Genomic DNA, 55,753 nt, shown 5'->3' with positions numbered 1-55,753 from the left:
GATTCACTGGATGCCCGTAAACGCAACGGACACTAATTCCGATAGCTGCACGCGAAAGACGTTTTGATTGTTTTGCAATTGTCCGATAAATGGTCGAAGGCATAAATTTATCATTTCCGTGGCCAGTTCAGCTGAACTGAGTATCGGTAGATCGAAGCGCCATCTCGACAGCACCCAACAAAACATCACCGCTGAAAGGTTTACGCAGGCATTCGATGGCCTCACAGCGGATGGATTCGGCCAGGGTCGCTTCATCCCAATGTGCCGACATGCAGATCACCGGAAATTTCCTGTCCTTGAGCTTCAGTGCGCGCAGGACGTCTATCCCTGACAGGCCGTGCATTTTCAGATCCAGCAGCAGGCAGCCGACGTCATCGAAATCTTCGAGGCCGAGGAACGCCTCGCCCGAGGCGAATACCCGAGCGCGGTATCCGGCCGATCGGAGCAGGTTGGCCAGGCTCTTGCGCACGGAGGCATCGTCGTCGACTATGCAGACGATGATCACGGCGCTCGCCGATGGCCCCGGGGTGGCGCTGCCAGGGTCGGTCGTCATGACGAGCCCAGGCCAAACGCGGGCTCCGCGCTGATCAGGCCGTACAGCTTGACCAGGCTCACCAGCGAGCGCGTCTGCATCTTCTCCATGATGTGTTTGCGGTGGACCTTGGCGGTGACTTCGCTCGTGCCCAGCCGGTTGGCGATCTGCTTGTTGGAGAGCCCCGTGACGATCAGCGGCAGCACTTCGCGTTCACGGGGGGTCAACAGGGCAGCCCGTCGACGGGCCGTCTGAATGCGTTGCCACTGTTCGAACGCCGTCGCTGCACGCGCACGGGTGGTGCGCAGGATGTCCAGCAACTGGTCGTCGTTGAACGGTTTGGTCAGGAACTCGACCGCTCCCGCTTTCATGGCCTGCACCGACATCGGGATGGTACCGAAACCGGTCATGAAGATGACCGGCCACGGGTGTCCGCGTTCGCCGAGTGCCGATTGCAGTTCCAGTCCTGTCGCTTGCGGCAGGCTGACGTCCAGTAACAGGCAAGCGGGGCCGATGTCGAGCTCGGCGCCGAGCAGTTCTTCGGCCGAGGCAAATATGCGGTGCGCGATGCCTTCGGCCCGCAGCAGTCGGCTGAGTGCCGTGCGTACGCGGGCTTCATCATCGACGATGAACACCGGCACACTGTCAGGATCGATCGGCTGCCGATCCTCGGGTGCCAGGGTGCCCGGAGCTGGCGGATGGAACAGGGGCAGCGGCGGTTCACGTTCTTTCAATAATCGGTAACCTCGACGCGGGACCGTCTGGATGAGTTGTTTTTCTCCGAGCAACTTGCGCAGCGAGGAGATCTGCACTTGCAGATTGTTTTCTTCGACGACGGTGTCGGGCCAGACCTGCGTGATCAATTCATCTTTACTGACAATCCGGCCATCGGCCTGCATCAGCAGCGAGAGGATTTCGAACGCACGGCCCCCGACACGCAGCGGCTGCCCATCAAGAAAGGCTTCGCGCCGTTCCAGGGAAATGGTGGCTTGGCCGAGTCGGATCATGCGTGTCTCCAGTGCGTTGACGGAGAGTGACGGCGGAGCGTCGCTTTATCAGGGCTACACGCTAGGGGACGGCCCCGTATAAAGCAATTATCCCGTGGGATAACGCGTGGTGATTTGCGTGGGCGAAAAACCGCCTGCAGCGGGGCTCCCCGACGGACATTATGGTGCCGATGACGGACAGGATTGTTCGGCCGCAGCCGTCGTGCCAGAGCCTTGCGTATACTCCCGGGCCAGGCCCGAAACGAATCTTCAGCGGTGATTGTTCATGCCCCACAGCCCTTTCTCAGCATCCGGTTCCCACAGTCTCGATGTCGTACACGATGAAGCCTGGCTGGAACAATGCACCTTTACACTGCTGCGCCGGGAAAACGACCTGACCTGGTTCGCGCTCCAGGATCGGTCGTCGGGCACACGCTGGCTCGCTGCCCGGGCACCGATACAGCAGCCCGCCACCTGCCAGCGGCTGGAGCGCGATGTTCACCTGCGCCTGGATCCGGCTCGGGCCATTGGCCCTGTCGCGCTGATCCGCTCGGCAGAGGGCCCGGTGTTGGTCTACCCCGCGGTGGGGACGCCGCTGAGTGAGCTGCTCGGTGATACCCGTCAGCCCCTCGGGCGCTTTCTGGCCATCGCGACGTCGGCGGCAACCGCCCTGGCCGACGTGCAGAAGACCGTCGTGCGCCATGCCAGCCTGCAACCTCATCACCTGATAGTGGAAGCCGTCGACTCGGTCAGGCTCCTGGGCTTTCACAGCCACGCGGGCCAGACGCCCACCGTTGAACTGCCTGGCCTGGAACAATGGCCTTATCTGGCCCCGGAGCAGGTGCGGCGCGATGCCGCCTGTTTTGATGCGCGCAGCGATGTCTACGCCCTGAGCGCGATTCTTTATCATGCGCTGACCGGCCGACTGCCGCTCACCGCCCGCGACCCGTCCCAATGGCTGCACGTGCATGCCGCGGTTCAGCCGCCATCTCCGGCGATGCATGTCGCCGATCTGCCGGAAGGCCTCTGCCGGGTGCTGCTCAAAGGCCTGGCGAAAGAGCCGGGTGCCCGCTACCAGAGTGCCGGATCTATGGCCGCGGATCTGGCCTGGTGCCAACAGCAGTGGCTCGAACACCAGCGCATCGACGCGTTCCGCCTGGGCGCTTTCGATGCATTGCCTTCGGTGGCCTGCGGTCATGGGCTGTTCGGTCGAGAGGCAGAACGCACCCAACTGACCGAACTGATGCATCAAGTGCGCAGCGATGGCATCGCCCGGGTGCTGCTGGTCGGCGGTGCGCCTGGGGCGGGCAAGTCGACGTTGATCCATCAGGGTGTCCGTCCTCTCGCGCCGGGCTACTGGGCCAGCGGCAAGAGCAATTTGCTGCAGCAGGACATTCCATTTGCGCCCTTGGCGGAAATTTTCAGGTCGCTGATGACCCAGCTACTTGGCAAGCCGGCTCTGGAGCTGCAGACGCTGGGCGAGCAGCTGGTCGAACGGCTCAAGGGGCGGGGCAGGCTCCTGGTGGAGCTGGCGCCCGAAGCCGAGCTGGTCATCGGCGTTACGCCTGAGCTGCCGAACATGCCGGCCCGGCATGCACTCGATCGCGCCAACCGGACCCTGCTCGATGCCCTGGAGGCGTTCGCCCAGCCCGGACACCCGCTCGTGTTGTTTGTGGACGACGTGCAGTGGGCGGACGATTCAACGCTGTCGTTCCTGCAGGCGTTCGTTGCCCGGCGGCCGCGGCATCTGGTGCTGATCCTGGCGTATCGCGAGGGCGAGTCGCAGGCTCTGGAATGCGAAGGTGGACTGCTGCAGGTGCTGGGCCGAGGGCAATCGCTGCCTTGTGCAAGCGTGATGCTGGGCCCATTGGCGGTGCCTGCGGTCGCCGAACTGATCGCCGCTGAGCTGGACACGGATCTCGACGGAATCGAGGCGCTGGCCCAGGTTGTGCATTATAAAACGGCCGGCAACCCGTTGTTTGTCAGCCAGGTGTTGCGGGCGTTGATCGATGAGCGCCTGGTGCGCTTCGATGTGCAGGGTCGCCGCTGGGTCTGGAACCAGCAGGAAGTGGACGGTTATCGCTACGCCGACAACGTCGCGGACTTGATGGTGCAGCGACTCGAACGGCTACCGCCGATGGCGCGGGAAGTGATGCGCACTGCCGGATATGTCGGCGGGCGCTGTGACGAAGCGCTGCTGCGCCGGCTGTTGCCGGGCGATGCGCAACAGATCAGTGGTCAAGTGCAAGGTTTGATCGAGGCGGGTTTTCTGCTGCTCGAGCGTGAACAACTGGTGTTTCCCCATGACCGTGTGCTCGAAGCGGCCTGTCTGCTGTCTTCAGACGCAGACCGCGCCGCTGAGCATGCCCGTATCGCCGCCGCGATGCTTGATCAATGGGGCGAGCAGGTACATGAGCGTGTGTTCGAAGTCGCCAGCCAGATCCAGCGCATTGATGCCGCTGCACTGCAGGCGCATCGGCGCGCCGGATTTATCGAACTGCTGGTCGAAGCTGCCGAACGTGCCAGGGACACCGCCGCTGTCGAGCAGGCCGTGGGCTATCTGCGTACGGCCGAGCGTCTGCTGGGGCGGACGGGGTGGACGGACCTCTACAGCCAGGCGTTCGTTACCCAATGGCTGGCGGCCGAGTGCGACATGCTCCTGGGCGACCTGGCCGATGCCCGCCGCCGCCTCGACGACTGCCTGAGCCACGCCGTCACGGCGCTCGACCGCGCGAAAACCTTTCGCTTACGAGCCACCTTGCGCACCCTGCACTCCGATTACGAGGGGGCGATAACCGAGGCGCTCAATGGTCTGGCCCTGCTGGACATTCCCCTGCAGCGCAGACCTTCCCAGGAACAATTGACGCAGGCCTTCGACCGGGTCCGTGAGCTCGTCGGCGGCCGTCGCATCGCCGAGCTGGTTGATTTGCCCAAGACCGATGATCGACGTATCGAAGCCGCGATGGAGTTGCTCAGCACACTGATTTCCTCGTTCTTCGTCAATGACGACATCCGCTTCCTGCATCTGGCAAAGATGGTCGAACTCACACTGACGCATGGCACTACGCTGAGCAGCGGTTACGGGTTCGCCTGGTTTGGTGTGATGATTGCCGAGCGCAATGGTGAATATGTGGATGGCCAGGCCTTTGCCGAAGTGGCGCTTGAGTTGACCGAAACGCACGGTTATGAAGCAGGCCGGACCGGGACACTGGTGGCGCTCGATCAGGTCAGCCCGTGGACCCGGCCGATGGCCTACGCCCGACAGAAGGCTTTCGCCGCATTCGAATGCGGCCAGGCCGGTGGCGACCTGGGCATGGCCTGTTATGCCTGCAACCACATCGGCTCGGACCTGCTGTTCATGGGTGAAGCCTTGCAGGGCGTATTGAACGAGCTGGAGCAGGGCCTGGCTTGGGTGCGTCAGTTTCACTACATCGATATCGAGCGCATCCTGCTGGCGCAACAGGCCTATGCAACCGATCTGCGCGATGGGCGCCCGCACCGGCCGCTGCCCGAACCGAACGGCCTGGAACATGACCGTTTCGGCCCGATCGATCGCACTCGCGTGTCACAGCCGACGTTGTTCTGGTCGTGGCTCTATTCAGGCATGTCAGCCTTTCATTTCGGCGATATCCCTTACGCCTTGTGGCGCTTCGAAGAGGCGGCTGCGCTGGCCTGGTCCATTCCGGCGCATATCAATCTCGCCGATTACTACCTGTTTCACAGCCTGGCGCTGGGCAGTGCGCAGGTGCCGGACGCGGTGGGGGAAAAGCTGCAGAAGATCGAGCGGCATCGCTTGCGGTTCGTGGCATGGGTCGAACTCAACCCGACGACTTTCCGCAGCAAATTGCTGCTGATCGAGGGGTTGCTGGCCCGCTTGCGCGGTCAGGAGCTGGTTGCCATTCGCTGCTTTGATCAGTCGCAGATCGCCGCGGCGGCGGCCGGTTTCATCCATGATCAGGCGCTGGCCCATGAACAACTGGCTGATATCTGCCTGACCAACGGGCTGGTGTCCGGCGCCAATCACCACCTGCGCGTGGCGCGCGACTGCTACAGGCTCTGGGGAGCTGACGGCAAGGCGCGCCAACTGGAGGCCTTGCACCCCTTTCTGAGTGCGGAGCCGTCGTTCGAGACCGTCCGGCCGGTGACCCAGGTCCGGCTCGATCTTGAAGTGGGGATCGAAGCGGCGCGTGCGCTGTCGCAGGAGGTGTTGCTCGAACGATTGGTTGAAACCCTGATGAATCACCTGATGATTCAGGCCGGTGCCGACCATGGCGTGCTGATGATCGTCAGCGGCACCGAACTGCAATTGGCGGCCACGGCCTCTGTCGAGGCCGGCAGCGTACGGGTCGCTCTCGATGCCGGGCAGCCCCTCGAACAGGTGGCGCCAGCCTCGGTGCTCAACGCCACCATGCGCACGCGCACGATTCTGGTGCTCGACGATGCCCGGGCGGACTGTCCCGAGGCCTACAGCGCCGATCTGCACCCGCGGCGGACGCGTTCCATGTTGTGCCTGCCGTTGCTCAAGCAAGGCACATTGATCGGCCTGGTTTATCTGGAAAACAGCCTGGTGCCCGAGCTGTTCAGCGCCGAGCGCCTGACCATGCTGGAAATTCTCGCTTCCCAGGCGGCGGTATCGCTGCAAACTGCCAGGCTGTACGCGCGGCTGGTCGAGGACAACCAGCTGCGCGCGCAGATGGAAGCGGATTTGCGCAGTTCCCGGGCGGAGCTGGCGCGCAGCTCGCACCTCAAAGTCATGGGCGAACTTTCCGCGTCGATTGCCCATGAAATCAGCCAGCCGCTGCTGGGTATCTTGTCCAATGCCTCGGCAAGCCTGCGTTGGCTCAAGCGGGATCATCCCGATCTGGAGGAAGCGATTCAGGGGCTGGAAGATATTCGTTCAGACAGCGCCCGTGCCACCGATATTATCCAGGCGCTACGCACGCTTGCCAAACAGGCGCCGTTGCAACGATTGCCGGTGCAGATCGACGACTTGATCCGTGAAGTCATGCGCCTGACCGCCTCCGATCTGGCCAATCGCAACGTACAGTTGCAAACCCGTCTGGAAGCGCAATGCCCGGTATGGGTCGATGCGGTGCAGATCCAGCAGGTGGTGTACAACCTGATCATCAATGCCCTGGAGGCCATCACCGGAGCCGGACTTGCGGATGGGCGCATCATCATCGGTTCCACGGTCAAGGACAATCATGTCCAGGTCTGTTTGCAGGACAACGGACCCGGCATCGGCGCGCAACAGCGCGAACGGATTTTCGATGCGTTCTACACCACCAAGGGCAGCGGCATGGGCATGGGGTTGGCCATCTGCAGGTCAGTGATCGGCGCGCATGGCGGGACGCTCGTTGTCCAGGACTGTGAGCAGGGTGCGCGGATCTGTTTCAACCTGCCGCTGGAACCGGTCGGCGCCGGCTGAAAAAAGCCCGCAGGCCCGGCGCCAGGCCTTGGGCGTCATGCCTTCGAGGCGGCTGAAGGTGCGGGTGAAATGCGAGTGGTCGGCGAAACCGCATGCATAGACGACGTCGGTAATCGGCATCGAGGTGATCAGCAGGCTTTTGGCTCTTTCGATTTTCATCCTGACCAGCCAGCCTTGGGGCGATTGGCCGGTAATTTTTTTGAAGGCCCGGGAGAAATGACTGCGCGACAGGTGGCATTGTTCGGCAATCTCGCTGATGCGAACGCAGCTGCCCATGTCACGCAGCATCAGTTCCTTGGCGCGGCGCTCCTGCCAGCCGGACAAGGCTCCCAGCGGTCGTGCGAGGGGGTATGGCGTGTCTGAATTCACCGGTTGCAGATTCATGGCGGCTCTCCTGATCGTTCAGGAAAGTCTGTGCGGTGGCCCCCTTTAAAGTCCTTAAGCAAAGCTTAAAAAACATTAACCAGCCGCGCTGTATGGAGGACACCGGGGCTTGCCTGAAACGATGAGCGATTGCCGTGCTGCAAGCGCCTTGCTGCCACATCCGCATGGCCCGGCGATTGAATCAGAGTGGCCCCAGTTGAAGGGGGTATTCGATGACCACATAAATTCGGTCGATGTCATCGCCGGCCTGAGCGCTATTCGCGCGATGGGTGACATAAGACAGTTGCAGGGACAAATTCCTGGCCGGACCGGACTGCACGATGTAGTGCAGGTCCAGGTCGCGCTCCCAATGCCGGCCACCATCCCCTTGTTGGGGCTGGTAATCGTCGGTGACCGGGTCGAAGGGGTTATACGCTCCGCCCTGGGGTGCCTGGGTGCCGTCAATGCCTCGGCCGGTGACGTAGCGGGCCATGAATTTCAGCCCCGGCAGACCGAACGTACCCAGGTCAAGGTCGTAGCGTGCCTGCCAGGAGCGTTCATGGGGGCCGTTGAAGTCGGCGTACTTGATCGAATTGGCCAGGTAGATGGAATCGCCACCGACGAAGTCGAAGGGGGTGTCGCCGTTGATTTTCTGATAGGCGAGGGTGAACGCCTGCGCTGCGGTGGTGTATTTGCCCGACAGGCTGTAGGCCGTGTTATCGATGGCCCCTGCCGCGGCCTCGCCATAGTCCTGGGTGCGGTAAAGGTTGCTGTCGAGGAACAGTCCGGACTGTCTAAGGTGCAGGTTGGCGTAGTACTGACGCCAGGTGTCGCTCAGTTCGCCAGCATAAAGGGCACCGCCCAGCGGGTGCCCTTCGAACAGGTTGGCCCCGATAAAATCGATGCCGCCTCGTTGAGTGTTCGCCCCGTAGCCGGAGAAGTCGCCCTTGCCGGTGGACGCGTCCTGATTCTTGAACGCGGTGAAGTGACCGGCCAGCAGATGCACGTCGTCGATTTCGCGGTTGTCGATCAGCAGGCCGGTGGCGTACTCCGGTTGCAGGCGTTTGTCCGCCGTGTCGAACACCGGGGTTTCAACGGTCATTTCACCGAACGCGAGCGTCGTTCGCGAAACCGACAGCTTCAGGGCGCCACCCCCACTGGAGTAACTGTGTTCACTGTGACCGTCTTGATCCAGAGGTAATAACCCCGTCCCGGAATGTCCCTTGCCACCGTCGAGCTTCAAGCCCAGAAATCCATGGGCATCGATGCCCACCCCGATCGTGCCCGGGGTGAACCCGGATTCGAACGAGGTGATGAAACCCTGAGCCCATTCCTCTTTGTAGTTCTTGCCTGCCGGGGACGGCGATCGATAGTCGCTGTTGAGATAGAAATTTCGACTGAGCACCTCAAGCGTCGACCCTTGTACGAACCCTTGCCTGGATGGTGCAGGCTCGGCCGCCATCGCCGTTGTGGCCGTACCCATGAACAATACGCATACCAGGAAGGGTGTACGGGGTTCGGTCATCTTGCCCGCGCCCCGAAGCGCCTTGGAGTGTTTTTTTTTCGAGGTGAAGGAGGGCCGTGTGGGCCCGCTTGAGGAGGCGCTCATGGCTTGTTTCCAGGTTGCGAATAAAAAAGCGGCTGCGCCTGTGCGCAGCCGCTGTCATTGCTCAATGGCCTTCAGAGGCATGGAACATTGATTTGGCGTAGATGAGCCCCAGGCCATAGGCGCCGCCATTGGCGATCGAGGTCTTGACGGTTTCTTCGTAGGTGTCGGTGCGGGCCCAGTCACGTTGCAGTTCCAGCAGATACTGCAGCGACGTCATCGGGCGAGCGCCGATCTGGATCATGCGTTGCACGGCCATTTCATGGGCTTCGATGGACACATCGCCACAGGCATCGGCAATGAAGTACACCTCGAAACCCTGGTCGATAGCCGACAGGGCCGGACCGACGATGCACACGGAAGTCCACAGACCGGCGAGGACGATTTTGTGTTTGCCAATGGCATTGACTTCAACGGCGATTCGCTCGTCTTCCCACGTATTCATGCTGGTGCGGTCGATCACGTTGTGATCTGGAAACACCGACTTGATCTCGTCAAAGATCGGGCCGGAGAAACTTTTCTCGGCGACGGTGGTAAGGATGGTCGACACCTCGAACCCCCTGGCTGCCTTGGCCACTAGTGCGGCGTTGTTGCGCAGGGTGACGGCATCGATCGATTTGGTCGCGAAGGACATCTGCGATTGATGGTCGATCATGATCAGGGTGTGGTCGGTCGGGGTGAGCAGGGTTTTGCCAGGAGCTGCTTTTGCGATAGGCATGATGTGTTCCGCTTGGTTGGTCGAATTGACGAGATGATTACGCATTACGCAAAGTCGTCATTGAACGGGTGTGCTGAGTTTTTGTACTCGTCAACTCAGCACATCGCTGCAAGCCTGGCGACCACGGAGCCACGCATGATGTGCACAGTCCCCCGATGACGGCCTTGCGCCGAAGCTCGCTGCACCGCCGCGTCCAGGGTGACGCGCCGCCGATTGATTGACTTCAACCCTACGTAAAGGAGCACGTGCCATGAGTACATTCACCACCCGCGACGGTACCGGGATTTATTACAAGGACTGGGGCACCGGACAGCCCGTCGTCTTCAGCCACGGTTGGCCACTGAATGCCGACAGCTGGGAATCGCAGATGATCTTCCTGGCCTCCCAGGGCTATCGAGTCATCGCCCACGATCGTCGCGGTCATGGCCGCTCCAGCCAGCCGTGGTTCGGCAATGACATGGACACCTACGCCGATGACCTGGCGCAACTGATCGAACATCTGGATTTACAGAATGCCGTACTGTTCGGTTTTTCCACCGGTGGCGGCGAGGTGGCGCGCTACATCGGTCGTCACGGCACCGGGCGCGTGGCCAAGGCCGGGCTGATTTCCTCGGTGCCGCCGCTGATGCTCAAAACCGAAGCCAACCCCGGCGGTCTGCCCATCGAAGTGTTCGACGGTATTCGAGAGGCTTCGCTGGCGAATCGCTCACAGTTGTACAAGGACCTCGCCAGCGGCCCGTTCTTCGGCTTCAACAAGCCCGGTGCCAAACCGTCCCAGGGTCTGATCGACTGGTTCTGGATGCAGGGCATGACCTCCGGCCACAAGAACGCCTACGACTGCATCAAGGCGTTCTCGGAAACCGACTTCACCGAAGACCTGAAGAAGTTCGACGTGCCGACGCTGGTGGTGCATGGCGACGCCGATCAGGTGGTGCCGATCGAAGCGGCGGGCATCGCGTCGGCAGGCTTGGTGAAGGGTGCGCAGCTCAAGGTATACCCCGGTGCGCCCCATGGCTTGACCGATACCCACAAGGATCAGCTCAACGCCGATTTGCTGGCATTCCTCAAGGGGTGATCCGGAGTGCGGCGCGGACGCCGATCCGCGCCGCATTCAGCTCCCGCGCAGAGCCTTCAACTGTTTCTGTGCGCTCCATTCACCGGCATGCGACTGCCCAGGCGATAGCGTGAGGAGGGATGGATCAGGCGTACATAGGTGACGATCTTGTCCTGGCTCCATGTCCGTCGCATGAGGACCAGGCAGGGCTCGTTGGCATCAATCTGCATGTGCTTGCTTTCATCGCCGCTGGGATGGCTGGCTTCGACGATATGCTCCATTTCATCGGGCTTGATGACTTGCAACAGGTACCTCGCCGGTTGCAGATCCTCACCAAAGTCCTGTTGAAGAAACTCCGGCACTAACTCGGGATTGACGTACCGATCCTCAAGCTGCACCGGTATGCCTTCCTCGCAGTGCACACAGATCAGATGGAAAACCGAGGAGCCGGTGGCCAGCGCGAGTGCAGCCGCCACCGGCATCGAGGCGGCCTCGCGCGCCAAGTGCAGGACGCGACAGGTGTAGCGGTGGCCCCGGGCGATGATTTCGTCCGCGATGTTGGTGATTCGCAGCAGATTCGATTGCGGTTTGCTTTCAGCCACGAAGGTACCGACGCCCGAAATTCGCACCAGATGACCCTCTTCGGTCAGTTCACGCAAGGCCCGGTTGACGGTCATGCGCGACATCCCCAACTCCTGCACCAAACGGTTCTCCGAAGGGATCAGGTCACCGGGTTTCCAAACGCCCGTGCGAAGCTTGCCTTGCACAAAGTCCTTTGCGCGCCGATAGAGGGCTTGCGGCGTATTTTTGGTCATCAGTAGGTCCGCGTCTCTTGTACGGCAAGCACGGTTGCAAGCGCTACAAGGAAAAGGTCGTTATCCTCACAGCTTCCTATGGATACCCGCAAGTGCCGAGCGTATCCGGCTTCGCGCCAGGGCTTGATGATGACCCCTTCACGCAGCAGCGCCTGATTGATCACTTCGCCAGGCCAGGCGGTGGTGAAGTACAGGAAGTTGGCCATGGAGGGCGCGGTGGATACGCCCATTTCCTGTAAAGCAACCACCAGGCGTCGACGCTCGCGGGCCACGTGCTCAAGGGTCGCTTGCAGATGCCCGTCATCGGCCAGGGCAGCCAGCGCAGCGGCTTGCGCTACGCTGTTGACGTTGAAGGGCGTGCGCAGACGATCGATCAGATCGGCCAGCAGCGGATCGCTGACGATGCCATAGCCAACCCGCAAACCTGCCAGGGCATAGGCCTTGGAAAAGGTGCGCAGCAAAATGAACGGTTTGCCGCTGGCCTGAATCAAACCCAGGCAATCCGGGTAGTCAGCCTCGAATCGGGCGTACTCGAAATAAGCTTCGTCGAACACCAGCAGACACTGTGGCGAGAGTGCGGCGAGCAGTCGTTGCAATTCCTCGGCGTTCAAGGTGCAGCCGACCGGATTGGAAGGGCAGGAGAACATCAGCAGACGGGTGCGCGGGGTGAGCGCATCGATCATCGCCGGCACGTCGAAGGCTCCTTCGGCCGTCATCGGGATGCCCAGAACACGGGCACCGGCCGCGATGGGATAGATGAAGTGCAGACCGAAGGAGGGCACCACGGTGACGACTTCATCGTCATGGTCGAGAAATACCCGGCTGATGATGCTCAGCAAGTCTTCGGAGCCATTGCCGAACACCAACTGGTTAGCGGGTATCCCGAGCTTTTCAGACAGCGCGGCGCGTAGCTCCAGGCAATTGGCGTCCGGATACAAGGCAATGCTCGAGCAGGCCTGGGTCATGGCCGCAGTGACGGCCGGCGCCGGGCCAAGAGGATTTTCATTGCTGCCCAGTTTGGCCACGCGAGTCAGCCCAAAGCGTTTGCGCACCGCCTCAGTGCTCAAGCCCGCATTGTAGCTGGCGAGGTCGCGTACTTCGGCGCGGGCTAACAGATTCAGATCATGGGAACTCATACGGAGCTGACCTCTTGGGTGTCTTGCCAGAAGGCATTGCGGTCCAGGTAGTTCTGCAAGAATTGCTGCAGGCGGGGCTGTTCGGCGTTGTGAAAGATTTCGCGCGGGGTGCCGTGAGCGACTATCTGGCCCTGGTCGAGGAATACCACTGAATCGGCAACCTGGGCGGCGAAGCCCATCTCATGGGTGACCACCACCATGGTCATGCCTTCCTTGGCCAGGGCTTTCATGACCTGCAATACCTCGCCGACCAGTTCCGGGTCGAGGGCAGAAGTGGGCTCATCGAACAGCATGATGTGCGGCTCCATCGCCAGGGCTCGGGCAATCGCCACGCGCTGTTGCTGACCACCGGAGAGTTGCGCCGGATACGCTGCGGCTTTGTGAGCCAACCCGACTTTATCGAGCATCGCCATGGCCCGTTGCCGAGCGTCATCGGCAGACAACTTGCGCACCCTCAACAGGGCTTCACTCACATTGCCAAGGGCAGTCATGTGCGGCCACAGATTGAACTGCTGGAACACCATGCCGACATTGCGCCGCACTTGATTTATTTGCGACTGTGCCGCGCGCTTGCGACCTTTGCCGTTTTCCGGCAGCCAGCCAAGCAATTGGCCCTCGATATAAATTTCGCCCTCGTCGTATTCTTCGAGAAACGCCATGCTGCGCAACAGCGTGCTTTTACCTGAGCCTGAAGGTCCGATCAGACACACCACTTCAGAATGCCGGACTTGCAAGTCGATACCCTTGAGTACGCGAAGAGAGCCGAAGCTCTTGCCGACGTTGCGCAGCTTGAGCATCGGCTCTGTGTTCGTAGGGAGTGCCTTGGAAGTCTTCATCGCTTCACCTGATTGTTTCAATGCGGATGAGTGTGGCGGGGCTGTCGATGCTGAACGGGTGGGGGGCGTGAACAGGTCCATGACAGCAGGATGGGAGTCGTTCATCGCGGTTGCTTCTGCATGAAACGACCGACTCGCACTTCCAGAAGCATGCCCAGTCTTGAACACGCTTCCACCAGCAACAGGTAGCCGATGCACAGGACCAGCAAGGTTTCGACGAAGGCGAAGGTTTCCGAGCCGATGCCGGTGAGCACCATGGTCAGTTCGGGGATGGTGATGATCGACAATACGGCGGTTTCCTTGCAAAGGATGGTGACCAGATTGACCAGCGCCGGCAGGATGATCACCAGCATCTGTGGAATCTGAATGCGCATGATGCATTGCAGGCGGCTGATGCCCAGGCAGTCGGCGGCTTCCAGTTGTCCACGGGCTACGGATTCAAAACCGGTGCGAAAAATTTCCGCGAAATAAACGCTGCCATAAATGCCCAAGCCGAGAATGCCGGCCGGAATGGGGTCCAGGCTCAACCCGAAAGAGGGACCGCCGTAGTACACCAGGAACAGCTGGACCAGGAACGGCGTACTTCGAATCATTTCGATGAATACCCGCAACGGTGCGCGAACCAGGCGATTGCCGAACAGTTGGGCAACGGCAATCAGCAGGCCCAGCAGCAGGCCCAGCGCCACACCCGCAGACCAGGTGCCGAGGGTGACCATGAAGCCTTCACCGATGTCGCCGAGGTGATCGGTGATGATCGAGGGGTCGAAGATCATGCGGTGCGCTCCTTCAGATGACGTTCCAGCTGGCCACCCAGAAACGCCAGCGGAATGTTGATCAGGCAATAGAAGCCCGCCAGCATCAGGTAGTCCTGGACGAACATGTAGTCGCTGGCCGCAATGTTCTGTGCGGTTCGGGTCAGATCGGCCAGGCCCACCACCGACACCAGTGACGACGCCTTGATCAGCAGGATCATTTCATTGACCAGTGCCGGCAGGGTCAGGCGCACGGCTTGAGGGACACGAATGCGCACCAGCATCTGTCCCCGACTCAGGCCCAGCAGGCCTGCAGCTTCCAGCTGACCGCCGGGGATGGCGAGAAAACCACCGCGCATGATTTCAGCGATGTACGCACCCGCCGCGAGGGACAGACCGATCACTGCTGCCACCATGGGCGAAACGTTGGGCAGGCCGATACGCGGCAGGAAGTAATAAATGAACAGTAATTGCACCAGCAGTGGAATGCCGCGGAACACAAAGATGTAAGCGCCGCCCAGACGTCTGAGGAACGGCAGGGGCGAGAGGCGCAAGCTGCCGACGATAACGCCTATGACAAAGCCAAAGGCCAATGCTGCGACGGAAATCTCCAGGGTCACCAGCAGGCTGTCCAGCAGCAGTGGCAGATTTTTCAGCAGTAAAGGCCAATCGAACATTCTTCGTGCCTCCGGTATGGATCGATCACCGGCTCGGCTGAGCCGGCGATCCGTTCATCGAACCTGTGGGCCGGGTTTACCAGGTAGGCTCGAAGTCAGCCTTGGGCACGTCCATTTCGGTCCCCAGCCATTTCTTTTGCAGGGCAGCGAGACGGCCGTCGTCGTGCATTTTCAGCATGGCTTGATCGAGGGCGGCGATCAGGCTGTTGGCATCATCGTCTTTGCGTCCCAGGTACGCGAAGTAGGATTTCTTGCCGAATGGGGGCATCACCACTTTGTACTTGTCCGGGTGCTGGGCGGCGACGTAGGAAATGTTCGGCAGGGAGTTGGCGACGGCAACGATGCGCTTGGTTCCAAGCTCCGCATAGGCCTGGTTGTTGTCGATGTATTCACGGACATCAACTTTTTTCGGCAGGGTGGAAGCGAAGGTTTTCAGTTCTTCGAGCTGCGCCGAGCCTTTGCCTGCGCCCACCGCTTTGCCGCTGATGTCTTCGGGCTTGGTGATGGAGCTGTCCTTGGCGCTGACCAGCAACGCTACGGTGGCCTCGGCTACCGGGAGCAGGAAATGGTAACGCTCCTTACGTGCCTTGGTCACGATGAGGGGCCCCCCGACGATGTCGAACTTCTTGGCTTCCAACCCCGGCAACACGCTCGGCCATGGCAGGTCCATGAACCTGACCTTGACGCCCAGCTCCTTGCCCAACTGCTCGAACAGCTCAGCGTTCAGGCCTTGCTGTTTGCCGCCCTCGGTGAAATCGAAAGGCGCAAATTGCAGCTCGGTGCCCACCACCAGTTCGCCGGACTTTTTCACGTCGGCGAGCTGATCGGCCTGAGCCGCCATACAAGCCCCGGCCAAGGTCAAGGCGATGCACAGGCCGTTGAGTTTTTTACTGAACAGAGAATCGAGTTGCATGGTGTAACTCCTTCATCAGGTGCAGCGAGGCTTAGGTGAGTGTTGGTTCCAGGGTGACAGCAGTAAACGTGCCATGGCGGTATATACCGCTTGAACAGGTACTCAGCCGAGGATTTTCCCCGGATTGAGAATGCCCTTGGGGTCGAAGCAATCCTTCAGTTGCTGCATGGCCCTGCGAGCCTCGGTGCTGACTGAGTGATGGAGAAACTCGCGCTTGAGCAGGCCGATGCCATGTTCGGCCGAGACCGAGCCGCCCAATTCGCCGACCGCGCCATAAACCAGTTCCTCTACCTCCAGAAGCGGGGCGGGCTGGGGCAAGGAGGCGCAGTCGACGGTCAAGTGCAGGTTGCTGTCACCGATGTGACCGAAATACACACTGCGGTTGCCCGGCCAGCGTTGCTCCAGGCGCTGGCGACAGCGTTCGGCGAAGTCGCCGATCAGGCCGATGGGCAGGCTGATATCGAAGTTCAACGGAGTCATGCGCACAGGAAATTCGCCGCTCGCTTCACGGATCTTCCAGAGTGCCCGGGCCTGGGTCCGGGAGCTGGCCAACACCGCGTCAACCACTTCACCGGCGGCAAAAGCGTCTTCCAGCGTCTGTTCAAGCGGCTCCCGAGGGCCGGCGGACTCGAGCAATACATACAGCGGATGATCCAGCGACATCGGCGCGGTCGGGTTTTCCAGCCAGGAAACGCCCAGGCGGAAGAAGTCTTGCCACATCAATTCATAGGCTTGCGGAGTTCCCACGCTACGCTGCACCCGGCGCAGCAGGCTGACAGCACTGGGGTAGTCGGGCAGGGCGCACAGCAGGGTGGTGGTTTCACCAGGTGCCGGCGCCAGTTTCAATACTGCACGGGTGATCACCCCAAGGGTGCCTTCGCTGCCGATAAAACACTGTTTCAGGTCATAACCACAGTTGTTCTTGATCATTTTGTTGAGCAGATCGAGCACCCTTCCATCGGCCAGGACCACCTCCAGTCCGAGCACCAGGTCACGGGTCATGCCGTAGCGGATCACCGCGTTGCCGCCCGCATTGGTGGCGATATTGCCGCCAATCTGGCACGAACCGCGGGCGCCGAGATCCAGCGGGAACATGAAACCCGCCGCGAGAACCGCCTGCTGGATTTCCTCCAGGGTGGTGCCGGCCCGGACACTGATGGTCGCCGCCGCCGGGTCGATCTCTTCGATGCCGCGCAGGCGCTCGAGGGACAGGGCAATGTCCGTCTCACGCGGCACTGCGCCACCGGCCAGCCCGGTCATCCCGCCTTGGGGGACCACCGATTGCTGTGCGTCGTTGCAGATGCGCAAAGCACTCGCGACCTGCTCCGTGGTGCGCGGCAGCAACAGCGCGGCAGGGCAGGCGGGTGCATGGCCGGTCCAGTCGCTGTAGTGCCGTCGGCTGATATCGGCACCGGTGAGTACCGCGGCATCACCCAGCGCCTGGCGCAACTGTTCGAGGGTCTGTTGCAGATCGTTCATCGGTTCACCTCACGGTGAAGAAGTGGAAGTCGTCGCGCGGATCAGGCGTACAAGCGTTCGGCAGGTAGCCAGCGAGTGAACGCCGCGTTTTCGACCCAGGCCCGTGCCGCAGCGATGTCCGGTGCGAAGTATCGGTCTTCATCGTAATGCGCGACTTCGCGGCGAATCATCGTCAGCACCTCCTTGAGTTTATTCGAGGTCTGCAGCGGTGCATGCAAATCCACGCCTTGAGCGGCACCGAGTAGTTCGATGGCGACCACTGCGCTGCTGTTACCGGCCATGTCCAACAAGCGACGCGCCGCGAACGTCGCCATCGAGACATGATCTTCCTGGTTGGCCGACGTCGGCAGGCTGTCCACCGAGGCTGGATGCGCGAGGGTCTTGTTCTCCGAGGCGAGGGCGGCAGCGGTGACCTGGGCGATCATGAAGCCGGAATTCAAACCGCCTTCACGCACCAGGAAGGCTGGCAGACCCGACAGCGCCGGATCGACCAGTTGGGCGATCCGGCGCTCTGACAACGCGCCGATTTCTGAAATGGCCAGGGCCAGGACGTCGGCCGCCATGGCCACCGGTTCAGCGTGGAAGTTGCCCCCGGAGAGCACGTCCCCATCGGCACAAAACACCAGCGGGTTATCCGAAACGGCGTTGGCCTCTCGCAGGAAGACCCCCGCGGCGAAACGCATGTGATCCAGGCAGGCGCCCATCACCTGAGGTTGGCAGCGCAGCGAATACGGATCCTGTACCCGGTCGCAGTTGCGGTGGGATTCGCGAATTTCGCTCGTGGCCAGCAGTTCCCGATAAAACAACGCCACATCGATTTGCCCGGGCTGTCCGCGTACCGCCTGGATGCGTGGGTCGAAAGGCACGTCCGAACCTTTCAGTGCTTCTACGCTCAGGCTGCCGGCGACGACGGCAGCGCTGAACAATTTTTCGCAGGCGAACAGACCACGCAAGGCCAGCGCCGTCGATACCTGAGTGCCATTGATCAATGCCAGGCCTTCCTTCGGCCCCAGCACCATCGGTTCGAGGCCGGCAATCGCCAGGCCTTCGATGGCATCCATTTCTCGACCTTCGTGGCGCACCCGGCCGACGCCGATCAGCACTGCGGACATATGGGCCAACGGCGCCAGATCGCCTGAAGCGCCGACGGAGCCCTGCGACGGTATGCAGGGATAAACCCTGGCGGCATAGAGCTTGCTCAGGGCCTGGATAACTTCCCAGCGAATCCCGGAAAACCCACGGGCAAGGGAGCCGACTTTGAGCACCATGATCAGGCCGACACTGGCGTCATCGAGCAAGGGGCCGGTGCCAGTGCAGTGCGAGAGCAGCAGATTGCGTTGCAGCCTGGCCAGGGATTCGGTGGCGATGGAGGTCCGGGCCAGCAGCCCGAAACCGGTATTGATGCCGTACACCGTGCGCTGGTTGGCGACAATCTGGTCTACCGTACGAGTACTCGCATCGACAGCGTCGCGTGCAGCCGGGTCCAGTTCGAAAGGGCTTTGCGACTGGTAGACGGCGCGCAATTGATCGAGGGTGAATTGACCGGGTTTGAGCTGCAGCGATGCGTGCATTGAGAGCGTCCTGAGGTCGGCGGGGCGTGGAACAGAGGGCTAATTGATCCTGTATATACAGCTAGGCAAAATGCAGGCCAGAAATTCGTCGCCTGTCGCTGAGCAGCATCCCAGACAGGGATTATTCGCAAGTAAAGGCGAATGAAAGACACGCCTTCGTCCAGCCTGTAACCAAAGGTTGCACCAATTGGAATCTCTTTGCGCCCTGATGGGGCATAGGGAAACCAATAGGTAACAGGTTGCTTGAGACTGCTTGAGTGAAAAAAAGCGGAGCATTCGCTTTAGCGCAAAGCTTTCCAGTGATTGCCAGAATGAGCGGCACAGTAAATGCTTTACGCTGTATATACCGGTTCTCAATTCGTTGACGAGACCGCCACCCGCCAGTGTTTGCACAATTCATTCAGGAGTGAGCATGACCTCTAGCACCAATTTGCCTCTGATCGATATGTCAGGTGTTCGCGAAGGGGATCAGGCGAGTGTTCGCCGTGCGGGTGACGCTATTCGAAAAGCCTGCAGCGAAACCGGCTTCTTCTACATCATCAATCACGGCGTGCCGCAAGCGGTAATCGATAAGGCCATGTCGGCAGCCGCTGAATTCTTTGCCTACCCGACCGAGATCAAACGCCAGGTGGCAGTCAACAAGCGGCACCGGGGCTGGCATGCGCTCGGTGGTGCGACCATGTATGAAGCCACCAAGCCCGATCACAAGGAGTTCTTCAGCATTGGCCTGGAGTTGACGGAGGACGATCCCTGCGTCATCGCCGGAGAGGCCCTGCGCGGACCAAACCAGTGGCCGCCCTTCATGCCGTCGTTGCGGGATGCATTAACCGAGTACTACGCGGAAATTGGCAAGGCCGGCGCGGATCTGCTCAGAGCGGTAGCGGTGGGATTGGGCATTGAGGAAAGTTTTTTCACGGATAAATACACCAAGCCCCTGCAGCGCACGCAGATGGTCTATTATCCGCCACAACCGCCGCAGGCTGAGGCCGACCAGTTCGGCGTGGCGCCTCATACGGATTACGGCTGCATTACTTTGCTTTATCAAGACAACAGCGGTGGCCTGCAGGTGCGCGAGCTTGGCTCCAATCGCTGGATCGAGGCGACGCCCATTCCGGGCAGCCTGGTAGTGAACGTCGGAGACCTGTTGGCGCATTGGTCCAATGATCGTTTTCGCTCGACCTTGCACCGGGTGATCAATTCGTCGGGTCATGAACGCTATTCGATTGCCACATTCTACGACCCGACCTACAGCGCCATCGTCGATCCCTGCGATCTGGGTATCGACCCGGCGCAGAGCTTGTATTCGCCGGTGGCTGCGGGCGATTACATTCTCAAACGTATCGATGACTCAATGGCCTACCGCAAAAAAATGTAGACGCTAGCCGGCTATAAGGCAGTGGCCGACCCGGTAGCACTGCTGCGTGACCGCCAACGCGACCGAAGATCGATCGCGTTGCGGGCACGCAAGGCGCAGCTCAAGGCCGCGCCCACGCTACGCGCCGGAGTAGCGGGCGGCTTCGCCTTTTGCCGGCCACTCATCCTCGTCAGCTTTTTCGCCACCTTCAGCCTGCTGCTTGAGCTCATCCGAGCCGCTTTCCCATCCGCCAGAGGCCGGTTCAAAGCTGCCGGCAGCAGACGGCTGTCCTTCTTTCTCAAGCTGTTCTTGCGCCAGCCGCCAATAATATTCTGCAGCGCCATCAGAACGAGCGTCCCTTTCCCACAATTCATAAGCTCTTTGCCGGATTTTCGATTCGTCAATCATGGTCATTCCTCCTGTGATCGAGCGTTTCCATTTCTCGGAGTGCGTGGCAATGCTCCATAGCTTAGGGGCTGCGCCAGGTCGTAAAGGTTCAACCGGATTTCAGTTTGTGTTTATACGAATGAGATCAATTATCAATATTATTTATTTATATTTTTTTTTGAATTAGACTCCTGCCCGCTGGGGGAAAAACAGCGTTCTGGACATAAAAAAATCAATAGTTGTCGCAGGGGAGCGGGGCGTGAACTACAAAAAAACGACAATGGCATTGGCTGTGGGGTCGGCGATTTGTCTGTCCAACAGTGTCTGGGCAGATGACCGATCAAACACAATGGAGATTGCTCCGATCACGGTGACGGGTGAAAAAATCGACCGCACCCTGGAGCAAACCCAGTCGAGTGTCGTCGTGGTGACCGACAAGCGACTGCGCGAGAAGGAGGACCACAACCTCGTCGACGTGTTCGCCCGAACGCCGGGTGTCTACAACCAGTCCGGTAATGAAAACTGGGGTATCCGCGGCGTGCCGGTTTCCGGTTTCGACGACCAGGGCCCGGCCGCTCTCAACGGCGCGGTTTCGGTGTTCGTCGACGGTGCCGCACAGCCGAACCGTGCACTGACCCTTAGCCCCATGCCACTGTGGGACGTCGAGCAAGTCGAGGTGTTCCTCGGCCCGCAATCCACGACCCAGGGCCGTAATTCCCTGGCCGGTGCGGTGGTCATCCAGACCAGAAATCCAACTTTTGAACCGAGCTTTTCCGCGCAAACCAACGTAGGCAACTACAATGAGCGCGGCGGGGCGGTTGCCGGTGGGGGCGCGATCGTCGATGGCAAGATCGCCGGCCGTATCGCCGTGGATTACCAGGAAGGTGACGGCTATATCGACAACGTTTTCACCGACGATGACGCTAACCCCACCCGCACCGGCAATGCCCGTGGCAAGCTGCTGATTCTGCCCAATGACGATCTTGATGTGCTGCTGACCTACGCCCATGGTGAAAGTCGCAAGGGCGACAACTCGGTCATGCGTCAGAACGACAAGATCCGTTATTACAAGATGACGTCCAATACCGAGGCCTACGACAAACTCAAGCAGGACACTGTCAGCGCCAAGGTCGACTATCGCCTGGATGATCATTGGTCCCTGACCAGCCTCACTGCCAATACCGATTCGGACTACGACGCTCGCCTGGATTTCGACCAGTCCGCCGACGCCAATCAGACCGTTCTGCGCACGCAGGATGGCGACCTGTTCAGTCAGGAGTTGCGCCTGAACTACAGCGGCGACACGGTGAAGAGTTTCGCCGGCCTCTACTACGGTCACAACACCAACAACTTTCACGACCGGTTGTTCGTCGGTCAAAGTCTGTTCGGTACGGTCAAGGGCGATACCACGATCGAAAACAAGGCCGTGTTCGGTGAAATCAACTGGACCTTCGCCCCACGCTGGACCTTGATCACCGGCCTGCGCTACGACCACGAGACCAACGATACCGACGTCGGGCAAGATGACTTCTCCGAGCCCGGTAAAGACAAACAGACCTCTGATGCCGTGTTGCCGAAACTCGGCATCGACTACGAGCTGGCCGAGAATCAGTACCTGGGCTTCATGGTGCAGAGAGGTTATCGCGGCGGCGGCGTCAACGTCCGTGCCGGTAGCGGTCACGAAGCCTACGATCCGGAATACACTACCAACTACGAGCTGTCTTACCGGGGGTCGTTCATGGACAAGACCCTGCGTACCCGCGCCAACCTGTACTACACCGACTGGAAAGACCAGCAGGCCAGTGTGCTGAACCCGCAAACCGAGGTCCTTGATGTGTTCAACGCCGGCAGCAGTGACATCAAGGGCCTGGAAGTCTCTGTTGAAAAAGACTTCGGCGAACAGTTGACCCTGAACGCCGGTGCCTCAGTCACCGATGGCAAATACAAGGACTTCGTCACGAGCGACGGCCGCGACATGAGCGGCGAGGACTTCCTCTATTCGCCCAAATACAAGATGTCGCTGGGCGGTACCTATCGCTGGAATGATCGTCTGACCCTCAATACCGACGTCGTCTATCAGAGTTCCGCGCCGTCGGAGTACGAGTTCGATGATGCGGGTCAGGTTACGGGCGAGCGCCGCAGCGACAACTACTGGCTTGCCAACTTCAACGCCGAATACAAGATCACCAAAAACGTAGCTGTATCCGGCTACGTGAAAAACGCCTTCGACAAGGAATACGTCACCAACGACCGCAGCGGCGACATCGTCGATGTCGGCGCACCGCGCACGGTGGGTCTGGTGCTGCGCTACGACATGTGAAGCTGTGACGAAATGGAGGCGGGGGAAGGATTTCCCGCATCCGGTTTCACGGCTGTCATGTCCGGAGCGTCAGGGACGGTCTACCAAAGAGCAACGTCGTAGGTGAGGTAAATCCGGTTGCTGTCCCGGCCCCGGGAGAACTCCGAGCGATAGACATAATTGCGCAGGCGTACACCCAAGCCTTTAAGCGTGCCTTCTTGCACTGCATAAGCCAGTTCAATATCACGTTCCCATTCCTTGACGAGGGTATCGGATTTGCCGTCATTACCACTCAGGTAGCGTGCGGAGAAGGTCAAGCCTGGCATGCCTGCGGCTGCGAAGTTGTAGCCATAATTGAGCATCCAGGTCTTCTCGTCTTCTTCGATGAATTTGCCGATGCCAGCATTGCTGAATGAATAGACGGTGGCACCACTGATGTAAGGCAAGCCGGCATCGCCGCTTAGCGTCTGATAGCCACCTCCCACCGTATGGCCGGCGATGACATACGACAGTTGACCACTGAGCATGTCGTTGTCGATTTTGCCACTGTAGGCAGATCCGGTATCGGCACTATGGAAGTAACGCAAGTCACTGGTGAGTACTCCACCGGCCAGGGGCAGATCGTGTTGAATCCCTGCGAAGTTCTGGCGATAGAAATTGTCCAGCTCGCCATGGAAATAGCTCAAGCGCGTGTTTTTGCCGAGTTTGTAGTCGCCGCCGGCGTAGGTGAAATTCCCGCCTTTGTCGCCGGTGTAACCATCGGGGACGATAGACACGCTATCGGTAGAGTCGCGCAGCTTGAAACGGTCAAGATGGCCCGCCGTCAGGGTCAGGTTATCGATATCGGTGCTGATGACTTGCCCCCCCTGATAGGTCTGCGGTAGCAAGCGCGCATCGTTGTAGATCAACACAGGTGTCTTGGGCAATAACGTGCCGTACTTGAGCGTGGTCTTGGCCAGTTTGACCTTGGCCGCGGCTCCGGCACTGGCAAATTCGTCCGCCGCCTGGCCGTCGTCATGCATCGGAAGCAGCCCGGTGCCGCTGCGGCCACGCCCGGAATCGAGCCTGACCCCCAGCAAGCCCAAGGCGTCGACCCCGAAACCCACGAAGCCGGGAGTGAAGCCAGACTGGAAATCCAGCAGAAAGCCCTGCGCCCACTCGGTGCGCTCACTTTTGGCAGTGCTGGCCGAACGGGCACTCAATCCATGTTCATCACGAAAGTTTTCGTTGAAGTAGACATTGCGCAGCTGCAATTTCAGATGGCTGTCGTCGATGAAATCGCTCGCATGGACACCTGCAATAGGCAACATCCCCAGAAGAGGTAGAAGCGCCCGGCGAGTCAGAAAATGGGTCATGTCGAACTACTCTTGTTTTTGTTTTTTCAGGATGCAGATATCCGCGCGCCGGCGATTCGGCGCGTGAATGATCCAATGGTGAGTCAGGGGTGAGTCAGGCGAACAGCGTCAAGGCACCGGTCAGTAAAGCCAACGCAGTGATCACCAGGGAGGTGAGTACCGCCCATTTCACTGTGGCACGCTGGAAGTCGCCGATATCGCGATCGACCATGCCCACCAGCAGCAGAGTCGACGCGACCAACGGGCTCATCAGGTGCACCGGCTGGCCGAGGACCGACGCCCGGGCAATTTCCACCGGGTCAATGCCGTAGGCCGCCGCTGCGTTGGCAAGGATTGGCACCACGCCGAAGTAGTAGGCGTCGTTGGACAGCACGAACGTCAGGGGCATGCTGGTTATCGCCACCACCAGCGGAAACAGGTGCCCCCAGGACGGTGGAATCCACTCCACCAGCGTCTGTGCCAGGGCATCGACCATTTTCGTGCCGGAGAAAATCCCGGCGAAGACGCCGGCGGCGAACACCAGCAGCACCACGGTCATGGCATTGCCGGAATGGGCGAGGATGCGTTCCTTTTGAATGTCCAGTTGCGGGTAGTTGATCATCAGTGCCAGGACAAAACCGATCAGGAACAATATCGCCGAATGGGCCAGGCCCATCACCAGCGCAGTCATTACCCCGATCACCAGCAGCAGGTTCACATAGGCCAGCTTCGGGCGCTTGTGCGGTGTGTCTTCCAGAATGGCCTTGATGTAGCAATCACCGCCGCCGCTCTGCAGCATGGTATTGCCGATCCGCTTGCGTTCGGCGCGCCCCAGCAGAAACGCCGTGAACACCACCCAGGCGGCGCCGCCGATCATGGTCGGCAATAACGGAATGAAATACTCCCCGGCATCCACCCCCAACGCGGCAATCGCCCGGGTCGCCGGGCCACCCCATGGGGTCAAGCCGCTCATGATGCTCAGCGACAGCATGGAAATCGTTGCCAGGATCATCGGGTTCATGCCGATGCGCTTGTACAGCGGCAGCATCGCCGCACAGGTGATCATATAGGTGGTGGTGCCGTCGCCGTCCAAGGCCACAGTCAACGACAGCAGCGCGGTGCCAATGGCAATTTTCATCGGATCGCCGTTGACCCGCTTGAGAATTTTACGGATCAGCGGGTCGAACAAGCCCGAGTCGATCATCAATCCGAAAAATAGAATCGCGAACAGCAGCAGCGCGGCCGACGGGGCAACCATCTTCAGGCCGTCGAGCATCATTTTCCCGGTGGTCCCGCCAAAACCGCCGATCAGGGCAAAGACGATCGGCACAACGGTCAACGCAACGATCGGCGACAAACGCTTGGACATGATCAGGTAGGTGAACACAACCACCATGGCCAGGCCGAGTAAGGCGAGCATAAGGCATCTCTCTTGTTTTTATTTATGGCGAGACCGACGCACAGACGTAACGATCCCGAGACTACCAGACGTCGCACTTCGGTGATGTCTGGTAGCGGGTAGTGACGATCGGATTTATGTATAACGGTACTAACTGTGTCGGGCGATCTCGGCAGGCTCCCAGGCCTGATCCTCCGCCAGTGGCATCGGCGTTTTTCCGTCCAGGGTGTCGAGCAGGACCTGACGGTCACACGCGTTCTCAGAGATCGAGATCACCACGGTCGCCACGGCATTGCTCGCCAGGCTGGTCAGCGCACGTGCTTCGGACATGAAGCGGTCGATGCCGATCAGCAAGGCCAGACCTGCCAGCGGAATGTCATGGATGACCGTCAGCGTGGAGGCCAATGCAACAAAGCCGCTGCCGGTGACCCCTGCTGCACCCTTGGAGGACAACAGCATGATTGCCAGCATGGTAAGGGTCTGGGTGAAGGTCAGCTCGATATTGCACGCCTGTGCAATAAAGATGGCCGCCAGCGACAGATAGATCGCCGTGCCATCGAGGTTGAACGAATACCCTGTTGGCAACACCAGCCCCACGACACCTTTCTTGCAACCCAGCGCCTGGAGCTTTTCCAGCATGCGAGGCATTACCGGTTCGGTGGAGGAAGTCCCCAGCACCACCAGGAATTCTTCGCGCAGGTAGCGCAGCAGCTTCCACAGGCTGAAACCATGGGCGCGGCAAATGCTGCCCAGCACCACGAAGACAAAGAAACCGCAGGCGATATACAACGTCATGATCAACTTCGCCAGGGATCCGAGCGAGGTGATGCCGTACTGCCCGACTGTAAACGCCAGCGCGCCGAAGGCACCGATCGGCGCAAAGCGCATCAGGTAGGAAAAGATCTTGAAGACCATCTGCGACGCCGCTTCGAGCACATCGAGTACCGGCTTGCCGCGCTCACCCAGGGATGACAGGGCAAAACCGCAGAGGACTGCGATAAACAGTACCGGCAGCACTTCACCTTTGCTGAATGCACCGATGAAAGTGTCGGGAATGATGTGCATGAAAAACTCGACGACCCCGAGCTTGGCTGCCGACTCGGTGTATTGGGACAAGCCTGCGGTGCTCAATTGGCTCGGATCGATGTTCATGCCCGCGCCGGGCTTGAACAGGTAGACCGCCGCGAGGCCGATGATCAGGCTGATCACCGTCAACCCGAGGAACAGCAGCATGGTCTTGCTCAGCAAGCGACCCAGGGAGCGTTTGTCACTCATCCCGGCGATACCCGTGACGATGGTGCAGAACACGACGGGGGCGATCATCATTTTGATCAGCTTGATGAAGGCGTCGCCCAGCGGCTTGAGGGCGATCGCCTGTTCGGCCCAGACATGGCCAACAACGACACCCAGCAATACCGCGCAGAGGATCTGGAAGTAGAGCGATTTTACGACTTTCATGGCATCACCCATTTTTTGGAATTGTGCTGATGCAGGACGACAGTAACTACGCGGGACGGCTACCCGGCGAGTCGTTGATTGACCTGGGCGTAGACAAAGCCGGAAAACAGCCTTCGTGCGGTGCGAACAACCGAGGCACGAATCGTTTCACCGTTAATCCCGGTGTATGACAGAACGACATCGATACCACCGCTCGGATGCTCGATTCGCACTTGTTGCAAGCGCGGCTCACCGCTGGATCCGAGCATCTGCGCGACCACGCTGCCTTGGCTGACACACGCAGTGGCCAGACCGATGGAACCGGTAATGGCCAATGCTCGATGGCAGTTGTGCGGCATGAAGTAGCGAACCTGCAACGTGCCTCCCGCCTTGGCGGGTGACACCAGTACAGGCTTGGGAATGACCTTGTCGCTGACATCGCCCAGCCCCATCGCCATTCCGGCCTGCAACCGCAAGGCTTCGAGCCGACGCAGAAAATCCTTGTCGGCGTCCAGCTCGGCCGGGGTTTCATCGCCGCGCTTGTTCAGATGGCGCGCCTCGATGATCACCATCGGCATGGCCATGTCGATGCAGGTGACGGGAACGTCATCGAATACATCCAGGGTGTTGCCGGTCGGGAAAAGCTTGCCGGTCTTACTGCCTGCAGCATCGAGGAAGGTCAGCTGTACGGGGGCTGCGCTTCCAGGCACGCCATCGATGACCGTGTCGCCCTCGTAGCTGACTTTGCCGTCGGGCGTATACACGTCCGAGGTGACGAAGGTGCCGGTGTTGAGGTTGCGAATCCGTACCCGGGTGGATTCGCCGGTCGCTTTGACCAGACCCTGCTCGATGGCAAAAGGCCCTACGGCGCAGAGCATGTTGCCGCAGTTGGGGGCCGTGTCGACTCGACGCTGGGAGACCATGACCTGGACGAACAGGTAATCGACATCCGCATCCGGATGCAACGAAGGGCTGACAATGGCGACCTTGCTGGTCTGCGGACTACCGCCACCGATGCCGTCAATCTCCAGCTCGTGGCCCGAGCCCATCACAGACAACAGCAATTCATCGCGCTCTTCAACGGAGACCGGTAGATCCCAAGCGAGAAATACCGGGCCCTTGGAGGTACCGCCGCGCATGAGTACACAAGGAATACGTTGCATGGCCACTCACTCTTGTTAATCAATCGGGCTGATTGATGTCTTGTAAACAAGAGTGACAGGGAAGCACTGGTGTTTCCAATGCAAATATTGGCGCTATTATTCCACTCTACGAATTAATCATTTAAGCTGCGCCGAGGCCGTATCTCTGCACTTCCTGGGTGAGACGAACATGGAATATGAGCTTCAAGACATCAGATCCTTTGTGAAAATTGCGGAGGTGGGCAGCTTTCATGAAGCCGCGGAAGCGCTGCATCTGTCTCAGCCCGCCTTAAGCCGGCGGATCAAAAAACTCGAGGAAGGGCTGGGTACTGCGCTGCTCGATCGAACGACGCGCAAGGTCAGCCTGACCAGTGTCGGACGGGATTTTCTACCCAAGGCCCGGCGGTTGCTGGATGACTTCGACGACTCCATTCTCAACATCCGTGAATTGGCGGAACGGCAAATCGGTCGGGTAACGCTCGCTTGCATACCCACCGCGGCGTTTTACTTCCTGCCTTCGGTGATTCGCATCTACAACGAACGCTATCCGAAGATCCGCATCCGATTGCTCGATCTGAGTGCCAATGAAGGTCTGGAGGCTGTGCTACGCGGAGAAGCCGATTTCGGTATCAACATGATGAGCGGCCAGCATCCCGACATCGAGTTCGTACCCTTGGTCAATGAACCCTTTGTCCTCGCTTGTCGGCGAGACCACGAGTTGGCCGAACGCAGCTCGGTAAGCTGGTCCGAACTCAGCGACTATCGGCTGATCGGGGTCGGTCGGCTGAGCGGCAACCGCATGCTGCTGGACCATGCGCTTTCAGGCCTGAGCTGGCGTCCGCAGTGGTTCTATGAAGTTCAGCATCTTTCCACGTCATTAGGATTGGTCGAAGCAGGCCTTGGGGTATCGGCAATGCCAAGCCTGGCCATGCCCGCCGTCGATCACCCGACATTGGTCAGCGTTCCGCTCATCGACCCTGTGGTCAATCGCTCGTTAGGGCTTGTTTACCGACGAGGCGCTTCACTTTCCCCGGCAGCGGAAAAGTTCGTTTCAATATTGCTTGAACAGTGGCCGCAGTAGGGCCGGGTGTTGAATTGCAGAAAGGAACGGATAAAGGCGGGGAAGGGGCGTTGTTAGTTCAGGTTGGAACTTATTTTCACCGATGAATCATTGAGTTAATTCATGGTCATAGCACTGAATTTTTCCATCGGGACTTTCAGATGAAGCGCGCAGTAATGATTTTCTTAGCTGTATCAGGCTCTATCCTGCTTGCCGGTTGCGGGCATCACCGTGACGGTGGAGATAGGCATCATCGGGGCCACCAGGACCGTGGCTACGAACGGGGTCATGATGATCATGGGAATGATCGATACGATCGTCGTGATTATAATCAGCGGCATGATCGTGATCGTGATCATAGAGACGACTGAGCCTTGAACACTGACTGTGCGCCGCCTGCACCAAGGCCGATTCGTCTGGCCGGATCAATCGGCACGGTTCGCAGCTTGAACTCAATCCCCAACAGCTTCAGGCGCTCGTGATCGGTTTCACTTGAAGCGACCAGAGTCTCACAGAACAATCCGACTACTTTTAAGGAAATGCCTTACATACGCCGATCCGCTCTTTGGTCAAAATCTGCGAATGATTTTGGCCTCTGCTCTCGCTCAACTCAACCTCGAACCACTGCGTAGCCTGTTTACGCGGTTGTTACTGCGCGTCGGCATCTCGATAAGCAGGTTGGAACACTCGATAAAGCACGGCCGCACCACCGTTGCGGGGAAGCAGGTGGCTTTTATCGGCGGGAGCGGAGACTTTACCGTGGTTGGTACAGGTTAAAAGCTGCGTGTTCGACATTGATTTTTCTCCCGTAATCGGTCGGCTACCGCCGTTCTAGGGGAGCAATACTGCTCATAATCCGTTTACACGTGGTACTACCCTTGCTCATAATTGGAGCGAGGATAGGTCACCTATTTGGGCCCTTCAGTCACTGGTAGCAAACTAGTCTGGTGCTCGAAACCCATAAGAAGCTCACCCAGGAAGGGATCACTCATGAGAATTTACAACCTCAAAGCGCTACGTCTTGTACTGTCTGGTGCCCTGCTGGGAGTCGCAGTCGCGAATGCATTTTTTGGTGTGAGTGCTGCAGGTGAAGTATTGGCTGGCGTGCTTGGTGCTGGCGGTGCCTTGGCGGCAGTTAAGATTTTAGCCCTCGCATAGGTGCTAACCGTTCTCGGTATTGATTTCAGCAGTGATGGAATCACTCTCATTGTTGCAGCCTTCTGCGTCCTGATCAGTTTCGGCCAGCAATGGCATTGCCGAAAGAAAATTACCACCACTGACTCGGTCATGTCGCTGCTGAATGGCGCTTCAGTGTTCCCATTCTGCTTGATGGTTGGCGCAACCTTTTCCCCTGATTTTCTCCAAGCTGCGACTGCCTCAAAAGCATCCATGAGCATGGCCGGGCTTGTTGGTCTGTTGTTCGTAGGAGGAGAGGTGCTTTCGCCAGCAGGGTTGAAGAAGCATTCTCAAAAGACTGAGTTATCCCAACCTGTCAGTCAATAAGTCGCGGTTGGGCTGGCTACTTCAAGTTGACTCAGGGCAAGCGAGCGCTGGAGATACTGGACGGCGGAAGTGAATCCGCCGCCCAGTCGATTGTTCTGCAGGGCATCGATCAGCGCCGCTTCATTGATCACCCCGCCACGACCGGTGTTCACCACCACCGCATCCGGCTTCATCAACGCCAATTGTTCGACATCAATGAGGTTGTGCGTCTGCGGTGTCAACGGGCAGTTGATCGACAACACATCGCAGTGCTTGAGCAGGTCATTCAGCGGCCGGCAGTCGGGTCCGGGGCGCTTGCCACCCCGGTCCTCGAACAGTACCTGCATGCCAAAGGCGCGTGCCAGGTGCGCCAGTCGCATGGCGATCGGCCCGCTGCCGATAATCGCCAACTGCTTGTCACGCACATCCCGAATGCGATGGTTGAAGTAGATGTTCTGGTACGGCGCCTCGCCGGTGCTCACCTGGCGCATCAGCCGGGTGAACGCCGCCGGGCGACGGAACAGTTCCAGGATCATCGCCAGGCTATGCTCGGCCACGGTATTGGCGGCGTAGCCGGGCACGCTGGTGACTTCGATGCCATGAGCGTGGCAGTAATCGACATCGACGATGTCTCGCCCGGTCAGCGCCAGCGAGATCATTCCACGGCGGCCTGGTATTTGCCGTCCGCGCGGATCTGGCAGTCGATGCCGTATTGCGCGACCAGCGTACGGATCATCGACTGGGCGAAATGATTGAGCTTGAGGTTCATCCGCGCCGTGGCCGGGTCGCCGATGTAGTCATGGGCGCCGATGTCGTGGGGCAGGTCAATGGCAAAGCCGGAATTACGTCCCGAGGCCCCGAAGCCGACCTGTTGCCCCTCGATCAGCACGATCTCGTCCCGGGGGAATTTCAGCGCCAGCTGGCGTGCGGCGGCGAGGCCGGTGAAGCCTGCGCCTAAAACGACCCAGCGCGCCTTGGTACGGCCGCTGTGACCAGGACGGACGTCACGCGGCGGGCTGAGGTGAAACCAGCCGCAGCCATTGTCGTCAGCCGGGGTGGAGGTATTTCTGTACATGGAAGCCAGTCCCTTCGTTTTTTGCACTATCGCACTTGCACAAGGGTGAGCCCTATAACGATCGGGACAACTCATGGGAGGTTTGGCTGTTGTGTGTTCCAACAGCCGGGTTTCGATTTTGGCTTCCTGATCCAAGCATCCTATGGAAGGAGCAGGGTGGGTTACCTGAGACTGTTCGGATTTGCCAAGGCCAACCTGGAATCCCCGTTGATGATTAATCTGCGCCAGTCCTTGATCTCATATTCGGAAAAACATATATTCGATAAATCGCATATACGTAGAGGCTTCACGCTGTCCGGCAATGCGCGCGTCCTATCCGTCCGTACCGCCAACGCTGCAGGCGCCATGTTCGCTTTGGTCAACATCAAACACTGAGAAAACCATATGGCTGAGCAGCTGACTCCGACCACTGTTTTCAAATGCCTGGCTGACCACACGCGGGTCCGCACGATGATGCTCATCACCCGGGAAGGCGAGTTATGTGTGTGCGAGCTGACCTGCGCGTTGAATGAGAGTCAGCCAAAAGTCTCCAGGCACCTCGCGCAGCTGCGCGGTTGCGGCCTGTTGTCGGACCGTCGCCAAGGCCAATGGGTGTATTACCGACTGCACCCACATCTCCCGGATTGGGTACATCAAGTGCTGACCACTGTGCTCGAAAGCAACAAGCATTGGTTGAGCCCTGACGCCAGGCGCCTCGATGAAATGGGCGACCGCCCTGAACGGGCACTCGCCTGCTGTGAAAGCTAGCGCGCCATTGCGCGGACAAAAACCCTGTTTCACCGATACAGAGCACAACAACATGACGATCAAAGTTGGCATCAATGGTTTCGGCCGGATCGGCCGCCTCGCTCTGCGCGCCGCCTGGCGTTGGCCAGAGTTTGAATTCGTGCAGATCAACGATCCGGCGGGTGACGCGGCGACCCATGCACATCTGCTGAACTTCGACTCGGTGCATGGTCGGTGGAATTATCAGGCCGATTGCGCAGGCGACAGCATCGTCATCGACGGCAAACACATCAAGGTCACGGCCAACAAGGCGATTGCCGACACCGATTGGTCGGGCTGCGATCTGGTGATTGAAGCCAGCGGCAAGATGAAGACCGTCGCGGTGCTTCAGGCTTACCTCGACCAGGGCGTAAAGCGTGTGGTGGTCAGCGCCCCGGTGAAGGAGAAAGGCGCGTTGAACATCGTCATGGGGGTCAATCATCAGCTGTTCGATGCGGCGCAACATCGCATCGTCACGGCGGCGTCATGCACCACCAATTGCCTGGCGCCAGTCGTCAAAGTGATCCACGAAAAGCTGGGCATCCGCCACGGCTCCATTACCACGATCCACGACCTGACCAACACCCAAAGCATTCTCGATCAGCCGCACAAGGATCTGCGCCGGGCGCGTGCTTCGGGGATGAGCCTGATTCCGACCAGCACCGGGTCGGCCACCGCCATCGCCGAAATTTTCCCTGAGCTGCGTGGGCGGCTCAATGGTCATGCCGTACGCGTGCCGCTGGCCAACGCTTCGCTGACGGACTGCGTCTTTGAAGTCGAGCGGGCCACCACGGTCGAAGAGGTCAATCAATTCCTCAAGAACGCTTCCGAGAATGAGCTCAAGGACATCCTCGGTTTCGAGGAGCGGCCACTGGTGTCCATCGACTACCGTACCGACCCGCGCTCATCGATCATCGATGCGCTGTCGACGATGGTCATCAACGGTACCCAGGTCAAAATCTATGCCTGGTACGACAATGAGTGGGGCTACGCCAATCGCACTGTCGAACTGGCCCGGATGGTCGGTCTGGCCGTCTAGGGAGCAATCATGAAAGCGTTGTCAGCCCTCGCTCCGCCAGTGCGGCAGTACCTGCTCGTGACGGGCAATTACTGGGCCTTCACCCTCACCGACGGTGCCTTGCGCATGTTGGTGGTGCTGCACTTTCACGCGTTGGGCTACAGCCCGTTGCAAATCGCTGCGTTGTTTCTGTTCTACGAACTCTTTGGCGTGATCACCAACCTGGTGGGTGGTTACCTTGGCGCCCGGCTGGGACTGAACCGGACCATGAACATCGGGCTGGGGATGCAAGTCGCGGCGTTGTTGATGCTGACAGTGCCAGTGGCCTGGCTGACGATCCCCTGGGTGATGGGCGCGCAGGCGCTGTCTGGGATTGCCAAGGACTTGAACAAGATGAGTGCCAAAAGCTCGATCAAGCTTCTGGTGCCGGATGGGCAGCAGGGCAAGCTCTACCAGTGGGTGGCGATTCTCACCGGCTCGAAAAACGCACTCAAGGGCGTTGGCTTCTTTCTTGGCGGAGCCTTGCTGGCGACGATCGGCTTCACAGGCGCCTTGCTGGCCATGGCGGGTGTCCTGGCGCTGATCTGGATCAGCAGCTTGATCCTGTTGAAAAAGGACCTGGGCAAAGCGAAGGCCAAGCCCAGGTTTCGCGACATCCTGTCCAAGAGCCGGGCGATCAATATCCTCTCGGCGGCGCGGATGTTCCTGTTCGGTGCCCGGGATGTCTGGTTTGTGGTGGCGTTGCCGGTGTACCTGAGCAGCGTGTTCGGCTGGGACTTCTGGAAGGTTGGTGGCTTCCTCGCGGCGTGGGTGATTGGCTACGGCATCGTGCAGTCCTTCGCGCCCAATATCACCGGAAAGAAACGGGGGCACGTACCGGATGGTCGTGCAGCGTTTCTGTGGGCGCTGGCACTGGTCGGCCTGCCTGCGGCAATCGCTCTCGGGCTGAACACCGGGTTGTCGCAACAGGGGGTGCTGTTGGGCGGATTGATGATTTTTGGTGCGTTGTTCGCGGTGAATTCTTCGTTGCACAGCTACCTGATCGTGTCCTACGCCATGAAAGACGGTGTGTCGCTGGATGTGGGTTTTTATTACATGTCGAACGCCCTGGGGCGGTTGATGGGCACGGTGCTCTCCGGCTGGGTCTACCAGGTGTACGGGCTGGGAGTGTGCTTATGGATATCGAGCGGGTTCGTCCTGCTCGCAGCCTTGATCTCCCTGGGCCTGCCCAGGCATCGGGCGTCGCTGGCCGCGCACTAGGCTCGTCGCAGCCAGTATCACGGGCTCTATCAGTGAGCCCGTGTTTCTGGTGCCGGAGATCGACGTGTTTTTTCAGGTGGCGCCATTTCCCACGGGGCTCAAAGGTCCCGGAGCAACAGGGTCTTACCAAGATTTTTGAATGCCTGGACATATTGCCTGCGCCAGTTCTCCCGCCAATACGCCGCGTCAGGGAAGGTGCCGTCTGTCGATCTGGCCGCCAGGACGTCGCTTGCAACGACTTCTTCGGGCTGTTGCTGGCTCAGCATGGGAAAGGCCATGTAGGCTTTGAAATGCTTTGAGTAAATCTTGTCGATCGCGGTACCGGTGTAGGGGGCATGTGTCAGCAATTGTTCGCACGCGCTACGGGACAGAATGTAGGCATGGGTGCCTTTGGCACGCACTCGGGCTATTCCCCTGTACCAGGTCAACCAGACTTTCCCCAGGTTTGCTCCCAGGTAGAACAGTCCAGGTGCTTGCTTGTTCATGAAAGCATTTATCTGGTGCAGCTGGTCCTGTTTGAATGTCACCAGGGTTGCGTCGTCTTCGAGGACCAGAATACGTCGATAGCTGCGCTCCAGGGCCATTTTCGCGCATTTGATGTGGGAGTCGAAACAGCCTCGTTCGGGGCTCTCGTTGTCGCGGTCCACTATCAGAAACTCGATGTTCAGCCCACTGCCTTCGAACTCCCGGGTCAAAAGCTCCCGGCGGTCAGTCCGCGCCCTGAGACTGATGCAGAAAACGCCATCAATCTGTAATTGGCTCATGTCCTTTTTCTTTGACAACTCATTCTCCACGCTTCATCGAACGGAATCAGCCGGCAAGCATATCGCCAATCCGGCATCAGGCATTGAAAAAGAAGCTCAATGGTATCGAACCAAAAATTATTTGACATATGTTATTTGTGATCACATATTGGGCCCATAACAACGTCCACTGTGAGCCATTACTCATGCCAGATCGCCCAACCCTCCTGCCCACCATGCGTCAGGTTTCCCGCGATACCCTGCAGGATCAGGTCTACCGTCAGATCCGCGAAGCGCTGATGAGCGGCCGCTTCCAGCCGGGCCAGAAGCTGACCATCCGCGGTCTGGCCGAGGCGCTGGGTTCCAGCCCGATGCCCGTGCGCGAGGCGCTGAACCGCCTCAGCGCCGAGAATGCCTTCGAAGTCACCGAAACCTCCCGTCTGCGTGTGCGCATGATGACCCCCGAACGGCTGCGCGAAATCCGCGACGCCCGGGTGGCGCTCGAAGGTTTGCTGGCCGAGAAGGCCGTGATCCTGCTCAAGGACGCCGACCTCAACGACATCAGTCACCTGTGCGACCAGATGCAGCAAGCCGCCGACAGTGTCGATGTGGCCCGTTATCTGTGGACCAACTTTGCCTTCCACCGGCGCATCTATGCGGTGGCCAAGGCTGAGCTGACCATCGCGGCCGTGGAAAATTTCTGGCTGCACATGGGCCCCTGCTTTGCGCTTGTCGCACCGGACAGGGCGCACCTGCAGCGCTCGATGGAAGCGCACCACCGCATCGTCGAGGCCCTGGCCGCGCGCGATGGGGCAGCGGCCCGGGCGGCAGTCACCGACGACATCATGCAGGCGGCCGACTCCCTGGCACGCCTGATCGTCAAGGGCGACCGTTCGAAGTCGCCAGTTTCTGGAGTGAAGAAAGCATGAGCGTTCTCAATCGACTTATTCCCTACACCGGCCTGCGGGTGCTGATCTCTGGCGGCGCAGCCGGGATCGGCGAAGTGCTGGCAGCGGCTTACATGGAGGCGGGTGCGAAAGTGCATGTGTGTGACGTCAGCGAGGCCGCCCTTGCAGCGTTCCGCGACCGTTATCCGCACAGCGTTGCCACCCGTGCCGATGTGGCTGACCCGGCGCAGATCGAAGCGGTATTCAAGGTTCAGCGCGAACAGTTCGGCGGCCTGGATGTGCTGGTCAACAACGCCGGGATCGCCGGGCCGACTGCCGGGATCGATGCGATCACCGACGAGGAATGGCAGCGCACCATCGACATCAACCTCACCGGGCAATACCGCTTTGCCCATCACGCGGTGCCGCTGCTGAAGGCGTCACCCAACGCGCATCTGATCCACATCGCTTCGGTGGCCGGCCGCCTGGGTTATGCCTGGCGCACTCCGTACGCCGCGACCAAGTGGGCCATCATCGGCTTGATGAAATCCCTGGCGTCGGAGTTGGGCGAAAGCGACATCCGCGTCAACGCCTTGCTGCCCGGCATCGTCGAAGGCCCGCGCATGGACGGGGTGATTCGCGCCCGTGCGCAGCAGATGAACGTGCCTGAAGCCGAGATGCGTGAGCAGTACCTGAAAAAGATTTCCCTCAAGCGCATGGTCACCGCCGAGGACGTCGCCGCCATGGCGCTGTTCCTGTGTTCGCCCGCCGCACGCAACGTGACCGGCCAGGCCATCAGTGTGGATGGCAACGTCGAGTACCTCTAAGCAGCTCGACTCCAGTTACAACAACGGCCGGACATAATCCGCGTCGAGTGACCCCAATAACTTTCTCGCCAAGAACAAGAACGGAGAACACTCATGTCCAAAAATCGCCCGATCATCATCACTTGCGCTGTCACTGGCGCCATTCATACACCTTCGATGTCGCCGCACCTGCCGATCACGCCGCAGGAAATTGCCGACGCCGCGATCGGTGCCGCCGAGGCCGGGGCGTCGATCGTTCACCTGCATGCCCGCGATCCTGTCGATGGACGGCCGAGTCAGGATGTCGATCTGTTCCGTCAGTTCCTGCCGCAAATCAAGGCCAAGAGTGATGTGGTGATCAACATCACCACCGGCGGTGCGCCAACCATGGGCGTGGAAGAACGCCTGCAGCCTGTGGCGCAGCTCAAGCCGGAACTGGCGTCGCTGAACATGGGCTCGATGAATTTCGGGCTGTACGAAATGCTCGATCGCTTCACCGAGTTCAAGCACGACTGGGAGCGACCGTACCTGGCCGAGAGTGACGACCGGATCTTCCGCAATACCTTCCGCGACATCGCCCACATTCTCAACGCCTGTGCCGAGAACCGCACCCGCTTTGAAATCGAATGCTATGACATTGGCCATCTGTACACCGCCGCGCACTTCCTGCAGCGCGGATTGCTCAAGGCTCCGATTTTCATTCAGTCGGTGTTCGGTCTGCGCGGAGGCATCGGCGGGCATCCTGAAGACCTGGCGCACATGCGCCGTACCGCCGACCGCCTGTTCGGCGACGCTTACCAATGGTCGATTCTCGGTGCCGGCCGCAATCAGATTCCGCTGGGCACCATGGGCCTGTCGATGGGCAGCCATGTACGCGTCGGCCTTGAGGATTCATTGTGGGACGGGCCAGGCAAACTGGCGGCGTCCAATGCCGATCAGGTCAAGCGCATCCGCACGGTGATCGAAGCCCTGGGCGGGCGCGTGGCGACCCCGGATGAGGCGCGGGAAATGCTCGATCTCAAGGGCAAGGACCAGGTCGATTTTTAATAACGTTTCCATGAGGGCGCAGGCCGTGGTGGCCGGCGCCTGCTATCGACGACGAAACCTGTCCTCTCCATTAAAAACAGTCAGCTCAGCTTTTTTTGCTCACGGCGGCCAGCGTTGCCGGGACTTCTCTACAGCTGTAGCTGCAAGAGGTTTGCGCGATGACAATAACAAGAACCATCGGAACACCTGATACCCCCCGCGACTCGGCGACGCTGAACAAGTTGATGTTCGTCAAGCTGATGCCGTTGCTGATTGCGGCCTATGTGCTGAGCTTTCTTGATCGGACCAACATCGCGTTGGCCAAGCATCAACTGGATATCGACCTGGGCATTTCCGCTGCCGCCTACGGGTTGGGCGCCGGGTTGTTCTTTCTCACCTACGCACTGTCGGAAGTGCCCAGTAACCTGATCATGCACAAGGTCGGCGCGCGGTTCTGGATTGCGCGGATCATGGTCACCTGGGGGCTGATCTCTGCGGCGATGGCGTTTGTCCAGGGCGAAACGTCGTTCTACGTGTTGCGCCTGCTGCTGGGCATTGCCGAAGCGGGTCTGTTCCCTGGCGTCATGCTGTACCTGACGTACTGGTTCGGCCGCGAACAACGGGCCCGGGCCACCGGTTATTTTCTGTTGGGCGTGTGTTTTGCCAATATCATCGGCGGGCCGCTGGGGGCCGCGCTCATGCAACTGGACGGAGTGTGGGGCTGGCGCGGCTGGCAGTGGATGTTCATGCTCGAGGGCCTGCCTGCCGTATTCTTCGCCATGGTGGTCTGGAAAAAATTGCCGGACCGTCCAAGCAAGGCGCCTTGGCTGAGCGCCGCCGAAGCCGAGCAGATCGAGCGCCGGCTGGCAGCTGAAGCGCAGGAGGGCGCAGGCGCAGGCGGTCACTCGTTCAAGCAATGCCTGACCCCGCAGATTCTGTTGGCGATCCTGGTCTACTTCTGCCACCAGATCACGATCTACACGGTGATTTTTTTCCTGCCCGGCATCATCGGCAAATACGGCGAGCTGAGTACGTTGCAGATCGGCTTGCTGACCTCCCTGCCTTGGCTGGCAGCGGCGGCGGGCGCCATCGCACTGCCCCGATTTGCCACCACTCCGGCGCGTGCCCGGCACATGCTGGTAGCGGGTTTGTTGACCATGGCCGCAGGCCTGGGAATCGCCTCGATGGCGGGACCGGTGATCAGTCTGCTGGGGTTCTGCCTATCGGCGGTGATGTTCTTCGTCGTGCAGTCGATCATCTTTCTCTACCCCGCTTCGCGACTCAAGGGCGCAGCTCTCGCGGGAGGGTTGGGATTCGTCAACTCGTGCGGCCTGCTGGGCGGTTTTGTCGGCCCCTCCGTGATGGGGGTGATCGAGCAAAGTACCGGCAACGCCATGAACGGCATGAAAATCGTGGCGATTATCCTGGTGCTCGCGGCGCTTGCAGCCTTGCGTTTGCGTCAGGGGCATGAGCAAAAGGTGGGTAAACAACGGCTGCAAGGTCGGCGACAGCCTGTATGAGTGGCACCAGAGGGCTGACGAAGTATTCGAACGTGCCTCGCATGCGTAACGCCAGACGCTAAAAAGCCCGCATGAGCGGGCTTTCTATTGGGGTCAAATCCTTTTGTAAGCTCAATCTGCGCCTTGGATTGTGAATGCTTTGTGAAAAGGGTGTCGAAAAAATGGAAAAGCCCGACATCAGGCCGGGTTTTCTCTAAAAGTGACCACTATCACTCTGGCATTGTCCAGGATTGCAGCGTGTAGCCCTCCTGGTTCAACTTGGCGCGCACCTCTTCCAACAGGCTTCCCAGTTGCGCCGGGTCGGAATAGGCACTGCTTGGAATCTGTTTGCGACAAATACGCGTGCTGGCCCGGTCGATGATGGTCAGGCTCAGTTCGCCATTACCGTCTTGCGGAGCCCAGGCGATATATTGAAAAGGTTCGAATGCGTGACCCGCAATCAAAAGTGCTTCGTTGATGCGGAGCGGGGTGCTCATGGGGTCGTCTCTCCTTGTACCCAGACAAATTTTGCCGTCGGATGGGTGCTGATTTCTAATTGTTTTTTTTGCGCTGCAGGAAAGGAGATTGTTCGGTATCGACGGTCCGCGCGGAAGTGTTTGAAGGTGACGTTTCCTTGTCCATCGGTGCCACGCCGACGAAAAGGCGAAAAGGGCGAAGGGGCGAAAAGGACAATGGCGAAAAAGACGAAAAGGTGACAGATCTATTTTTCCGCAAAGGTGACAACCACAGACCGCCGCACCCTTCCTGGACCTGCCTATTGCGTCATGCGTTCCATGACCACTTGCAGCCGACCATCACGGTCGAGATGGTATCGCTCCAGATCCCGCGCCAGGACCAGTTGCCCGGTGAAACTGGCCGCTGCTTCCTCACGGATATCGCCAATGAACGGGCTTTGCCCGGGGTTGGATTGATAGCGTGCACTGAAGTGAGTAAGCACCAGGTTTGGTATACCTGCCGACTCGGCAAAACGCGCCACGGCGGCGGCACTGCTGTGGCCGTAACTCTCGCGGGTGCGATCGATCAATGTCTGGCAGAAGGTGGCCTCGTGCACAAGCACGTCCGCACCTGGAGCCACCTTGGCCAGCAGTTCGGGGGTGTCGTTATCGCCACAGATGATGAAGCGTTGACCGGGTCGCGCCGGGCGTAAATAGTCCTGTGCACGCAGTAGGCGTCCGGCATGCTCGACCTCACGTCCATGCGCCAGTTCGCCCCAGATCGGGCCGCGAGGAATGCCTTCGGCTTCCAGGCGTTGCACATCCAGTCGCGGGTCAGGGCTGGATTCGGCAAAGATGTAGCCATGACTGGGAACACGATGAGACAGGGCAACGGTGTCGACCTGGACATGGCCGTTTGGCCAGCCATTCAAGGTTTCGCTCGCATGCAAACGCAACTCGAAGGGCAGGCACGACCTGCTGACGCTCAGGCTGAGGCGCAGCCAGTCATGCAGCGCAACCGGCAACACGATATCGAGCGGTTCCAGACGCCCTGACATGCCGGCAGTGGCGAGCAGGCCAGGTAAGCCGAAGCAATGATCACCGTGTACATGGGTTATGAAGCACCCGCGAAGGTTTTTTACCGTCAAGGGTGTGCGTAGCAGTTGATGCTGGGTGGCTTCGCCACAATCCACCAGGTACCAGCCCTTGCCTGAGGACTCGATGAGCGCGGTGCCACTCACATTTCGATGTCGGGTAGGGGCTCCTGCTGAAGTACCAAGAAATATGAGATCCATGGCCGATCCTTCCTTCAGGCAGTTGATCTGATAAACAGCCAGAAGCGCTGAAAAAAATCATGATTCCTACCTCTGGCATGCCTTTCGACACCAGCGAGGGGATTATGGCTCTACGCAACTTTCGGTCATGTGACTTCTTCGCGGCTGCAGGCGGCGGGGCCAGCTCCGTTGGTCGTGTCAACGGGACGAAAACTCAGGGTGTCGATCCAATGAAGGTACCAATTTTTTGTATCAGGAGATTGGCCATGACCAAACGACAAGAAAACCATCACGGCTTTGCCGATGACCCGCAAAAAGTCAAAGAGGCGGGCCGCAAAGGCGAGCAAAAGGCCAATGTGGCCATCGATAAGGCAGAGAAAGCCCGCATCGGTGGACAGCACAGTCATGGAGGTACACGCGGAGAAAAATGATATCGGCTCTACCTGCTGACAGGCTTCAGTCAGCAGGTCGCTGGCTTCAAAGAGTTGCTCAACCTTGCAGATACACCGCATGGGTATGGGTGTATTCATACAGCCCGTGCTTGCCATCCGCGCCGCCGATGCCTGACTTGCGCACACCGGCGTGGAACCCCTGCATCGCTTCGAAATCGGCGATCTTGCGCTCGACGTAGACCCGCTCGGCGCAATTGCACACCGGGCACCGCGTCCCAACGCGTGGCGCGGGTCAGGCCGCCGCCGACGCCCCGTATACCATGGGGCGGGTAACGCATGGCGCGCACCAGAGCGGCGGCTTGTCCGGCGGTTTCGACCATCGGGATCATCAGCGTCTGCGCGCCGATGTCCAGCAGCTGCTTGATCAGGTTGGCGTCGCCGGTCACCGCCCGCACCACTGGCGCGGTGGAGTAGGGCGCCACCGCCTGCAATTGCGCGAGCACGCCGGGCACGGTGTTCGGCGCATGTTCGCCGTCGATCAGCATCCAGTCGTAACCGGTGGTGGCGACGATCTCGGCGGCGTAGCCGGTGGCGAATCCGGCCCAGATTCCATACTGGGTTGCGCGGTTGTTCAGCGCGGCTTTGAAAGCGTTGTGCGGCATGTTCATGACGGGGTCCTTTTTCAGCGGTTGTACGGCCGATGCAGTTGGCATTGCGGGTTCAGGGTCACGCCGAAGCCTGGCTGGTCGAGTGCCGACAGGCGCATGCGGCCGTTCACCGGCACCGGTTCGCCGAGTCAGCGATCAGTGGCCTCGATCGCTGCGCCGAAGACCTGATCGCGAGGCAGCAGGGCGGTTTCGGTTACCTGTCCATCGGCACCATCATGGGCGCCGCGCCGGACCTGGTGATGGACTCGATTGCTGAAATCAAGGCGCTCAATCCGCAGTTGCGGATTCGCATCATGGGCGACACCAGCGACCAGGTGATCCAGTTGCTGGAGCAGGGCCGCATCGATCTGGCCATCGCCCGGCGCAATGCCGCCACCGACAACGAACATTACGATTTCGAGCAACTGGGCAACGAACGCCTGCTGGTGGTGGTGCACGCCGGTCATCCCCTGGCCCGCCGCAAAAAACTGCAACTGTCGGAACTGGTCAGCGGCTGGCCGTGGATCCGGCAACCGGAAACCAGCCCTGCGCGAATAGGTCTGGACCAGGCGCTGCAGCGCCTGGCCCTGCCGTTGCCGGCGGACATCATCGAATGCAGCTCGGTGTATTCGATGCAGCAATTGATTCAACTGACCGACGCGATCATGGTGCTCTCGGAAACCGCGTTGCGCGACTACCTGAAAATGGGCCTGGTGGTGGCGCTCCCGGTAGAACTCGACGTGCAACTGGCGCCGTTCGGATTACTGCTACGCAAGGGCGAGCACATCAGTCGGGAGTTGGGTCTGTTCATCGATCTGCTGCGCAAGCGGCGTTAACTCGTCGTACACCGCGACCCGCCCCTGCGACGGTTGGACTGTTCCTCGAGCTCGATGGCGAAATCCGTGGCCTCCTGGTAGTTATGGAAGATCCAGGTTTTGCCTGTGTGCCGCTCGATGACATGGAAGAGGCCGAGCTTCTTGGTCACCACCTGGAAGCGAGCGCCGCGGCGCGCCTTCAACCGATTGCGCCGGAACAGATCCATGGAGGCTTCATTGGAGTGGACGAGCAGGGCGCCGAGCTCATCGATGTGCTGCTGAAAGGATGGATGCATGTCTGATCCTCGAAATGGGGAAACATGTATTCGCAAGCACTTGTATTGCCAGTTGCTTGCCTGTGCAGGCAGAGGTGTGTTCCGAACCAAAGGCGACGAATCTATTCAGGCGAGCACAAACGAACCTGCTTGAAATAGATAAGTTCATTTTTGGTCACCGGGTTTCATGTTCACATACCGTTCGTCCAAAGTTGCGCACTTGCAGTGACTCGCAGCTTCTAATGTCAAAGCAGGTACATCGCGCATATCAGAACGGAGAGCCGGCATGGACATTGATGAAAATGCTCCAGGAAACATATCTCAGCAGGGTGTAACGAGCGGTACGGATAACGAAACAGGCCACGATCCCCGACGCAACCCCGAGGTGCCGCTGCCACCGGACGACGAAGCACCTGTCGAGGAAGAGATGGCCGATGTGGATGCCAACAACTCAGTGTCGAGTGAGCATCCCGCCCCTTGAGCCTGAGCACTGCAATTTGCAGTATCAGTGCCCCTTGACTTTCTTGATGCGCAGCACAATGAGCGCAAGGATGCCGATCGCCAGGGGCGTCATCGCCAGCATGGCTTCCCGTGGGGCCACGTCGACACCGAGCAGGTGCAACCCGCAATAGCCCAGCTGCACCTCGGGCAGCGAGGTATTCAGGCCATGTGGGTCGACTGCTGGTGGTAGTGGGACTGGAGGGGGAACTCACCAGTCACTTGCAGGAATCGATACTTTTTCATGCTGTAACCAACGGTCACGGCGCTGAGCCACGGGTTCGGCCTGTGCGCTGTGCCAAATGCGCAAGACGCTTGATGGCCAGCCACATTCTGAACAAATATGGAATGACGAGCGCAATCCGATTTACGGACTAGCATCCCCTATAACCAGGTTCTATTCGGCGCAGGCTTGGAAAGGTGTACCGCCTAATGAGTAATCAAGACGATTTCCGATTCCAATCCCATTACCTTCTGCTCGAGCTCGACGCCGCCACCAATCATCTGATGATGCTTGTATCAGCGCGGCAGGTGAAAGGTTACCCTTGGGATGAAGCTGCCAAGCGCCAAAAGCTGGCGTATGAAGCATGGGCGGCTTTTCTTCTGCAAGAAACCGATTCGATGCCATTCCTCACCGAACAAGCCACGGGTTCCTACGGTTCATTGGGAGGGTGAGGCACCGCTACCCGTCGATGACCACTCTGTTGCCCGATGTGACGATCACAGGCCTGTCTTCTTTAGCGCGTGACCGGTCCCGCCTGACTATCTAAAATGCCGCAGACGTCAAAAATGACTTTGGTTTTCGATTGGGACAACGCGAATGGACCTTCAGCAACGCAACAATATAAAAGTGATGGGTGCAGGTCCTTCGACACTGATCTTTTCCCACGGCTTCGGCTGTGACCAGACCATGTGGCGTTATCTGGTCGACCACTTCATCCCTCACTTCAAGGTTGTACTGTATGACCTGGTCGGTGCAGGCCAGTCAAACCTGAACGCGTACGACCAGGAAAAATATAATTCGCTGGCTGGATACGCCCAGGATCTAGGTGACATTATCGATCAGTTTGCCACCGGCCCGGTGATTCTGGTTGGCCACTCCGTCAGCGCCATGATCGGCGTACTGGCGGACCGCCAGTCCCCCGGAAGAATATCCGCTCACGTGATGATTGGTCCTTCGCCCTGCTACATCGATTCCGACGACTACGTGGGCGGATTCAAACTCGAAGACATCCACTCCCTGCTCGACACCCTCGACAGCAACTACCTCGGCTGGTCCAGCACCATGGCACCTGTGATCATGGGTGCGCCCGGACAACCGGCGCTGGGCGAAGATCTGACCAACAGTTTCTGCCGTACCGAACCCGAGATCGCCAAGCAATTTGCGCGGGTGACGTTCACGTCGGACAACCGCGAAGACGTCGCGGGCCTGACCACGCCGACCTTGATCCTGCAATCCACCGACGATCTCATCGCACCCGTCGCCGTGGGTGAATACCTGCACGCCGCACTTCCCAACAGCACGCTCTGCCTGGTGGCCAACGTCGGTCATTGCCCGCACATGAGCGTACCGAGCGCCTGTTCCGAAGCCATGGACGGCTTCCTGTCGCCGTGGGTGGGCGCTGATGTCGACTGATGAACCGCCACTGCCCGACCCGCAGACGCTATTTGACGGTGCGCCTTGCGGCCTGGTGGTGACGAAAGAGGACGGCACGATCTTGCGCGCCAACCTGACTTTCAGCCGTTGGATCGGCTTCGATCCCCACGTTTTGATCGGCCAGCGTTTCCAGGACCTGCTGACCATGGGCGGACGCATCTTTCATCAAACCCACTGGGCGCCGTTGATGCGTTTGCAAGGCTCTGTGGCCGAGGTGAAACTCGATCTGGTTCACCAGGACAAACATCGCGTCACCATGTTGCTCAACGGTGTAAGACGCGAGCACGCCAATGGCGCGATTTATGAGCTGGCGTTATTTGGCACAGCGGACCGCGACAAGTACGAGCGTGAGCTGCTTAGAGCGCGAAAAATCGCCGAAGAGCTTTTGCGGGAGAAAACCGCCGCCGAAACTGCGCTCCAGCAAGCCCAAAGCGAACTGAACAAGGCCTACGAAAAAGCCAGACGTCGTGCCTCGTTCGCCGAACAAATGGTCGCCATCGTCAGCCACGATCTGAAAACCCCGCTGACTGCGATCAAAATGGCCTCTGACATCCTCGCCCGAGGCGAACACACCACGAAGGACGTCAAAATGCTCGGCCACATCAGCCAGTCGGCAGGCCGCGCCGAACGGATGATTGCCGACCTGCTGGACTTCACCCTGGCCAGAGTCGGGCGAGGGATTGCAATCACGCCTGCTTCGGTTGACCTGCACGCATTCGTCGGTCTGAGCGTCGATGAACTGCGCATTGCGTTTCCCGACGCCACATTGCTGCATCAGTGCATCGGATCGGGTAGCGCTTATCTTGATCCGGATCGGACGCAGCAGATGATTGGCAATCTGGTGGCCAACAGCGTGGCTTATGGTGATTTGAAACAGCCGATCATGATCACTTCACGACTCGAAGAGGATCAAGCCATTGTGTCGGTGCATAACCAGGGTGCGGTTATCCCGCAGGCGCTGATGGCCACTTTGTTCGAGCCTATGACCCGTGGTACGACAACCGATAGCGACGGACGTAGCGTAGGACTTGGATTGTTTATCGTCAGAGAAATCGCCAGGTCGCATGGCGGGGATGTTTCGGTCAGCTCAAGCGCCGAGGAAGGTACGACGTTCCATGTACACTATCCGAAACAAATCTGACGCTTGGATTCGTGGGCAGAATTTCAGAATATATGAATTTGGAAGCATCCATGCTCATCGTTTCTACTGCTCGCACGTTTTCATTCCCTGATGCCTGACAGAAGTCAAAGTAAAAACTCATTGAGAACAGGGGCTACGTTGGGTAAGTCCGTAAGGAAAAATAAATGTCCGTCATCAAACACATGCAGCTCGGCATTATCAATCTGATCATATAACCGCTTCATATTAAACAATGGAATGATTGGATCATCATTGCCTGCCAACACCAGCGTGGGCTGGACGATCTGGTTCAGCCAGAAAGCGCTGGACCAGCATGCAATGGCCAGCATCTGATAGCTGTAGCCAGTATTAACTTCGTAAGGAGATCTACCAGCAAACATCTGCCTGGCATGCAAAGATGCAAGTTTCTTGTCGTACCGGAACTTGCCCCCGTAGAGGACAGGCGCAATGCTGGCGGCGTAGTCAGGGTCGGTATAACGGCGCGGGCTGGCCATCAATCCCAACACTTTATAATCTGGCAGGACAGACATCAGTCCACAGGATGTGGCTGCGAGTATAAGCTTCTTACACCGTTGTGGATGATCAAAAGCAAATTGTTGTGCTAAAAATCCACCCCAGGAAAGACCAATAACGTTGACTTGCTCATGTCCTAAGTAGTCAAGGATTTTCGTTACGGTTTTGGCAAGGCTGGAAAAAGTGTAGGTATAGCTTGGCATCGATGAGCCACCTACGCCGGGAACATCAAATGCGATGACTTCCAGATCAGGGTGCATGGCATTGACAATGGGTAGTGCCAGCTCAAGGCCAGACCCGATTCCATTGAATATTATAAGGGGAGTTGTACTGGGTAGCCCTGGCCTTACACCTATGCGGATTGTCTGGCCATTGATGTGTATCTTTTTAATTTCCATTTCCAAACTCCTTACTTAGATAATTTTAGTAGCAGTTTATGACCTAAGTTAAAGACCCTGGTGGCTCAGCGCCGGTTCAAACATTTTTACGCCCCTATTGGTTTTTAAGTGCTCAGCGCAGGGACGCCCAATTGTTACCCTTTGATGATGCATGGAAATTTATTTTCGGATCGCTTTTATGTGATGGTTTTGTTTGCGTCCCTCGTCGTATTTGGTCTGAACAACGCATCGGCTGATCTGACCAGTCGTATCATGGTGACATCCTCAGGTTCGCTGGTGTTGGGGTAGAGATTATCCACTTCATACCCGTGGGGATTCTGGCATTGCCAACGCCAAGCATCTCTGAGCATCTCATCAAGATTTCGGGTTGCGCACCAACTCAACTCTCGCGCGGCCTTGCCCGGATCAGCCCAACATTGAGCTATGTCACCATTACGGCGAGGAGTGGTCTTCAATGGGATGTTCATTCCACTGACACGCTCGAATGCATTTACCATCTCCAGCACGGAGTAACCGCGACCAGTCCCCAGATTCCAGGTATGCACGCCCGAGTTGCGCTGCAGGTAGTCCAGTGCCTTGAGATGCCCTCCCGCGAGATCCATCACATGTATGTAATCGCGAACACCTGTGCCGTCGGGCGTAGGGTAATCGTCACCAAAGATACTCAATTCCTTCTGTTGCCCTGTCGCCACCTGCAACAAATAAGGCAGCAGATTATTCGGCGCCGTGGTAGGCGCTTCACCCAACAATCCCGACGGATGCGCGCCGATAGGATTGAAATAGCGTAACAAGCCGACCGACCAGCGTGGATCTGATCGGGCGATGCTTCCCATGACATTCTCCGCCATCAGCTTGGAATGGCCGTATGGATTGGTGGGCTGACCGAGGACGCAAGACTCATCGATTGGCATCTGCACACATTCGCCATAAACGGTGGCGGAAGAGCTGAATAACAAGGTGTGGACGCCGGCATCGGCCATCGCTTGGCATAAGTTCACGCTACCGCTGACGTTTGTCTCAAAGTATCGCAATGGCTCGCGCACGCTTTCGCCAACGGCTTTCAGCCCGGCGCAGTGAACGACAGCGTCTATCGGGTAATCAGTGAAAATACGCTCCAGGAGCGGCCGATTGCGTACGTCTCCTTCGATGAAGCTTGGACGAGCACCTGCCAGAACGGTAATCCGTTCAACGGTTATTCGCGAGCTGTTGCAGAGATTGTCCAGTATTAGAACGTCATTGCCATCGCTCAGCAGTTCGACGCAAATATGCGCCCCGATATATCCCACGCCCCCCGTCACCAAGATCATGATCCGCCCTCATCCTCAGCCGGGCAAAATTGCGCCGCTTCCTTTTATGGGGTCACATTCGTCGAGTAGTTCAGGGAATTGACCCGACCGGTATATGCACTTCATCGGCTTTGGACCAAACGTCTTTGAACGGTCTCGATCCATTGCTCCTCCAACCTTTCAGAAGCGCGCAGAACGTGGCATCGGATCACTGGGTCGCTCTTCGAACGCATGAATTGGCGTCGAAGCCAGGCTGTCCCTGTGCTCGATTTCGTCCCGGTGATCACCAAAGGGAACTCACATGAACCTGGCAGAGCAACCTGACCCACAGTTGACCCCCACCTCTCTGAACGCTGATATACAAACCGCTCAATCCGTTCGTCCTACGCTCTTGTGCCTGTCGCATTTGCGCTGGGGTTTCGTTTATCAGAGACCTCAGCACGTCATGTCCCGCCTGGCCAAAGACTACGATGTGCTGTTTTTCGAGGAGCCATTGCGCGGCGGCTGCGATGACCCTTGGCTTGAGCAAACCCGGCCTGCCGAAGGTGTGACAGTACTGGTGCCTCATCTTCCGGAAGGCCTTGATTTCATGCAGTCCGTCGACGCACAGCGACATTTGCTGGATACATATCTGGCGATGCATGAGCCCTCGCAATTGTTGCTCTGGTATTTCACCCCCATGAGCCTGGACTTCACCGCGCACCTTGAAGGACAAGTCACCATTTTTGATTGCATGGATGAATTGTCCGCGTTCAAGGGAGCGCCAAAGGAATTGGTGGAGAAGGAGCAACAATTGATGCGCCGGGCTGACGTGGTCTTTACGGGGGGCTACAGCCTCTGGGAGACAAAGAGCAAGCTTCACGCCAACGCACACGCGGTTCCCAGCAGCGTCGACCTCAACCATTTTGCTGCTGCGCGGCAACCACTGCTGCAGCCTTTGGATCAGGCTGCGATTGCCCACCCACGCCTCGGCTTTTTCGGCGTCATCGACGAGCGCTTTGATATTGCGTTGGTCAGCGAGCTGGCGCGACGGCGGCCCGAATGGCAAATCGTCCTGATCGGCCCCGTAGTCAAAATCGATCCGGCGGCTCTGCCACGCCATCCCAACATCCACTACCTGGGCGGCAAGGATTACTCACAATTGCCTGCTTATCTTGCAGGCTGGGACGTCGCGTTGATGCCTTTCGCCCTCAATGAATCGACCCGTTATATCAGTCCGACCAAGACTCCCGAATACCTGGCTGGCGGGTGCCCCGTGGTCTCATCGCCCATTGTCGATGTCATCAGGGTGTACGGCGATGCAAGGGTGGTGGAGATTGCGGCATCGGTCGATGAGTTCATTGCCGCCATCGAGGGCATTCTCGATGGCGATCATGACGCTGCTGCTTTTACACAGCGTGTTGATGCGGTGCTGGAGGGGATGTCATGGGACAAGACCTGTGCCGTGATGAAGGAGCAGATCGAATGCCTCAGATAACCCTCGGGACTGCCACTGGCGGCTCCTCTCAAGATGGCGACAGCGCTGCACCTTTCTACGACTACTTGATCGTCGGCGCCGGGTTTGCCGGCAGCGTGTTAGCCGAACGACTGAGCGCAGGGCTAGGCAAGCGCGTGCTGCTGATCGACCGTCGCGAGCATATTGGCGGCAATGCGTATGATCATACGGATGAAGCGGGCGTGTGGGTTCATCGCTATGGCCCGCATATCTTTCACACCAATGCCGAGCGCATTGTTCAATACCTGTCGCGATTCACTGAGTGGCGTCCGTATGAGCATCGGGTATTGGCGCAAGTTGATGAGCATCGCGTCCCCATTCCTATCAACCTGACCACGCTGAACACGTTGTACGGATTGAACATGACGGAGCCGCAAGCCGCTGACTTTCTGGCCAGCCGTGCCCAGCCGGTGAGTCATATTAGAACGTCGCAAGACGTTGTCGTCAGCCAGGTGGGTCGTGAACTCTACGAAAAGTTTTTCCGCGGCTACACGAGAAAACAATGGGGACTGGATCCGTCGGAACTGGATAAGTCCGTCACTTCTCGCGTGCCGACCCGAACCAACAGTGACGATCGCTATTTTAGCGATACCTTTCAGATGATGCCGCGCGATGGCTATACACGAATGTTCGAGCGCATGCTTGATCACCCTCTCATTGATATTCTGTTAGGCACCGATTTCACCGCGGTACGTCATCGTGTGCGTTATGGTCACCTGGTTTACAGCGGGCCGATTGATGAGTATTTCGATTATTGCTTTGGCAAGCTGCCCTATCGGTCTTTGCGATTTCAGCACGAGACCCTCAACCAGCTGCAATTTCAAGCTGTGGCGGTGGTCAATTACCCCGACGAAGCAGTGCCGTACACGCGCATCACCGAATACAAACATCTCACCGGACAGACTCATCCACTGACCAGTATCAGCTATGAGTTTCCCTGTGCGGATGGCGACCCCTATTACCCGGTGCCTCGTCCTGAAAATGCCGAGTTATACAAACGCTACCGGATGCTGGCTGAAGGCACGTCGCATGTCACATTTCTGGGTCGACTGGGAACGTACAAGTATTACAACATGGATCAGGTCGTAGGCCAGGCATTGGCCCTTTATCAACGTATTGCCGAGGCTGCAAGCGAGACACCTGTGCCGGGCTGTGAGGTCGAGCCAAACACTGGCAGCAGGGTGGAAACTTCAGGCCCGGTCTCGGCGCCATGAAAAGGCAGCGCGCCTTCGACAGTTTTTTGCTGGCCGGTTTTGAATGTTCATCGCACCGACGCAATGATGGCCGGCGCCTCGACCTGTTAAACACCACGGGCCATGCGCGCTGGGCGACCAATGATTATCAGCAACTTTTGGCAATGGGCATCCGTAGTAGCAGAGATGGTCTACGTTGGCATTTGATCGAGACCCGCCCGGGTCATTACGACTGGAGTAGTTTTCTTCCCATGCTGCGCGCTGCGCAGGCGTGCGGCATGCAAGTGATCTGGGATCTTTGCCATTACGGTTATCCTGACGATCTTGATATCTGGCGGCCGGAGTTCGTCGAGCGCTTCGCAAAGTTTTGCGCAGCCGTTGCCAGGTTGATGCGCGAGGAGGGAATCGAAAATCCTGTTTATTCACCCCTCAATGAAATCTCTTTCTGGAGCTGGGCGGGTGGAGCGGTCGGGTATTTCAATCCTTCAGCCCATGGGCGCGGTCTCGAACTCAAGCATCAACTGGTGAGGGCCAGCATTGCGGCGATCGAGGCCATCCGCGAGCAGGTACCGTCAGCACGGTTCGTTCAGGGCGAACCATTGATTAACGTCATCGCAGGTTCTCACCGGGTTGACCAGGTCAACGCCGCCGAAAATTACCGGCTGTCTCAGTTCGACGCATGGGATCTGTTGACCGGCAGACAGTGGCCGGGGCTGGGCGGGCAAGAATCCTATCTGGACATCGTCGGCGTGAATTTTTACCCACATAACCAGTGGATCCTCAACGGCCCCAAAGTTCTCAGAGACGACCGTGAGTATCGACCGCTGGCGGGCATGCTCAGCGAAGTCTATCAACGTTACGGGCGGCCGATGCTCCTGTCGGAAACGGGTGCTGAAGGTGATGAACGCGTCCCTTGGCTGACTTATGTCAGCGAGCAAGTCGAGCGTGCGATACACCGTGGCGTGCCGATCGAGGGTATTTGCTGGTACCCGGTCCTCGACTATCCGGGTTGGGATGATGACCGGTATTGCCCAGCGGGACTGTTCGGCTTCGCCGACGGCGAAGGCCAGCGTGCCCCGTGCCATCCTTTGCATCAGGCAATGCAACTGCTGACGCAGCGTTTTAGTGAATGTACTGGCGTCGAAAAGCCAATGGGTACTGATTGAAAGCCGACGCCTATGCCTTGGCACGAGCTATTCATCGGATCCGCAAAAACCTTCCTTGCCGTAGTTGTCCATAGCCGCTAATAGTTAGTAGTAGTCGGAGTGGTTCGACGGTGAATTCCAAGAGGACGTGATGATGGCCTTGAGATTCGGTGTTGTTCCTGCATTACCCACGGACTCGGACTCCGTGCGCAGCGGAACGCGATCTTATTGTAAAAACGCGACTGTAGGTTTTAACCTCTACGACAGCGAGAAAAAGCTGCGGCTGCCGACCACCTATGAGACCCGGGCAGAAGCCGAGTATGAGTGCCAGCGGCGCAACTTGGAGCGGCTTCAAATCGTCCATTCGGAACGGGACGCGCAGCTCGGTCGATAGAGGCTCAACGGCCTGGAAGGATCCTGGTTTCCCTGGCCTCGAGCGATTGTTGACAGGCTCGATACTGACCGGGCGTCATGCCGAACCAGCGCAGGCAGGCCTTGTAGAAACTGCTGTGGTCGTGGAAGCCGAGCAGGTAAGTCACGTTCTGGATATTGAAATGGGAATGGCGCAGATAGAAGTCGGCCAGCTGCTGACGCGTATGGTTCAGGATATTCGTGAACTGCGTGCCTGCCTTCTCCAGTGCCCGTTGCAATGTTCGCTTGCTGATGCTCAGCGCGGCCGCAATCGATTCCATATTACATTGGCCCTGTCGTTGCGCCTGGCTCAGGCGTTCGGTGATCAGCGCACGGATCCTGCACACCATGGTGGAGTCATTCAGCAGGTCAAGCTGACCGTTGGCATAGCTTTCATGGAGCTTGGCCAATGCCTCGTTGGCCATTCTCGACGGACGCAGTAGCTGCTCGCCGTCGAACAGGATGCTGTCATAGGCTGCCCCGAACCGCAGCTCGCAGCCAAACAGCTGTTGATGCTCATGGGTGTCTTCCGGTTGGGGATAGCTGAATTCCACACTCAGCGGGCTCAACGATTGGCTACCACTCAGCCAGCGATAGACACCTAGCAGGGCTGCGAGGCTGGCATCGCTGTACTGGCGGGGTTTGACCGAACCGCGTTGATGGTGATCGAACGTGGCCAGGCGGTAATCCTGTTGTTCCTGGACAACGAACAGGGTGAAACCTGTGCCGATCAACGGGCTGAAGTGAGCCAGTCGTTCGAATGCACTTTTCAGGTTCGAACTGGACATCATGGTATAGCCGACGATCTGGAACATGCCGGGATGGAAGTGCGCGGCCGATTTCAGACCGATGTCGGGATCGCCGCCAGCCTGAGCAGCCAATTCCAGCAGGCGGTAGATAGTGCTTCGTTCGCAGTATGATCCCGGTATGGCTGCGAGCTTCGTATCGAGCCCGGACTCCCGGCACAGGCGGTCGACATCCAACCCTTGCGCCGAAAGCATTCTCATCAGTACGCAGGCATAACCTGCACTCATTTTATACATGACGATTCATCTCCCTGTTGAATCAGCCATCCATGGACACTCAAGGCGCCAACGAGGAGTTGATGGCTGAGATTCATGAGCTCTGTGCCTCGGCAGCTTCGCTCATTTGCAAGAGCGCAGGGTCAGGGCCTCATGACTTTCTATCCTCAATCGTAGTTGAAAATGCGCTACCGGCAGGCTGTTCAAGCACCATTGAATGTCAAAACATTTCTATCTGTGCTGCCGGGCTTCACACGCGGCGCTGAGCAATCTAGTCCGGGTATGTTCGTGCTTTTGCACAAGGGAGAGATACTCATCGACGTCTTCCTGCGTCCGATGTTCCTGCCCCAGGAGCGACTCGCTCAAAGAGTTGAATCGCATGGATTCCTCGAGCGTCAGGCCAGCAAAGACTTCGTTGCCCTGATGGTCTTCACTGAGGGCTCGTATTTTCCTGAGGTACGTGCGCTGCATGTCCGTGAGCACAAGCATTTGGATCTCCTGTCAATTGCCACTGCGGAGCTGTGCCGCAATGCGCAGAGTTGTTTACCCACGGTGTTCCAGGGCAGTGCTCGCAGTAGTCGCAAGGCTAAGCGTTCGGTACGCCAGGCACATCCATGTTGATCTTGCGCCAGGCTGCTTCGGAAAAGCTATATACCGAAAAGGCGATCATCCCCAAGGCCATCACCATCAAAATCAAACCGCCCGCCGGCAAGTTCTGGAGCGCATCGAGGGCCTCCTTCATGCCCGGCGGATCCATGGCCTGGTATTTCGAGCCACTGATCATCAGCAGCACGGCGATCTCGATAAAGACGACACCACGGGCTATCAGACCGAATTGAGACACCGGTCGGACGTACCGCATAACGTCTTCGTCAGCTTCGAAATATTTCTCGAACGTCGCCTTCCAGCCCTTGATAAGGTGGGCAATGCCTACGCCGAGGGGTACGAGTGCGATGAGGTACACCAGCAAATTGGAGTGTTCCCAGGACAAGATATGGGCCAGTAGATCCTTGGTTTGCCCACCTCCGGAATTGCCCGAGCTCCGGATGCCGCTGAAGAGCAGGCCCAAGGCAAAAAATGCCAGGGCGCCGTTGACTACCCCACCCGCCAGCAACCCTGCACGGATTACCATCCCCTTCATTTCGTTACCGTGATGATCAACGTCGCGTATTGCCTGCAGCACTCGCCAAGCGGCGAAGGCCAACAGGCCAGCGACCACCAACCCGACCAGAACATAACCGAATGGCTGGCTAAGCAACGCTTCCAGGCTCCTGTGACTGTCCTTTGGTCTGGTCGA

52 protein-coding genes and 3 pseudogenes (1 of these 55 running past the window's edge) are annotated in these 55,753 nt (G+C 58.7%); 24 read left to right on the top strand and 31 right to left on the bottom strand.

Annotated features, from left to right (window positions below; translation table 11 throughout):
* Positions 1–127 precede the first annotated feature (127 nt).
* The gene (locus tag J2W17_RS12545) at positions 128–553 is read right to left on the bottom strand and encodes a response regulator transcription factor (RefSeq protein ID WP_307334039.1); all 426 of its coding nucleotides are present in this window, start codon (positions 551–553) and stop codon (positions 128–130) included.
* On the bottom strand, positions 550–1,539 hold the full coding sequence (locus J2W17_RS12540) for a response regulator (RefSeq protein ID WP_307334037.1): 990 nt from the start codon (positions 1,537–1,539) through the stop codon (positions 550–552). The genes J2W17_RS12545 and J2W17_RS12540 overlap by 4 nt, the downstream gene beginning before the upstream one ends.
* Before the next feature lie 265 nt (positions 1,540–1,804).
* On the opposite strand from J2W17_RS12540, the gene J2W17_RS12535 reads away from it, so the two are divergent.
* Positions 1,805–6,946: a trifunctional serine/threonine-protein kinase/ATP-binding protein/sensor histidine kinase gene (locus J2W17_RS12535; protein WP_444965460.1), complete on the top strand. Its 5,142-nt coding sequence runs from the start codon at positions 1,805–1,807 to the stop codon at positions 6,944–6,946.
* Here the strand turns inward: J2W17_RS12535 and J2W17_RS12530 are convergent.
* The 3 genes from J2W17_RS12530 to J2W17_RS12520 form a co-directional block, all read right to left on the bottom strand.
* Positions 6,845–7,330 (bottom strand): helix-turn-helix transcriptional regulator, encoded by a 486-nt coding sequence (locus J2W17_RS12530; RefSeq protein ID WP_307334035.1) that lies wholly within the window; start codon positions 7,328–7,330, stop codon positions 6,845–6,847. The two genes, J2W17_RS12535 and J2W17_RS12530, sit on opposite strands and share 102 nt — an antisense overlap.
* Before the next feature lie 181 nt (positions 7,331–7,511).
* The gene (locus J2W17_RS12525; RefSeq protein ID WP_373459978.1) at positions 7,512–8,834 is read right to left on the bottom strand and encodes an OprD family porin; all 1,323 of its coding nucleotides are present in this window, start codon (positions 8,832–8,834) and stop codon (positions 7,512–7,514) included.
* Positions 8,835–8,979: 145 nt separating this feature from the next.
* Positions 8,980–9,633 carry a hydrolase gene (locus J2W17_RS12520; RefSeq protein WP_307334033.1) on the bottom strand — a complete coding sequence of 218 codons (654 nt, stop codon included), beginning with the start codon at positions 9,631–9,633 and terminating at the stop codon, positions 8,980–8,982.
* Positions 9,634–9,883: 250 nt separating this feature from the next.
* On the opposite strand from J2W17_RS12520, the gene J2W17_RS12515 reads away from it, so the two are divergent.
* The gene (locus tag J2W17_RS12515; RefSeq protein WP_307334031.1) at positions 9,884–10,708 is read left to right on the top strand and encodes an alpha/beta fold hydrolase; all 825 of its coding nucleotides are present in this window, start codon (positions 9,884–9,886) and stop codon (positions 10,706–10,708) included.
* Positions 10,709–10,764: 56 nt separating this feature from the next.
* Here the strand turns inward: J2W17_RS12515 and hutC are convergent, their stop codons facing one another.
* From hutC to hutH, 8 genes are all read right to left on the bottom strand, one after another.
* Positions 10,765–11,502: a histidine utilization repressor gene (gene hutC / locus J2W17_RS12510; protein ID WP_307334029.1), complete on the bottom strand. Its 738-nt coding sequence runs from the start codon at positions 11,500–11,502 to the stop codon at positions 10,765–10,767.
* Positions 11,502–12,638, bottom strand: a complete 1,137-nt coding sequence (hisC, locus tag J2W17_RS12505) for a histidinol-phosphate transaminase (protein ID WP_307334027.1) — start codon at positions 12,636–12,638, stop codon at positions 11,502–11,504. Before hisC ends, hutC begins: the two co-directional genes overlap by 1 nt.
* On the bottom strand, positions 12,635–13,435 hold the full coding sequence (locus tag J2W17_RS12500; RefSeq protein WP_307334094.1) for an amino acid ABC transporter ATP-binding protein: 801 nt from the start codon (positions 13,433–13,435) through the stop codon (positions 12,635–12,637). The genes hisC and J2W17_RS12500 overlap by 4 nt, the downstream gene beginning before the upstream one ends.
* 140 nt (positions 13,436–13,575) lie before the next feature.
* The gene (locus J2W17_RS12495; RefSeq protein ID WP_307334025.1) at positions 13,576–14,247 is read right to left on the bottom strand and encodes an amino acid ABC transporter permease; all 672 of its coding nucleotides are present in this window, start codon (positions 14,245–14,247) and stop codon (positions 13,576–13,578) included.
* Complete coding sequence (locus J2W17_RS12490) at positions 14,244–14,903, bottom strand: amino acid ABC transporter permease (RefSeq protein ID WP_307334023.1); 660 nt, start codon at positions 14,901–14,903, stop codon at positions 14,244–14,246. The genes J2W17_RS12495 and J2W17_RS12490 overlap by 4 nt, the downstream gene beginning before the upstream one ends.
* A 76-nt stretch (positions 14,904–14,979) precedes the next feature.
* Positions 14,980–15,816, bottom strand: coding sequence for a transporter substrate-binding domain-containing protein (locus J2W17_RS12485; RefSeq protein ID WP_307334021.1), 837 nt, complete (start codon positions 15,814–15,816; stop codon positions 14,980–14,982).
* Between the two features lie 102 nt (positions 15,817–15,918).
* Positions 15,919–17,295 carry an FAD-binding oxidoreductase gene (locus J2W17_RS12480; RefSeq protein WP_307334019.1) on the bottom strand — a complete coding sequence of 459 codons (1,377 nt, stop codon included), beginning with the start codon at positions 17,293–17,295 and terminating at the stop codon, positions 15,919–15,921.
* A gap of 41 nt (positions 17,296–17,336) precedes the next feature.
* On the bottom strand, positions 17,337–18,866 hold the full coding sequence (gene hutH / locus J2W17_RS12475) for a histidine ammonia-lyase (protein WP_307334017.1): 1,530 nt from the start codon (positions 18,864–18,866) through the stop codon (positions 17,337–17,339).
* A 412-nt stretch (positions 18,867–19,278) separates the two neighbouring features.
* Between hutH and J2W17_RS12470 the strand changes: the two genes are divergently transcribed.
* Positions 19,279–20,241: an isopenicillin N synthase family dioxygenase gene (locus tag J2W17_RS12470; protein WP_307334016.1), complete on the top strand. Its 963-nt coding sequence runs from the start codon at positions 19,279–19,281 to the stop codon at positions 20,239–20,241.
* A gap of 117 nt (positions 20,242–20,358) precedes the next feature.
* Here J2W17_RS12470 and J2W17_RS12465 read toward each other — a convergent pair whose 3' ends face one another.
* Complete coding sequence (locus J2W17_RS12465; RefSeq protein WP_307334014.1) at positions 20,359–20,628, bottom strand: DUF2934 domain-containing protein; 270 nt, start codon at positions 20,626–20,628, stop codon at positions 20,359–20,361.
* A gap of 238 nt (positions 20,629–20,866) precedes the next feature.
* Between J2W17_RS12465 and J2W17_RS12460 the strand changes: the two genes are divergently transcribed.
* Positions 20,867–22,927, top strand: coding sequence for a TonB-dependent receptor (locus tag J2W17_RS12460; protein ID WP_307334012.1), 2,061 nt, complete (start codon positions 20,867–20,869; stop codon positions 22,925–22,927).
* 80 nt (positions 22,928–23,007) lie between these two features.
* Here J2W17_RS12460 and J2W17_RS12455 read toward each other — a convergent pair whose 3' ends face one another.
* From J2W17_RS12455 to J2W17_RS12440, 4 genes are all read right to left on the bottom strand, one after another.
* Positions 23,008–24,261 carry an OprD family porin gene (locus J2W17_RS12455; RefSeq protein WP_307334010.1) on the bottom strand — a complete coding sequence of 418 codons (1,254 nt, stop codon included), beginning with the start codon at positions 24,259–24,261 and terminating at the stop codon, positions 23,008–23,010.
* 94 nt (positions 24,262–24,355) lie between these two features.
* On the bottom strand, positions 24,356–25,660 hold the full coding sequence (locus J2W17_RS12450; protein WP_307334008.1) for a CitMHS family transporter: 1,305 nt from the start codon (positions 25,658–25,660) through the stop codon (positions 24,356–24,358).
* Positions 25,661–25,789: 129 nt separating this feature from the next.
* The gene (dctA, locus tag J2W17_RS12445; protein WP_307334006.1) at positions 25,790–27,109 is read right to left on the bottom strand and encodes a C4-dicarboxylate transporter DctA; all 1,320 of its coding nucleotides are present in this window, start codon (positions 27,107–27,109) and stop codon (positions 25,790–25,792) included.
* A gap of 47 nt (positions 27,110–27,156) precedes the next feature.
* Entirely contained in the window at positions 27,157–28,239 is a 1,083-nt protein-coding gene (locus J2W17_RS12440) for a 4-oxalomesaconate tautomerase (protein ID WP_307334004.1), read from the bottom strand.
* A gap of 169 nt (positions 28,240–28,408) precedes the next feature.
* Between J2W17_RS12440 and J2W17_RS12435 the strand changes: the two genes are divergently transcribed.
* Positions 28,409–29,299, top strand: a complete 891-nt coding sequence (locus J2W17_RS12435) for a LysR family transcriptional regulator (protein ID WP_307334092.1) — start codon at positions 28,409–28,411, stop codon at positions 29,297–29,299.
* 173 nt (positions 29,300–29,472) lie between these two features.
* Here J2W17_RS12435 and J2W17_RS12430 read toward each other — a convergent pair whose 3' ends face one another.
* Positions 29,473–29,619, bottom strand: a complete 147-nt coding sequence (locus J2W17_RS12430; protein WP_307334002.1) for a hypothetical protein — start codon at positions 29,617–29,619, stop codon at positions 29,473–29,475.
* 649 nt (positions 29,620–30,268) lie between these two features.
* On the opposite strand from J2W17_RS12430, the gene J2W17_RS12425 reads away from it, so the two are divergent.
* Positions 30,269–30,436, top strand: a complete 168-nt coding sequence (locus tag J2W17_RS12425) for a hypothetical protein (RefSeq protein ID WP_307334001.1) — start codon at positions 30,269–30,271, stop codon at positions 30,434–30,436.
* On the top strand, positions 30,437–30,781 hold the full coding sequence (locus J2W17_RS12420) for a hypothetical protein (protein ID WP_307333999.1): 345 nt from the start codon (positions 30,437–30,439) through the stop codon (positions 30,779–30,781).
* Here the strand turns inward: J2W17_RS12420 and J2W17_RS12415 are convergent.
* Together J2W17_RS12415 and J2W17_RS12410 are read right to left on the bottom strand one after the other, a co-directional pair.
* Positions 30,775–31,419: an NAD(P)-dependent oxidoreductase gene (locus tag J2W17_RS12415; RefSeq protein WP_307333997.1), complete on the bottom strand. Its 645-nt coding sequence runs from the start codon at positions 31,417–31,419 to the stop codon at positions 30,775–30,777. The two genes, J2W17_RS12420 and J2W17_RS12415, sit on opposite strands and share 7 nt — an antisense overlap.
* Positions 31,419–31,835, bottom strand: a pseudogene (locus J2W17_RS12410) (FAD-dependent oxidoreductase); the annotation flags it as partial. The pseudogene J2W17_RS12410 and the gene J2W17_RS12415, both read right to left, overlap by 1 nt.
* Before the next feature lie 384 nt (positions 31,836–32,219).
* Here J2W17_RS12410 and J2W17_RS12405 point away from each other — a divergent pair.
* Genes J2W17_RS12405 through arsJ form a run of 3 tightly spaced genes read left to right on the top strand, consistent with a single transcriptional unit; the run spans position 32,220 to position 34,878 of the window.
* On the top strand, positions 32,220–32,582 hold the full coding sequence (locus J2W17_RS12405) for a metalloregulator ArsR/SmtB family transcription factor (protein ID WP_307333996.1): 363 nt from the start codon (positions 32,220–32,222) through the stop codon (positions 32,580–32,582).
* A 52-nt stretch (positions 32,583–32,634) separates the two neighbouring features.
* Positions 32,635–33,639, top strand: a complete 1,005-nt coding sequence (locus tag J2W17_RS12400; RefSeq protein WP_307333994.1) for an ArsJ-associated glyceraldehyde-3-phosphate dehydrogenase — start codon at positions 32,635–32,637, stop codon at positions 33,637–33,639.
* A 9-nt stretch (positions 33,640–33,648) separates the two neighbouring features.
* The gene (arsJ, locus tag J2W17_RS12395) at positions 33,649–34,878 is read left to right on the top strand and encodes an organoarsenical effux MFS transporter ArsJ (RefSeq protein ID WP_307333992.1); all 1,230 of its coding nucleotides are present in this window, start codon (positions 33,649–33,651) and stop codon (positions 34,876–34,878) included.
* A gap of 98 nt (positions 34,879–34,976) precedes the next feature.
* On the opposite strand, the gene J2W17_RS12390 is transcribed toward arsJ, so the two are convergent.
* Positions 34,977–35,642, bottom strand: a complete 666-nt coding sequence (locus tag J2W17_RS12390; RefSeq protein ID WP_307333990.1) for a glycosyltransferase family 25 protein — start codon at positions 35,640–35,642, stop codon at positions 34,977–34,979.
* 185 nt (positions 35,643–35,827) lie between these two features.
* Here J2W17_RS12390 and J2W17_RS12385 point away from each other — a divergent pair, with 185 nt between their 5' ends.
* The 4 genes from J2W17_RS12385 (at position 35,828) to J2W17_RS12370 (ending at position 39,860) form a co-directional block, all read left to right on the top strand.
* Complete coding sequence (locus J2W17_RS12385) at positions 35,828–36,550, top strand: GntR family transcriptional regulator (RefSeq protein WP_307333988.1); 723 nt, start codon at positions 35,828–35,830, stop codon at positions 36,548–36,550.
* Positions 36,547–37,335, top strand: coding sequence for an SDR family oxidoreductase (locus J2W17_RS12380; RefSeq protein WP_307333986.1), 789 nt, complete (start codon positions 36,547–36,549; stop codon positions 37,333–37,335). The genes J2W17_RS12385 and J2W17_RS12380 overlap by 4 nt, the downstream gene beginning before the upstream one ends.
* A gap of 93 nt (positions 37,336–37,428) precedes the next feature.
* On the top strand, positions 37,429–38,361 hold the full coding sequence (locus J2W17_RS12375) for a 3-keto-5-aminohexanoate cleavage protein (protein WP_154851573.1): 933 nt from the start codon (positions 37,429–37,431) through the stop codon (positions 38,359–38,361).
* 158 nt (positions 38,362–38,519) lie between these two features.
* Positions 38,520–39,860 (top strand): MFS transporter, encoded by a 1,341-nt coding sequence (locus tag J2W17_RS12370; RefSeq protein WP_307333985.1) that lies wholly within the window; start codon positions 38,520–38,522, stop codon positions 39,858–39,860.
* A 209-nt stretch (positions 39,861–40,069) separates the two neighbouring features.
* Here J2W17_RS12370 and J2W17_RS12365 read toward each other — a convergent pair whose 3' ends face one another.
* A complete protein-coding gene (locus J2W17_RS12365; protein WP_307333984.1) occupies positions 40,070–40,336 on the bottom strand; it encodes a hypothetical protein in 267 nt (88 codons plus the stop codon).
* A 278-nt stretch (positions 40,337–40,614) separates the two neighbouring features.
* Positions 40,615–41,589, bottom strand: a complete 975-nt coding sequence (locus J2W17_RS12360; protein ID WP_307333982.1) for an MBL fold metallo-hydrolase — start codon at positions 41,587–41,589, stop codon at positions 40,615–40,617.
* 59 nt (positions 41,590–41,648) lie between these two features.
* On the opposite strand from J2W17_RS12360, the gene J2W17_RS12355 reads away from it, so the two are divergent.
* Entirely contained in the window at positions 41,649–41,999 is a 351-nt protein-coding gene (locus tag J2W17_RS12355) for a general stress protein (protein WP_307333981.1), read from the top strand.
* A gap of 227 nt (positions 42,000–42,226) precedes the next feature.
* Here the strand turns inward: J2W17_RS12355 and J2W17_RS12350 are convergent.
* Positions 42,227–42,628 (bottom strand): annotated as a pseudogene (locus tag J2W17_RS12350) (aldolase/citrate lyase family protein); the annotation flags it as partial.
* A gap of 116 nt (positions 42,629–42,744) precedes the next feature.
* Here J2W17_RS12350 and J2W17_RS12345 point away from each other — a divergent pair.
* Positions 42,745–43,443: pseudogene (locus J2W17_RS12345) on the top strand (LysR substrate-binding domain-containing protein); the annotation flags it as partial.
* Here the strand turns inward: J2W17_RS12345 and J2W17_RS12340 are convergent.
* The gene (locus J2W17_RS12340; RefSeq protein ID WP_307333979.1) at positions 43,440–43,718 is read right to left on the bottom strand and encodes a hypothetical protein; all 279 of its coding nucleotides are present in this window, start codon (positions 43,716–43,718) and stop codon (positions 43,440–43,442) included. The pseudogene J2W17_RS12345 and the gene J2W17_RS12340 sit on opposite strands and share 4 nt — an antisense overlap.
* A gap of 265 nt (positions 43,719–43,983) precedes the next feature.
* Between J2W17_RS12340 and J2W17_RS12335 the strand changes: the two genes are divergently transcribed.
* Positions 43,984–44,178: a hypothetical protein gene (locus tag J2W17_RS12335; RefSeq protein ID WP_307333977.1), complete on the top strand. Its 195-nt coding sequence runs from the start codon at positions 43,984–43,986 to the stop codon at positions 44,176–44,178.
* A gap of 24 nt (positions 44,179–44,202) precedes the next feature.
* Here J2W17_RS12335 and J2W17_RS12330 read toward each other — a convergent pair whose 3' ends face one another.
* A complete protein-coding gene (locus tag J2W17_RS12330) occupies positions 44,203–44,340 on the bottom strand; it encodes a hypothetical protein (protein WP_307333975.1) in 138 nt (45 codons plus the stop codon).
* A 287-nt stretch (positions 44,341–44,627) separates the two neighbouring features.
* Here J2W17_RS12330 and J2W17_RS12325 point away from each other — a divergent pair, with 287 nt between their 5' ends.
* The 3 genes from J2W17_RS12325 to J2W17_RS12315 all read left to right on the top strand — a co-directional run bounded on the left by J2W17_RS12325 (position 44,628) and on the right by J2W17_RS12315 (position 46,993).
* Complete coding sequence (locus J2W17_RS12325) at positions 44,628–44,870, top strand: hypothetical protein (protein ID WP_307333973.1); 243 nt, start codon at positions 44,628–44,630, stop codon at positions 44,868–44,870.
* A 145-nt stretch (positions 44,871–45,015) separates the two neighbouring features.
* Positions 45,016–45,831, top strand: coding sequence for an alpha/beta fold hydrolase (locus tag J2W17_RS12320; protein ID WP_307333970.1), 816 nt, complete (start codon positions 45,016–45,018; stop codon positions 45,829–45,831).
* On the top strand, positions 45,821–46,993 hold the full coding sequence (locus J2W17_RS12315) for a PAS domain-containing sensor histidine kinase (protein WP_307333968.1): 1,173 nt from the start codon (positions 45,821–45,823) through the stop codon (positions 46,991–46,993). Before J2W17_RS12320 ends, J2W17_RS12315 begins: the two co-directional genes overlap by 11 nt.
* Before the next feature lie 104 nt (positions 46,994–47,097).
* Here the strand turns inward: J2W17_RS12315 and phaZ are convergent, their stop codons facing one another.
* Together phaZ and galE are read right to left on the bottom strand one after the other, a co-directional pair.
* On the bottom strand, positions 47,098–47,904 hold the full coding sequence (gene phaZ, locus J2W17_RS12310) for a poly(3-hydroxyalkanoate) depolymerase (protein ID WP_307333966.1): 807 nt from the start codon (positions 47,902–47,904) through the stop codon (positions 47,098–47,100).
* A 176-nt stretch (positions 47,905–48,080) separates the two neighbouring features.
* Positions 48,081–49,211, bottom strand: a complete 1,131-nt coding sequence (galE, locus tag J2W17_RS12305) for a UDP-glucose 4-epimerase GalE (protein WP_307333964.1) — start codon at positions 49,209–49,211, stop codon at positions 48,081–48,083.
* 280 nt (positions 49,212–49,491) lie between these two features.
* On the opposite strand from galE, the gene J2W17_RS12300 reads away from it, so the two are divergent.
* From J2W17_RS12300 to J2W17_RS12290, 3 genes are read left to right on the top strand one after another with little or no spacing between them, the layout of a single operon-like run.
* Positions 49,492–50,667: a glycosyltransferase family 1 protein gene (locus tag J2W17_RS12300; protein ID WP_307333962.1), complete on the top strand. Its 1,176-nt coding sequence runs from the start codon at positions 49,492–49,494 to the stop codon at positions 50,665–50,667.
* Complete coding sequence (gene glf, locus J2W17_RS12295; RefSeq protein ID WP_307333960.1) at positions 50,655–51,899, top strand: UDP-galactopyranose mutase; 1,245 nt, start codon at positions 50,655–50,657, stop codon at positions 51,897–51,899. Before J2W17_RS12300 ends, glf begins: the two co-directional genes overlap by 13 nt.
* Complete coding sequence (locus J2W17_RS12290) at positions 51,896–53,044, top strand: beta-glucosidase (protein ID WP_307333958.1); 1,149 nt, start codon at positions 51,896–51,898, stop codon at positions 53,042–53,044. The genes glf and J2W17_RS12290 overlap by 4 nt, the downstream gene beginning before the upstream one ends.
* Positions 53,045–53,421: 377 nt before the next feature.
* On the opposite strand, the gene J2W17_RS12285 is transcribed toward J2W17_RS12290, so the two are convergent.
* Positions 53,422–54,477, bottom strand: a complete 1,056-nt coding sequence (locus J2W17_RS12285) for an AraC family transcriptional regulator (protein WP_307333956.1) — start codon at positions 54,475–54,477, stop codon at positions 53,422–53,424.
* A 162-nt stretch (positions 54,478–54,639) separates the two neighbouring features.
* Here J2W17_RS12285 and J2W17_RS12280 point away from each other — a divergent pair, with 162 nt between their 5' ends.
* Positions 54,640–55,077 carry a hypothetical protein gene (locus J2W17_RS12280; RefSeq protein WP_307333954.1) on the top strand — a complete coding sequence of 146 codons (438 nt, stop codon included), beginning with the start codon at positions 54,640–54,642 and terminating at the stop codon, positions 55,075–55,077.
* On the opposite strand, the gene J2W17_RS12275 is transcribed toward J2W17_RS12280, so the two are convergent.
* On the bottom strand, positions 55,043–55,753 hold the 3' portion of the coding sequence (locus J2W17_RS12275) for a DUF1206 domain-containing protein (protein WP_307333952.1). Its footprint extends 105 nt past the window's final position; the window shows 711 of its 816 coding nt (coding positions 106–816); the start codon falls outside the window, past its right edge; its stop codon occupies positions 55,043–55,045. The genes J2W17_RS12280 and J2W17_RS12275 overlap by 35 nt on opposite strands.

It is taken from the genome of Pseudomonas lini, assembly GCF_030812475.1.
Lineage (GTDB): Bacteria > Pseudomonadota > Gammaproteobacteria > Pseudomonadales > Pseudomonadaceae > Aquipseudomonas > Aquipseudomonas lini_A.
This window is presented reverse-complemented; position numbering and strand designations above follow the sequence as displayed.

Excerpts from the sequence above, each read along its gene's own strand:
- J2W17_RS12545 (WP_307334039.1), bottom strand. The coding sequence starts at position 553 with ATGACGACCGACCCTGGCAGCGCCACCCCGGGGCCATCGGCGAGCGCC.
- J2W17_RS12540 (WP_307334037.1), bottom strand. The coding sequence starts at position 1,539 with ATGATCCGACTCGGCCAAGCCACCATTTCCCTGGAACGGCGCGAAGCC.
- J2W17_RS12535 (WP_444965460.1), top strand. The coding sequence starts at position 1,805 with ATGCCCCACAGCCCTTTCTCAGCATCCGGTTCCCACAGTCTCGATGTC.
- J2W17_RS12530 (WP_307334035.1), bottom strand. The coding sequence starts at position 7,330 with ATGAATCTGCAACCGGTGAATTCAGACACGCCATACCCCCTCGCACGA.
- J2W17_RS12525 (WP_373459978.1), bottom strand. The coding sequence starts at position 8,834 with ATGACCGAACCCCGTACACCCTTCCTGGTATGCGTATTGTTCATGGGT.
- J2W17_RS12520 (WP_307334033.1), bottom strand. The coding sequence starts at position 9,633 with ATGCCTATCGCAAAAGCAGCTCCTGGCAAAACCCTGCTCACCCCGACC.
- J2W17_RS12515 (WP_307334031.1), top strand. The coding sequence starts at position 9,884 with ATGAGTACATTCACCACCCGCGACGGTACCGGGATTTATTACAAGGAC.
- hutC (WP_307334029.1), bottom strand. The coding sequence starts at position 11,502 with ATGACCAAAAATACGCCGCAAGCCCTCTATCGGCGCGCAAAGGACTTT.
- hisC (WP_307334027.1), bottom strand. The coding sequence starts at position 12,638 with ATGAGTTCCCATGATCTGAATCTGTTAGCCCGCGCCGAAGTACGCGAC.
- J2W17_RS12500 (WP_307334094.1), bottom strand. The coding sequence starts at position 13,435 with ATGCTCAAGCTGCGCAACGTCGGCAAGAGCTTCGGCTCTCTTCGCGTA.
- J2W17_RS12495 (WP_307334025.1), bottom strand. The coding sequence starts at position 14,247 with ATGATCTTCGACCCCTCGATCATCACCGATCACCTCGGCGACATCGGT.
- J2W17_RS12490 (WP_307334023.1), bottom strand. The coding sequence starts at position 14,903 with ATGTTCGATTGGCCTTTACTGCTGAAAAATCTGCCACTGCTGCTGGAC.
- J2W17_RS12485 (WP_307334021.1), bottom strand. The coding sequence starts at position 15,816 with ATGCAACTCGATTCTCTGTTCAGTAAAAAACTCAACGGCCTGTGCATC.
- J2W17_RS12480 (WP_307334019.1), bottom strand. The coding sequence starts at position 17,295 with ATGAACGATCTGCAACAGACCCTCGAACAGTTGCGCCAGGCGCTGGGT.
- hutH (WP_307334017.1), bottom strand. The coding sequence starts at position 18,866 with ATGCACGCATCGCTGCAGCTCAAACCCGGTCAATTCACCCTCGATCAA.
- J2W17_RS12470 (WP_307334016.1), top strand. The coding sequence starts at position 19,279 with ATGACCTCTAGCACCAATTTGCCTCTGATCGATATGTCAGGTGTTCGC.
- J2W17_RS12465 (WP_307334014.1), bottom strand. The coding sequence starts at position 20,628 with ATGATTGACGAATCGAAAATCCGGCAAAGAGCTTATGAATTGTGGGAA.
- J2W17_RS12455 (WP_307334010.1), bottom strand. The coding sequence starts at position 24,261 with ATGACCCATTTTCTGACTCGCCGGGCGCTTCTACCTCTTCTGGGGATG.
- J2W17_RS12450 (WP_307334008.1), bottom strand. The coding sequence starts at position 25,660 with ATGCTCGCCTTACTCGGCCTGGCCATGGTGGTTGTGTTCACCTACCTG.
- dctA (WP_307334006.1), bottom strand. The coding sequence starts at position 27,109 with ATGGGTGATGCCATGAAAGTCGTAAAATCGCTCTACTTCCAGATCCTC.
- J2W17_RS12440 (WP_307334004.1), bottom strand. The coding sequence starts at position 28,239 with ATGCAACGTATTCCTTGTGTACTCATGCGCGGCGGTACCTCCAAGGGC.
- J2W17_RS12435 (WP_307334092.1), top strand. The coding sequence starts at position 28,409 with ATGGAATATGAGCTTCAAGACATCAGATCCTTTGTGAAAATTGCGGAG.
- J2W17_RS12430 (WP_307334002.1), bottom strand. The coding sequence starts at position 29,619 with ATGCCGCTGATTATAATCACGACGATCGTATCGATCATTCCCATGATC.
- J2W17_RS12425 (WP_307334001.1), top strand. The coding sequence starts at position 30,269 with ATGAGAATTTACAACCTCAAAGCGCTACGTCTTGTACTGTCTGGTGCC.
- J2W17_RS12415 (WP_307333997.1), bottom strand. The coding sequence starts at position 31,419 with ATGATCTCGCTGGCGCTGACCGGGCGAGACATCGTCGATGTCGATTAC.
- J2W17_RS12405 (WP_307333996.1), top strand. The coding sequence starts at position 32,220 with ATGGCTGAGCAGCTGACTCCGACCACTGTTTTCAAATGCCTGGCTGAC.
- J2W17_RS12400 (WP_307333994.1), top strand. The coding sequence starts at position 32,635 with ATGACGATCAAAGTTGGCATCAATGGTTTCGGCCGGATCGGCCGCCTC.
- arsJ (WP_307333992.1), top strand. The coding sequence starts at position 33,649 with ATGAAAGCGTTGTCAGCCCTCGCTCCGCCAGTGCGGCAGTACCTGCTC.
- J2W17_RS12390 (WP_307333990.1), bottom strand. The coding sequence starts at position 35,642 with ATGAGCCAATTACAGATTGATGGCGTTTTCTGCATCAGTCTCAGGGCG.
- J2W17_RS12385 (WP_307333988.1), top strand. The coding sequence starts at position 35,828 with ATGCCAGATCGCCCAACCCTCCTGCCCACCATGCGTCAGGTTTCCCGC.
- J2W17_RS12380 (WP_307333986.1), top strand. The coding sequence starts at position 36,547 with ATGAGCGTTCTCAATCGACTTATTCCCTACACCGGCCTGCGGGTGCTG.
- J2W17_RS12375 (WP_154851573.1), top strand. The coding sequence starts at position 37,429 with ATGTCCAAAAATCGCCCGATCATCATCACTTGCGCTGTCACTGGCGCC.
- J2W17_RS12370 (WP_307333985.1), top strand. The coding sequence starts at position 38,520 with ATGACAATAACAAGAACCATCGGAACACCTGATACCCCCCGCGACTCG.
- J2W17_RS12365 (WP_307333984.1), bottom strand. The coding sequence starts at position 40,336 with ATGAGCACCCCGCTCCGCATCAACGAAGCACTTTTGATTGCGGGTCAC.
- J2W17_RS12360 (WP_307333982.1), bottom strand. The coding sequence starts at position 41,589 with ATGGATCTCATATTTCTTGGTACTTCAGCAGGAGCCCCTACCCGACAT.
- J2W17_RS12355 (WP_307333981.1), top strand. The coding sequence starts at position 41,649 with ATGATTCCTACCTCTGGCATGCCTTTCGACACCAGCGAGGGGATTATG.
- J2W17_RS12340 (WP_307333979.1), bottom strand. The coding sequence starts at position 43,718 with ATGCATCCATCCTTTCAGCAGCACATCGATGAGCTCGGCGCCCTGCTC.
- J2W17_RS12335 (WP_307333977.1), top strand. The coding sequence starts at position 43,984 with ATGGACATTGATGAAAATGCTCCAGGAAACATATCTCAGCAGGGTGTA.
- J2W17_RS12325 (WP_307333973.1), top strand. The coding sequence starts at position 44,628 with ATGAGTAATCAAGACGATTTCCGATTCCAATCCCATTACCTTCTGCTC.
- J2W17_RS12320 (WP_307333970.1), top strand. The coding sequence starts at position 45,016 with ATGGACCTTCAGCAACGCAACAATATAAAAGTGATGGGTGCAGGTCCT.
- J2W17_RS12315 (WP_307333968.1), top strand. The coding sequence starts at position 45,821 with ATGTCGACTGATGAACCGCCACTGCCCGACCCGCAGACGCTATTTGAC.
- phaZ (WP_307333966.1), bottom strand. The coding sequence starts at position 47,904 with ATGGAAATTAAAAAGATACACATCAATGGCCAGACAATCCGCATAGGT.
- galE (WP_307333964.1), bottom strand. The coding sequence starts at position 49,211 with ATGATCTTGGTGACGGGGGGCGTGGGATATATCGGGGCGCATATTTGC.
- J2W17_RS12300 (WP_307333962.1), top strand. The coding sequence starts at position 49,492 with ATGAACCTGGCAGAGCAACCTGACCCACAGTTGACCCCCACCTCTCTG.
- glf (WP_307333960.1), top strand. The coding sequence starts at position 50,655 with ATGCCTCAGATAACCCTCGGGACTGCCACTGGCGGCTCCTCTCAAGAT.
- J2W17_RS12290 (WP_307333958.1), top strand. The coding sequence starts at position 51,896 with ATGAAAAGGCAGCGCGCCTTCGACAGTTTTTTGCTGGCCGGTTTTGAA.
- J2W17_RS12285 (WP_307333956.1), bottom strand. The coding sequence starts at position 54,477 with ATGTATAAAATGAGTGCAGGTTATGCCTGCGTACTGATGAGAATGCTT.
- J2W17_RS12280 (WP_307333954.1), top strand. The coding sequence starts at position 54,640 with ATGCGCTACCGGCAGGCTGTTCAAGCACCATTGAATGTCAAAACATTT.